We start from the raw sequence: 41,067 nt of genomic DNA on the forward strand, positions 1-41,067 counted from the left end.
GTCGGACCGTCTTTATTTCCCCCCACCCGCCCCGGTGGGGTGGCACCGGGGTCCTTCGCGTTTTTTTTTGGGCACACCCCCCCGTTGGTATGGGGGGGCGGGGCCCCCCGGCCCCCCCCCCGCGCCTCAGTGTCGAGCAGTGCGATTACCAGGCCATGACCGTATGCACGGTCCATGTTCCCTTGTGGCCGTCTGTCCCCTTGTCTACGCGCCTGATGAGCAGTTTTAGACACGTGCGCCAGATGATCCGCACCTGCTGGGAGCTCGGCAAGCGCCCGGAGTTCGAGGCACTCAAGCTCTGGAAGTGGGCACACATGCTCGGCTTCCGTGGCCACTTCTCCACCAAGTCCCGCTGCTACTCGGTCACCCTCGGCGCCCTGCGCGACGAGCGCCGCGCCGGGCGCACCGAACAGGCCCGCACACACGGCGGCCTGCCCGACCTCGACCCGAGCACGACCCTCGTCATCGGCCACTGGGCCTACCACGGCTCGGGCTACAACCCCGGCGCGGACCTCCTCGCTGCCGCTGTCTGGCACCGCAGAGAACTGGAGCGGCAGTTCACCGCAGAGGGCGGCTGCTGATGAGCACGCTACTCGCCGGTTTCCGAGCACGGGCGAAGACCTGCTGACGGTCCCCAGGTCATGGCCCGCCTCCAACTCGGCCGCTCCGCCGTCTACGACCTCATCCGCACCCGACAGCTCGCCTCCATCACCCTCGGCCGTCCCCGCCGCATCCCCACCAACGCACTCACCGACTTCATCCGCACCCGACTCGAACAGGAAGCCGCTGATGACCACGCCCCGCGACACCCCTGCCCCCTCGCGTCGTAGCCGCGCCAACGGCGACGGCACCGTCTACCAGCGCAAGGACGGCCGTTGGGAAGCTGCCGGATACGTCCTCGCCCCCGGCAACACCCGCAAGCGCGTCCGCGTCTACGGCATCACCCGCAAGGAAGCCCTCGCCAAGCTCACCGAAAAGATAGCCACCAGCAACCGCGGCGTCCCGGTCGTCTCTGCCCAGGGCAGCCTGGCCGCGTACCTGACGTACTGGCTGGAGAACGTCGCCGTCCACCAGCTCCGCGAGACCACCCACACCCGCTACACCGCCTGCGTCAACCAGTACCTCATCCCGGCCTCGGCAAGAAGAAGCTCGCCAAGCTCTCCGCCAAGGACATCCGTAGCTGGCTGAACGGGCTGCGGACCACCTGCCAGTGCTGCGCACGCGGCATCGACGCCCGTCGCAAGCCCGACGCTCAGGTCGGCCGCCGCCCGCGCTGCTGCGCCATCGGCAAGTGTTGCCACAAGTACCTCTCGCCGCTGACGCTGGCCTACATCCACTCCGTACTCAAGTCGGCTCTGGAGCATGCCGTTCGCGAGGAGGAGATCCCGCGCAACGTCGCCCGCAATGTCCGCACCGGGACGCCCCGGCCGCGCCGCTTCAACCCCCTCACCGCCGACGCAGGCCCGTACCTTCCTCACCGCCGCTCACGGCCACCGCCTCCATGCCCTGTTCGAACTCGCGCTGCGCACCGGTCTTCGCAAAGGCGAACTCCTCGGCCTGCGCTGGGAAGACCTCGACCTCGATGCCGGCACCGCCAGCATCCGCCGCACACTCCAGCGCACACGTACCGGCGGCCTGACCACCCTGCCGACCAAGACGATCAGCTCGGAACGCGGCATCGCTCTCCCAGCCCCTTGCCTCGCCTCGCTCCGCGCACACCGTGACCGGCAGGGCCCGCGAGAAGGAGCAAGCTGGCGCAGAGTGGATGGACAACGGCCTCGTCTTCACCCGCCCGGACGGCCACCCCATCGAACCCGCCACCCTCACCCGCCACTTCAACGCACTGCTCCGCCGCTCCCGCCTCCGGGCGATCCGGTTCCACGACCTGCGGCGCTCAACCGCGACCCTGCTCCTGGAACAGGGGCGAACTCGTCGTCATCAAAGAGCTGTTGGGTCACGCCCACATCGGCGTCACCGCCACGGTGTACGCCCACGTCCGACTCCGCCTCCAACGCGACGCCATCGACCTCCTCGGCCGCGCCCTGCACGACCCGTCGGAGCCCTCCCCCCGAGACTGACGATGGCGACGACCCGCCACTTTGTGCAGCACCCGTCCGCTGACGTTGCCGTCAACTACTGCCGTCAGGACATCCAGAAGCCCCACCGGGCAATACCCGGTGGGGCTTCGCATTTGCGGATCAGATCGACGAGATCCCAGGCATTAGGATGGTCGACCTAGCTATGCAGAACCCGCTTCCAAGATCAGCAAACAGCTCCCCACAGGGAAGCCGCTGTGGCACCTTGGTCTCCAAGCCCCTCGGCTTCCAGCGCTTTTTTGGCCCGCTCCGAATGTTGTGCGCTAGCGGCGATCACAGCCACCTGCATCGAGGACCCTCGCCCAGGGTTCAGATAGGGGTGAGAGACAACAGCAATTCCACCCTCCATCCACCATTTTGCACTCTCTCCAGATGCGCTTTCATCCGGAGAGATGTCGCCAATGGCCGCCACCACGAGGCTTGGATTGAAATCGGAGATGGCAACGTACTTCCATCCTCGAATTTGACGCCAGGCTGCGCAGTCCTCAATGAGGTGCTCTATTGAGTCGAAAAGGGGATGGAACTCGGTGGACCATGAACAACCCACCGCTCCATCAGCGGACATCACAACTGCACATTGAGCGGAGTCATGCCGCGCCATCTGAAACACGAGCTTTCCGCCGCTGGAGCGCCGTAGCGCCGGCCTGGCACCGCACCCCAAGGTCAGGGACCCAGCAAGGACTCCACCGCTCACCGGGATGACGCGACCGCCGTAGACCCCATCAAAGCGCACCATCCTTGAGAGCGCCTCGTCGATGCCACCCCCAGCCCTTGCCAGGTCGGCATCGACAGCAATCATTTCGCGCCGAATCGGACCTGTCCACACATCCCCTCGGGCACAGACATCCAAGAACTTGGATGCACGCTCAGATAGTTCTCTACTCATGCAGCGGACCTCCTTCCAGATACCTGAACAGATTCCTGCACGAGGCGCAGAATGGAAGATCCTCGCCATGCAAGTCCGCAGGGTGGCCTTGACTTCCGCCCATCACGTGAACGGCTTGTCCGCGAGCACCCTCGATCGGGGCACCCCGGCTCTCGAGTTCGCACAAACCGCCGATCTCGGCACACCCTCCGTGATGCCCAGTCGCCTGAACTGCCGCTCGAACCTTCGGCGTCAATTCATCAAGGCTCCTCGCGACACTGACGCCGAACCCGCGCGTGCCGTCAGTTGCTACCACCTCGGCTGCCACGTTGGTCTTACCGATATGCGCATCGGCAAGGTTAAGCAATTCGTCACTGGGCTCGCCACCGCAATTGTGCACCAGGACCGGCGTGGCGCCCGCCAGCACATAGTACGTGTGGAGGAGGCTGACGGTGAGGTTGTGGGTGGTGACGGCGTAGGGGTAGTTGCGGACGGACTGGATGGTGAGGGTGGTGCCGTCGGGCCGGCGGAGCTGCTCGCCGGCGGTCAGTTCGCCGGCGTCGACCCACTGCTGGCCTGGCGTCGTCGCTGAGGGTGAGGTCGGTGAAGTCCTTGTCGTCGGGGGTGGTGATGGTGGCGGTGACGGTCTCGGGGCGGGTCTCGCCGGTCTGGGGGTCGGTCGCCATGACGACGTCGCCCTCTTGCACCGCCTCGATCGGCTTGGCCGCTCCTCGGGCCTGGCCTGCGCCCGTTGGACCACCGATCCGATCCAGGCCTCCGCCACCGGCTGGACCTGCAACGACGGCGGGAACGTCGTCAAGATGAACGGCGACGGCAGCTTCGAGCTGAAGGACTTCGTCGCCAACCACTGGGGGACGAACTTCCTCTACCTGCAGACCCAGGACAACGCCGGCAACATGTCCCAGCCGGTCGCCTACTCCTTCTTCGTGCCGAGCAACCCCGCCGCGGGTGACCCGATCATGGGCGACATCGACGGCGACCGGAAGGCCGACGTCCTGCTGCCCGACGGCACCGGTTCCCTGCGGCTGATCGGCGCGAACGCCGACCCGTACGCGGCACCGAACACCAAGCCGGCCTCCGCCCCCGGGGCCGATGACAACCAGGACTGGAGCACCGTCCAGACCACCCACCGCGGCTCGTTCACCGAGCGCAACGTCGACGACCTCGTCGCGCACGCGCCCGGCGCCGCCGAGCTGTACCTCTACAGCAACGACGACACCGTCGGCCACCTGGACGGCAAGGCGCACGAGTCCCTGTACAAGTCCGGGAAGTGCGGGCTCCCCGACGGGACCCCGATCAAGTGCTCGGACTACGGGAACGGCGGCGACTGGTCCTCGGTGACCCAGATCGCGGCGTTCGGCTCCCCTACGGGCGACACCCCGAAGAACCCGGGGACCACGACGGCCGGGCTGCCGCGTTCCTCTCTGCTCTACGTCGAGAAGGGCCGGCTCTGGCTCGCGCTGTCGACCAACGTCCGGAAGCTCGACGGCCCCACCATCCTGCTGTCCGAGCCGGATCCGGCCAAGGACAAGCAGGACTGGGACTACTACGACCTGATCACTCCCGGTCCGACCAAGGGGACGAACATCCCCACGCTGTGGGCCCGTTCGAAGTTCGACGGCACCATCCACGCCTACCAGCTGATCTCCAAGCCCGGGAACACCTTCGACGCCTCCGCCTTCTCCACCCCCACCGCGGGCTGGCTGGCCAACGGCGTCGACGCCAAGCTGTACCCCAGGGTCGGCTCCAACGGCGACGTCACCGGTGACGGCATCCCCGACCTGTGGGCCGTGGACACCAACAACCAGCTCGTCGCCTGGGCCGGCGTCGGCACCCCGAAGGACAAGGACAACCCCACCGGCGGCCCGACGGTGACCGGCCTGGAGAAGAACCCGGTCGCGCTCGGCAGCCTCGACCACCCCGCCGGCAACTGGCTGGCCGCGCCCGACGGCACCAACACCGTCCGCGACGGGCAGAAGCACGCCGACGGGTGGGCCACGAACGTCGGCTGGGTCCAGGACACCGTGGACGGCCGGACGACCACTGTGGGCACCTTCGCCTCGGGCGCCGGCTCGAACATCACCATGAGCGGCCCGGTGGTCGACACCCGCAAGAGCTTCACCGTCTCCACCTGGGCGAAGGCCGGGTCGGGCCCGGGCGTCGTCGCGAGCCAGGAGACCGGGCGCGGCAGCAGCTTCCTGCTGTACACCGACGGCGCGGGCAAGAACTGGCACTTCGGCCTGGCCTACGCGGACGACGACACCTGGTCGTACGACTACACCGACACCCAGAACGCCGCCGCCGAGACCCGGCCCGGTGTCTAGACCCGCCTGACCGCCTCGTACAACGCCGGCACCGGGGCGATGGCGCTCTACGTCGACGGTGTGCTGGCGGGCACCAGGTTCCACCTGGCCGGCACCAGCCCGGCGTCCTCGGGGCCGTTCACGCTGGGCCGGTACAAGTACCAGTCCAAGCCGACCGCGAGCTTCGACGGCAGCATCAGCAGCACCGCCGTCTACCCGTTCGCGGTGGCACCGACCGCGCCGAACGCCACCAGCGTGGTCCGCTCCGGCGTCGACGCCGGCATGTGCGTCGACGACATCAACGGGGGCACCGTCAACGGCAACCCGATCATGCTGGTGAAGTGCAACGGCAGCGAGGCCCAGCAGCTCGCGCTCGGGAACGACGGCACCGTCCGGGTCAAGGGCGGCTGCGTCGCCACGGTGAACGCCGGGACGACCGACGGTACGCAGCTGGAGTACCGCAGCTGCGACGGCACCATGGCGCAGAAGTGGATCCCGCTCGCGAACGGCGCGCTGTTCCACCCCGCCTCCGGCAAGTGCTTCGAGCTCCCCGGCGGAGCGGCCGCCAGCGGCACCCGGCTCCAGATCGCGGGCTGCGGCTACGGGCCGAACCAGCAGTGGAGCATCCCGACTCTGCGGACGGCCGTGCTGCCCGCTCCTCCGCGCTCCTGACCTCGGGTTTCTCGAGTGGGCACCAGGGCCCGCGTCGCCTCCGGGCGGCGCGGGCCCCGTGCGTTCGCGGGCACTTCCAGAGAGGGACGAACCCGGGCATCTCCGGCATAGCAGTCGGCGGCGTTGACACCGGATCGGCCACCTGGTGGGGTGGCGGACGATGTGGTCGTGGCCTGGCGAGGAGGCTCCTGTGCAAGCCCGTGTGTCCGTTGCGGCCGGGCGGCGGCTGCGGTCGCAGCTGGAGCAGAGTCCGGCGTTGCGGGAGGTGCTCCAGCACCCCGCGGCGGTGGTGGCGCGGCGGGCGACGGCGCGGACGTGCCGTCAGCTGGCGCCGCGGACGGCGGACCGGCTGATCGCCGACCTGAAGGGCACGGAGCCGCTGCTCGCGTCGGTGCGGCAGGAGCGCGCCGGGGGCCGGCCGGGGCGGCGGACGCTGCAGATCGCGGCCGGGGTCGCGGCCGCGGCGGTGGTCGGCGGGCTGCTGGCCGGTCCGCTGCCGTCGGCGGCGTACGCGGCCGCCGCGGTGCCGGAGGCGGTGAGCGCGGCGGGCACCGCGGGCACCGCTCCGCAGACGCCGCTGGGCAGCGTGACCGACCCGAAGGTCTTCCCCAGGCCGCAGCAGCAGACGGTGGCGGGCAAGCCCGTCGCGGTGCCGTCCGCCGTGACGCTGGTGACCGCGCCCAAGGCGGACGTCGGCGCCGTGCGGGCCGTCCAGGAGGTGCTGGAGGTCGCCGGGGCGGGCGAGGTGACGCCGCAGCCGGACGGCGGGACGCCGGCCGCCGGGGCGCTGGTGGTGTACGTCGGCGGGCCGGGCGAGGGCGCCGGCGGGGAGAGCGGCCGGGTGCTGCGGCAGCTGGCCGTCGCGGCGGGCGGCAGGGAGGACTCCGCGCCCTCGACCGCGGGGATGCCGGCCGGCGGGTACGTGCTGTCGGCCGGTCAGCTGCCCGCCCAGGGCGGCGGGACGTACGGTGCCGTGGTGCTGGCCGGCGTGGACGCCACCGGCACCTTCTACGCCGCGCAGAGCCTGCGTCAGCTGCTCGCCGCGGTGCCGGCCGGGCAGGGCCAGGCGCCGGGCGCCGCCGGGCTCGGCCTGCCCGGGATCACCCTGCGGGACTGGCCGGCCGGCGCCCCGGTGCGCGGCACCGCGGAGGCCTTCTACGGCGCGCCGTGGACCGCGCAGCAGCGGCTGGAGCAGGTCGACTTCCTGGGCCGCTCCAAGCAGAACTTCTACCTCTACGCCCCCGGTGACGACCCGTACCGGCTCTCCCGCTGGCGCGACGCCTACCCCGCCGCCCAGGCCGAGGAGCTGCGGGAGCTGGCCTTCCGGGCCCGGCAGAACCACGTCACGCTGGGCTACGCGATCGACCCCGGGCAGTCGCTGTGCTTCAGCTCGGGGCGGGACGTGGACGCGCTGGTCACCAAGCTGGACGGGCTGCGCAAGCTCGGCTTCACCGCCTTCCAGCTCCAGTTCCTGGACGTCAGCTACGACGAGTGGCACTGCGGCGACGACCGGAGCGAGTACGGCACCGGCCCCGCCGCGGCCGCCAAGGCCCAGGCCGCGCTGGTGCGGAAGGTCCAGGAGCGGCTGGTCGCGCGGAACCCGGGCCTCGCGCCGCTGTCCGTCGTCCCCACCGAGTACCACCAGCAGGGCTCCAGCCCGTACCGCAAGGCGCTGGCGGCGGCCCTGCCGGAGGGCGTCCAGGTGGCCTGGAGCGGGGCCGGGGTGATCCCGGAGAAGATCACCGGCGCCCAGGCCGCGGACACCGCCGGGCTGTACGGGCACCCGCTGCTCACCATGGACAACTACCCGGTCAACGACGCCACCCCGGACCGCCTCTTCCTCGGCGCCTACACCGGCCGCGACCCGGAGGTGGCCACCCGCTCGGCGGCGCTGCTGACCGGGGCGATGCAGCAGCCGGTGGCCTCCCGGATCGCCCTGTCCACGGCCGGCGACTTCGCCTGGAACCCCGCCGGGTACCAGCCGCAGGAGTCCTGGCAGGCCGCCGTGCGCGCGCTGGCCGGACCGACCGGCGCCGCCCCCACGCCCGCCGGGACGGCGCTGTCCGCCGTCACCGCGCTGGCCGGGAACAGCACCTCCTCGCCGCTGTCCGCGCAGGAGTCCGGCTACCTGACGCCCCTGCTGGACCGGTTCTGGGCGGCCGCCGAGCCGACCTCCGGCGCCACCCCCGAGCTCGCCCGGCTGATCGAGGCCGCCGCCCCGCTGCGGGACGCCTTCGCCGCCATGGCCACCGCCCGGCAGACCCTGGCCGGCACCCCGGCCACCGCCCAGCTGGCCGGCGAGGCCGCGCCCTGGCTGGACCCGCTGCGCGACTACGGGCTGGCCGGGCAGTCCGCCCTGGACATGCTGCTGGCGCAGCACGGCGGCGACGGCACCGCGGCCTGGAAGGCCCGGGTCGAGCTCAACCGGCTGCGCGAGCAGCTGGACCGGGCGCCGGCCACCGTCGGCGCCGGGGTGCTCGGCGCGTTCCTGGACCGCGCCGTGCGCGCCGCCGACAACTGGGCGGGCGTGGGCGGCGGCGGGGTGGCACCGACCACCACCATGGGCACCGCGCAGGACCACCTGCCCGCGCTGATGGCCGACGGCCTGGCCGACACCTTCTACTGGAGCTCGACTCCCCCGCAGCCCGGCGACTCGGTCGGCCTGGACCTCGGCGCGGGCCGCCCGGTCAGCGGCGTGACCGTGCTGATGGGCGGCTGGGGCGACGGCCCGGACGCCCGGACGGCCACCGACGACTACATCCGCGACGGCGTGCTGGAGTACTCCACCGGCCAGGGCGGCTGGAAGCAGCTGGCCACCGTGCGGAACCAGAAGACGGTCAGCGCCCAGCTCCCGCCCGGCACCGTGGTACGGGCGGTGCGGCTGCGGGCCACCGCCGCGCAGAAGTCCGCCGTCGCGGTGCGCGAGTTCACCGTCACCGCCCCGGACGAGTCCCCGGCCAGCGTCAGCGGCGGCCCCGACGCGCTGCCCGGCTCCTCGGCCGCGGCCGTGCTGGACGGCAACCCGGACACCGCGTACCGGGCCGCCAAGGCGCCGACCGCGCTGGACGCCCCGCTCGTCGTCGAGCTCGGCGCCGCCCGGCCGCTGGACCGGCTCACGGTGCTCACCGACCCGTCCGTGCACGCCACCGCCACCGTCGCGGTGCGCCGGGCCGACGGCACCTGGGCCGACATCGGCACGGTGCAGCCCGGCTACAACGAGCTGCCGGCCGGCGGGCAGCCCGCCGACGCGTTCCGGCTCACCTGGCGGCCCGGCGGCGACCCGCCGGTGGTCAACCAGGTGGTCCCCTGGTACGCGGACTCCCCGGCGGCCCGGCTCAGCCTCGCCGACCCGGCCGTGGACGTCGTCACCGGTGCCTCCGCGCCGGTCACCGCCCGGGCCACCGTGGAGGCCGGGCGTCCCGAGGGCACCGCCGGCGAGCTGCGCACCGAGGTGCCGGCCGCCGCCAGGGGCCTGACCGTGACCCCGGCCGGCCCGGTGAGCGTGCCGCGCGGCGGGCGGGTGGGCGTGCCGCTGCTGGTGAGCGCCACCGCGGAGACGCCGTCCGGGACGTACCAAGTGCCGGTGCAGTTCGTGGCCGGCGCCACCACCGTCCGGCAGGTGCTCCAGGTGCACGTGGTGCCGCCCACCGGCGGGCCGGACCTGGCGCTCGGTGCCAGGGCCACCTCCTCGGGCGACGAGACGGCGAACTTCCCGGCCTCGGCCGTCACCGACGGCGACCCGAAGACCCGCTGGTCCTCGCCCGCCAAGGACGACGCCTGGGTGCGGCTGGAGCTGCCGCAGGCGGCCCGGCTGGGCGCGGCGGTGCTGCACTGGCAGGCCGCGTACGCCTCCTCGTACCGGATCCAGGTCTCCTCGGACGGGAACAGCTGGACCGACGCGGCGACGGTGGACAACGGCAAGGGCGGCGACGAGACCGTCCGCTTCGACGCGCCCGGGGTCCGGTACGTCCGGGTGCAGGGCGTGGCGCGGGCGACCAAGTACGGCTACTCGCTGTGGGGCGTCGAGCTGTACGCGGTGGCCCCGCCGGCCGCGCCGCAGCCCCCGGCCGGCCCGCCGGGCGGTGCGCCCGCCCCGCCCGGTGCGCCGGGTGCGACCCCGGCTCCCCCGGCGGCGGGCAAGCCGTAGCGGCGGCCGGGCCGGAACGGCGGGCAAGCCGTAGCGGCGGCCGGGCCGGAACGGCGAACAGGCCGTAGCGGCGGCCGGGCCGGAACGGCGGGCAAGCCGTAGCGGCGGCCGCGCCGGAACGGCGGGCAAGCCGCAGCAGCAGCCGCGCCGGAACGGCGAACAGGCGGTGGCCGCAGCGGAGAGCCCGGCGGCCCGCACGGCTGCGGAAACGCGGCGGGCCGCCGGCTCCCCGCTGCGGGGGGCTCGGCGGCCCATGAGGCGCGTACCGACGGTGTGACGGGCGGGCCCTTGTGGAGCTGGGTCAGGCGGAGAGCGGTTCGGGCTGCTCGCCGCGGCGGACGGGGGCGGAGTGGCCGGAGTGCGCCCGGCCGAGCGGGACCGGGTGGGCCGGCTGCTCGGTGTGGTCGTGGTGCTCGTACTCGCCCCACTGCGGGGCGCGCAGCTGGTCACCGCCGCCGTAGGGCTCCAGGTAGGGCCGCCACCGCGGGTCCTTGATCCCGGTGCCGATGATGCGCCAGGCCAGGCCGCTGGGCGGCGCGGGTGGTCGCTTCATCCGCCAGCCGAGCTCGGTGAGGTGGCGGTCGGCCTTGGTGTGGTTGCAGCGGCGGCAGGCCGCTACCACGTTGTCCCACCGGTGCTGGCCACCGCGGCTGCGCGGGATGACGTGGTCGACGCTGGTGGCGGCGGCCCCGCAGTAGACGCAGCGGCCGTGGTCGCGGGCGAACAGCGCCCGGCGGGTGAGCGGGACGGGCCCGCAGAACGGGACCCGGACGAAGCGGGTCAGACGGACGACGGACGGCGCCGGTAGGGCGCTGGTGGCGCTGTGCAGAGTGACTCCCGAGTCCTCCAGGCTGACCGCCTTGTGGTTGAGGACCAGGATGAGTGCGCGGCGCATCGATACGACGCCGAGTGGCTCGTAGGACGCGTTGAGGACCAGGACATGCGGCACGTATGCCTCCTTGGACGCCTGCGGCGCGTGGCTCGCGCCGGGACGAGCGGTTGGACCGCGCCACGCGTGCGCGATCTACCCCAGTGTCGCCTTACGCCTTTGTACGGCGCCACCACTCCTGTGTAACGGACCCGGGGTGTACTCCGGGTGTGGTCTCCGTCATGACCGGTATGCCCGGGTGGAGGTCCGGTTGCACCCGGGTGGCGGTGCGGTGCGCCCCCGGTGCCCCTGCCGGGTGGCGCTCCGGGGGGCACGGTTCGGCCGTCCGGAGCAGTGTCGTGCCTGCTCGGGAGGGTGGTGCGGCCCGGCGCCGGGGGGAGCGTACGGGAGCGTTGACGGGGCGTCCGGAACATGCTGTACGCCCGCTGGCACACCCGTGGGAGGTCTCCGGCGTGTCCTGGCGGGCATCCGGTGGCGGATAGGCTGACGTCCACGGTCCGCGGGCCGCTTGCCGGCGGTGCGGACCAGCCACGCACCCCCAGCCAGGAAGGTCCGTCCGTGTTCAGCTCCGGTGCCACCGGCCCGTCCGACGCGTCCTCGACGCTCGCCACCCCGACGCCGACCCCGAGCCCCACCGCGCAGCTGCCCGACTTCGACCTGCGGATCCCGACCAGTGCGCAGGAGGTGTCGGACACCACCCGGCAGGCCGCCAGCTGGTTCGACACCCACTGGCAGGGCTGGCTGGCGAGCGGCCTGCGGATCGTCTTCATCATCGTGCTGGCCCTGGTGCTGCGGGCCATGGTGCGCAAGCTCATCTCCCAGCTGATAGGGCGGATGGCGCGCACCTCCGAGCACCAGGAGGAGAGCCGGCTGGGCGGGCTGCTGGCCAACACCGGGGTGGTGAACACCGAGCGGCGCCAGCAGCGCTCGGAGGCGATCGGCTCGGTGCTGCGCAGCGTGGCCTCCTTCACCATCCTGGGCACGGCGGCGCTGATGGTGCTCTCCGCGCTGGGGGTGAACCTGGCGCCGCTGCTGGCGAGCGCCGGTGTGGCCGGTGTGGCGATCGGTTTCGGCGCCCGCAACCTGGTCACCGACTTCCTCTCCGGGGTCTTCATGATCATGGAGGACCAGTACGGCGTCGGCGACGAGATCGACACCGGGGTCGCCACCGGCACGGTGCTGGAGGTCGGCCTGCGGGTGACCAAGCTGCGCGGCGGGAACGGCGAGATCTGGTACATCCGCAACGGCGAGGTGAAGCGGATCGCCAACATGAGCCAGGGCTGGGCGACGGCCTCGGTGGACGTGCAGGTCGGGTACAAGGAGGACCTGCTCCGGGTCGAGGACCTGATCCTGGCGACGGCCGAGGCGCTGGCCAAGGAGGCCCCGTACGACGAGCTGATCTGGGCCCCGGCGTCGATCCTGGGCGTGGAGTCGGTCGCCTCGGACTCGGTGGTGGTGCGGGTCGAGGCCCGGACGGCCCCGGGCAAGGCGGCCGCCGTCTCCCGGGCGCTGCGCCAGCGGCTGAAGGCCGCCTTCGACGGTGCCGGGATCAAGGTCAAGGAGGAGGTCCCCGCCGTCTCGGCGCCCGGCGCGACCGGCGTGGTGATCGCCCCCGCCCCGGCCGCCGAGCAGACCGCGCCGGCCGCGCCGGCCGCGCCCGCCGCCGAGCGGGCGGCCGAGGCCGTCCCGGCCCAGGCCCGCCCGGCCGAGGACGCGTCGAGGCCGTAGCCCGGTCGGTACGGACACGGACGAAGCCCCGCTCCCACCACGGTGGTTGCGGGGCTTCGCGCTGTCCGGTAACGCTTCGGCATCCTCCGCTCCACCCACCATTGACACCCCGCTGACACGGCGCCTACGGTCCTTCCCTAGCGACTGGAAAGTTTCCTAACAGTTCATCCGGAGAACGCCGCCGCCCCGCGGCCCGTCCCGACCAGCCGGAAGAGGAGGATGCCGGGCATGACCAGGAGCACCGCCAAGGCCCCCCTCGCCGGCACCCCCAGCCTGCTGCGCGCCATCAACGACCGCGCCGCCCTCGAACTGCTGCTGGAGAACGGTCCGCTCTCGCGCACCCAGATCGGCGCCCTCACCGGCCTGTCCAAGCCCACCGCCTCCCAGCTGCTGGCCCGGCTGGAGGCGGCCGGGCTGGTCCTGCCGGTCGGCACCACCGCGGGCGGCCCCGGCCCCAACGCCCGGCTGTACCAGGTGAATCCGGCCGCCGGCTACGTCGCCGGGCTGGACGTCACCAACAGCGGGATCCAGGTCTCCGTCGCCGACATCACCGGCGCCGTGCTGGCCGGGCACACCGTGCCGACCAAGGGCGTCCCGGCGGCCGCGACCGTGCCGACCGTCGCCGCCGCGGTGGCCGAGGCCGTCCGGGCGGCCGGGGTGCCCGAGGGCGCCCTGCGCACCGCCGCGATCGGGGTCGGCGGCGCCCCCGACCCCGTCACCGGCAAGCTGCGCTACGCCTCCCACCTGCCGGGCTGGCACTCGCCGCGGCTGGTCGAGGAGCTGACGGAGGCGATCGGCGCGCCGGTGTCGATCGAGAACGACGTGAACCTGGCCGCCGTCGCCGAGCGCTCCTCGGGCGCCGCGGCCGGCTTCGAGGACTTCGTCCTGCTCTGGGCCGAGGCCGGGGTCGGCGCGGCGATCGTGATCGGCGGGCGGCTGCACCGCGGCTTCACCGGCGGCGCCGGGGAGGTCGGCTACATGCCGCTGCCCGACTCCCCGGTCGAGTGGGACGCCCGCCGCCGCAAGTTCGGCGGGTTCCAGGCCCTGGTCGGCGCACCCGCCGTCCGGGCCCTGGCCCGTGAGCACGGGCTCGGCGCGGCCAGCGCGCAGGAGTCCGTCGCCCGGGCCCTGGCCGTCCCGGGCGCCGGCGACGCCTTCCTCGCCGAGCTGGCCGGGCGGCTCGCCGTCGGGCTGGCGGTGATCGTCGCCGTCGTCGACCCCCAGCTGGTGGTCCTGTCCGGCGCGGTGCCGAGCGCCGGCGGCGAGCGGCTGCGCGCGCTGGTCGAGGACGAGCTGGCGCGGATCTCCATCGCCCGGCCGGAGGTCCGCAGCAGTGCCCTGTCCGGTTCGCCGGTCCTGCTCGGCGCCCTGCAACGTGCCCTGTCCGACGCCCGCGAGGCGGTCTTCTCCACCCACTGACGCTCCCCCTGTCACCTCGCCCCCTGCACCCACCTCTCCCACCCCCGAACGCGGGACCCGAGGCAACGAGGCCTGCCCGCGCACCCCCAGGAGGATCCCGAAGTGCACGCCACCACCTCCCGCAGAGGCCGCCGCACGATCGCCGCCCTGGCCGGCAGCGCCGTCCTGGCCCTGCTCGCCTCCGCCTGCACCGGTTCCAGCGACTCGGGCGGCTCCGACGAATCCGCCGGCGGCAAGGACGTCACCATCACGTTCTGGCACGGATGGAGCCAGGAGAACGAGACCAAGGCGATCAACGACACCATCGCCGCCTTCGAGAAGGCCCACCCCAACATCCACGTCAAGGCCGTGGGCAACATCCCGGACGACAAGGTCAACCAGTCCCTGCGGGCCGGCGGTGACGGCGCGCCGGACGTGGTCTCCTCCTTCACCACCAACAACGTCGGCATGTTCTGCTCGACCAAGGCCTTCATCGACCTCAAGCCGCTGCTGGGCAAGAGCGGCATCGACCCGGCCAAGACCTTCCCGGCCGCGATGCTCGACTACACCCAGTTCCAGGGCAACCAGTGCTCGCTGCCGCTGCTCGGCGACGCGTACGGCCTCTACTACAACAAGAAGGCCTTCGCCGAGGCCGGCATCGCCAACCCGCCGAAGACCTTCAGCGAGTTCGCCGAGGACGCCGTCAAGCTGACCCAGGCCGACGGCGACTCGTACAAGCGCCTCGGGTTCATGCCGCTGTACCACGGCTACGAGTCCACCACCGAGCACTTCCTCGGCCAGTACGGCCCCGGCTACTTCGGCCCCGACGGCAAGTCGGCCGTCGCCACCGACCCGAAGATCGCCGCGATGCTCAAGTGGCAGAAGGGCCTGGTCGACCAGCTCGGCGGCTACGCCAAGCTGGACAGGTTCCGCTCGACCTTCGGCGAGGAGTTCAGCGCCAAGAACCCCTTCCACACCGGCCAGGTCGCGATGGCCATCGACGGCGAGTGGCGCACCGCCTCGCTCGCCGAGAACAAGCCCGACTTCGAGTGGGCCACCGCCGCCTTCCCCGTCCCGGACGACCAGGCGGACACCTACGGCCGCGGCTACCAGACCGGCACCATCGTCGGCATCGCCAGCACCAGCAAGAAGCAGGCCGCCGCCTGGGAGTTCGTCAAGTACCTGACCACGGACACCGACGCGGTGGTGAACTTCGCCAACGCGATCCACAACGTGCCGAGCACCTTCGACGCGCTCAACTCGCCGAAGCTGGTGAGCGACGAGAACTTCAGGACCTTCCTGGACGTCGCCAGGAACCCGCACTCCGGCACCACCCCGCCGGCCGTCAACGGCGGCGCCTACATCACCACCCTGCAGAACCTCGGCTACGACTACGAGTCCGGCAAGCAGACCGACCTCCAGGCGGGCCTGGCCGCCGCGGCCAAGCAGATCGACACCGACATCGCCCAGGCCAAGTAGCCCGGGAACGGTCCACGGAGCTCCCATGTCACTCGCGTTCGGCACCCGCAAGGGGAACGACGAGGCCGACGCGGCACCGACCGGCCCGGCGGCGCCCGGCACGCAGCACCTGCTGCGCCGCAAGCGCCGCCGGGAGGCGGCCCGCACCCTCGCCTTCCTCTCCCCCTGGCTGATCGGTTTCAGCGTCTTCTTCGCCTACCCGCTGATCTCCACCGCCTACTTCTCCTTCACCTCGTACAACGGCTTCGGCACCCCGACCTTCACCGGCCTGAAGAACTGGGACTACGTCTTCAACCACCTGCCGACCTTCTGGCAGGGCCTGCGCAACACCCTGTGGCTGGTCGTCGTGATGGTGAGCCTGCGGGTCGCCTTCGGGCTGGGCATCGGGATGCTCATCACCAAGGTGAAGACCGGCGCGGGCTTCTTCCGCACCGCGTTCTACCTGCCCTACCTGGCCCCGCCGGTGGCCGCGACCGTCGCCTTCGCCTTCCTGTTCAACCCCGGCACCGGCCCGGTCAACCACCTGCTGGGGGAGCTCGGCCTGCCGCAGCCCGGCTGGTTCGCCTCCGAGGACTGGTCCAAGCCCGCGCTCACCCTGCTCGCCATGTGGGGCGTCGGCGACCTGATGGTCATCTTCATGGCCTCGCTGCTGGACGTCCCCAAGGATCAGTACGAGGCGGCCGAGCTGGACGGCGCCGGCCCGTTCCAGCGGTTCCGGTACGTCACGCTGCCGAACATCTCGCCGATCATCATGTTCGCGGTGGTCACCGGGGTGATCCAGACCATGCAGTACTACACCCAGGCGTTCGTCGCCGGGAAGGTCGCCAGCGGCATCGCCGGCAACTCCGGGCAGCAGTTCGAGCCCGGCTTCCCGGGCGGCTCCACCTGGACGCTGCCGCAGCTGGTCTACAAGCTCGGCTTCCAGAGCTACAACTACGGCGCGGCCTGCGTCGTCGCCCTGGTGCTGTTCGGCATCTCGATGGCCGTCACCTCGATCCTGCTCCGCCGCCGCTCCGGCTTCATGGCGAGCGACGACTAGCGGCCCGGGAGGACCCGATCATGACCCTTGGCACCACACTCACCAAGGGGCCGGCCACGGCCGTCCCCTCCCGCTCCGGCGGCCCCGCCGCCCGGGCCGCCCGGCGCCGCGCGTTCCTCCACTGGGTGGCCGTGCACACGGTGGCGATCGCCGCCGCGCTGTTCTTCCTGCTGCCCTTCGTCTTCGTCTTCCTCACCTCGGTGATGTCCGACGGGCAGGCGCTCACCACCGACTACTGGCCGACCGACTGGCACTGGGGCAACTACACCAAGGTCTGGAACACCCCCGGCTTCCTCAGCTGGTGGCGCAACACCCTGCTGTACGCCGGGCTCGGCACCCTGCTGACCGTGGTCTCCAGCCTCCCGGTGGCCTACGCCCTCGCCAAGTTCCGCTTCCGCGGCCGCAACCTGGCACTGATGGGGGTCATCGCGATGATGATGCTGCCCCCGCAGGTCACCGTCATCCCGATGTTTCTGTTCTGGTCCAAGCAGATGGGCATGGACGGCTCGCTCTGGCCGCTGATCATCCCGATGGCCTTCGGCGACGCGTTCTCCATCTTCCTGCTGCGCCAGTTCCTGCTGACCATCCCCAAGGAGTACCTGGAGGCCGCCCGGATGGATGGCTGCGGGGACCTGCGCACCCTGCTGCGGGTGGTCCTGCCGATGGCCAAGCCGGCCATCGCGGCGGTCGCGCTGTTCCAGTTCTTCTACTGCTGGAACGACTACTTCGGCCCGCAGATCTACGCCAGCAACAACCACGAGGCCTGGACGCTCAGTTACGGGCTGGAGTCCTTCAAGGCCGCCCACCACACCAACTGGAACCTCACCATGGCCGCCACCCTGCTGGTGATGGCCCCGGTGATCGTCCTCTTCTTCTTCGCTCAGAAGGCCTTCATCGAAGGCGTGACACTGACAGGGGTCAAGGGCTGATGTCCGCACTCAAGTTGGCAATCGTCGGCGGCGGTTCGACGTACACCCCGGAGCTGGTCGACGGCTTCGCCCGGCTGCGCGACAGCCTGCCGGTCGGCGAGCTGGTGCTGGTCGACCCGGCCGCCGAGCGCCTGGAGCTGATCGGCGGCCTCGCCCGGCGGATCTTCGCCCGGCAGGGCCACCCGGCCGCCGTCACCGTCACCACCGACCTGGCCGCGGGCGTCGCGGACGCCGACGCCGTGCTGCTCCAGCTGCGCGTCGGCGGGCAGGCGGCCCGCAACCAGGACGAGACCTGGCCGCTGGAGTGCGGCTGCGTCGGGCAGGAGACCACCGGCGCCGGCGGCCTCGCCAAGGCGCTGCGCACCGTCCCGGTGGTGCTGGACATCGCCGAGCAGGTCCGCCGCACCAACCCGGACGCCTGGATCGTGGACTTCACCAACCCGGTCGGCATCGTCACCCGGGCCCTCCAGGAGGCCGGCCACCGGGCCGTCGGGCTGTGCAACGTCGCGATCGGCTTCCAGCGCAAGTTCGCCGGGCACCTGGGGGTGGACCCGGAGCTGGTCCGGCTCGACCACGTCGGGCTCAACCACCTGACCTGGGAGCGCGGGGTGACCCTGCTGGACGCTCCGGGCGCCGCGACCGGGCGCGAGGTGCTCCCGCAGCTGCTCGCCTCGCACGGCAGGGAGATCGCCGAGGACCTCCACCTGCCGCAGGCCGTCATCGAGCGGCTCGGCGTGGTGCCGTCCTACTACCTGCGGTACTTCTACCAGCACGACGCGGTGGTGGCGGAGCTGCGCGAGCAGGGCTCGCGGGCCGCGCAGGTGGCCGAGATCGAGCGGCAGCTGCTGGAGCTGTACGCCGACCCCGCCCTGGACACCAAGCCGGAGCTGCTCGGCAAGCGCGGCGGCGCCTTCTACTCGGAGGCGGCCGTCCAGCTGATCGCCGCACTGCTCGGCACCGGCGGCGGCACCTCGGTGCAGGTGGTGAACACCCGCAACGACGGCGTGCTGCCCTTCCTGCCCGACGACGCCGTCATCGAGGTGCCGGCCGAGGTGGACGCCCGGGGCGTGCGCCCGCTGCCGCAGCGGCCCGTCGAGCCGCTGTACGCCGGCCTGGTCGCCGCCGTCACCGCGTACGAGCACCTCGCCCTCGACGCCGCCCTGCGCGGCGGCCGCGACCGGGTCTTCGACGCCCTGCTCGCCCACCCGCTGGTCGGCCAGATCGACCTCGCCGACCAGCTCACGGACCGTCTGCTCGCCCACAACCGCGAGCACCTCGCCTGGGCCTGACCGGGCCTGCGGTGCCCGCCCGTCGCCCCGTTCCGGTGGCCGCCGGACGGGCACCGCGAGGAGACCGTCCACCCCCGGCCGGAGCCCTTTCGGCCGGGCTTCCCGGCCGCGACCACGGCCGGGCACCCGGCCGACGACCACGGCCCGGGCCACGTACGAGCCGCGGGGACCTGATGACCCACCAGCCCGAACCACTCCTGCCCGGCGTCCTCGCCATCGACGCGGGGAACTCCAAGACAGACGTCGCCCTGATCGGCGTCGACGGCAGCATCCTCGGCAGCGCCCGCGGCGGCGGCTTCGCCCCGCAGAAGATCGGCGGCGCCGCGGCCGTCGCCGGCCTCGCCCCGCTGGTCGAGCAGGCCGCCGCCGCGGCCGGCCACCCGACCTGGACCGGCGTGCTCACCAGCCACGTCAGCGCCTGCCTGGCCAACGCCGACCTCCCGGTCGAGGAGGAGGCGCTGCGGGTGGCGCTGGAGTCCCACCCCTGGGGGGCCGGCAACACCGTCGTCAACGACACCTTCGGCCTGCTGCGGGCGGGCACCGACGGCCCGCGCGGGGTCGCGGTGGTCTGCGGCGCCGGGATCAACTGCGTCGGCCTGCTGCCGGACGGCCGCACCGCCCGCTTCCCCGCCCTCGGCGAGCTCACCGGCGACTGGGGCGGCGGCTCCGGGCTCGCCGTCGCCAGCATGTGGCACGCCGTGCGGTCCGAGGACGGGCGCGGCGGGCCGACCGCGCTCGCCCGCGCCATCGCCGAGCACTTCGGCCTGCCGACCGCGGGGGAGGTCGCCGAGGCCGTCCACCTCGGGCACCTGCCGAACGCCCGGCTGCACGAGATCACCCGGGTGCTGTTCGCCGTCGCGGACGAGGGCGACGAGGTGGCGCTGGAGCTGGTCGACCGCCAGGCCGACGAGATCGTCCGGCTCGCGGTGGTCGCGCTCGGCCGCCTCGGCCTGCTGGACACCCCGACCCCGGTGGTGCTGGGCGGCGGCGTCATCGCCTCCCGGCACCCCCTGCTGCTGGACAACCTGACCGCCCGGCTCGCCGCGGCCGCGCCGCTGGCCGAGCCGCGCGTCGTGGTCGCCCCGCCGGTGCTGGGCGCGGCGCTGCTCGGCCTGGACCACCTGGGGGCGGGCGCGCGGGCGCAGGCCCGGGTGCGCGAGGCGTACGAGACGGGCCGCCCGCTCGCGGCCTGAGCGGCACCCGGCACCCTCCCCCGGCCGGACCGGCGCGCAATCCCCGCCCGCGCCCCGCTCCCGCCTGAGCGGCCCTCAGTCCTCCTCCTCCGCCGGACCCGCACGTCCGGCGGGGGAGGAGCCATCGCCGGCCGGCCCCGGGAACCACGGACCCCTCGCCGGTCGTGTCCCCTGGGTACCGACCACCGCCGCCGTCCGGGGAGACTCGTGCCATGGCCACCCCCCGCATGCTCCTCGCCGCCGCCCTGCTGGCCTGCGGCGCCGCAGCCGCGCTCACCGGCTGCACGCCCGCCGACTCCGGCCCCACCGTGGCGGCCGCCTCCGCCGCCGCGCTCGCCGACGAGGACGGGGACGACCTGCTGGACGAGGACGACGACCTGTTCTACGAGGACGAGGACGACGACGCGGAGGCCTACGCCTCCGCGGCCGCACCGTCCGGGCCGGACGCCTCCGCCACCGCCTCCCCCGAAAGCCCCGCACCCGACAGCCCCGCGCCCGACGGCGCCCCGTCGGACGCCGCGCCCGACGCCGCCCCGGACGCCTCCGCCGCCCCCTCCCCCGGGCCCGGCTGCGTCACCCCCACCCGCCTGCCCGGCCACCAGGTCCTCGTCGTCGTCTCCGCCGGCCCGGCCGAACTCACCGCCCGGCCCGCCCGCTTCAGCTGCGGCTCCGCCCGCTACGAGCCGACCGGCAGCCCCGTCCACTACGGCTTCGCGGGGGCGGGCGTGGCGGCCTCCCTGGTGGACGCCCCGCACGAGGACCCGGCCGGGAACGTCCCCCTCGACGAGCTGATCGCCCACATCGGCGACTGCCTGGCCGAGCGCGACCCGGCCGAGCCGTACGGCTGCCACGGCAACGCCTACGACGTGGTGCTCGACTCGCACGGCCGGATCATGCGGATCGGCGAGGTCGAGGGGCCCTGACGGCCCGTCCGCCCGCCCATACGGTGTAGAACCGCCTCTCAACTGTTGGCATTCGGCTGCGCTACGCGCATCGACCGGCCGTCAACAGGGCGCTTTTGACGTTCACTACGTCCCTCGGGGCCGCCCTTGGGGCTGGTCTTACCTTCTGCCGCGTTGACCGGGTTCCGACGCCGGTGCTTTGCTTCCGGCCGTCGGCGGAAACCGGCTCCCGACCCCCATGCCACCGACCGCCGCTGGCGGTCCGTCAGGGCTCCGGCCTGCCGTCGTCGCTCCTCCCCCGTTGTCCCCCACCGTGCCGCCGTGCCGCTACCCGGGCGCGGCCGGCACCAGAGAGGAACCCTCACGATGGGCATCTCCCCCACCTCCCGCCGGATGCGGCGCGCCCTGACCGGGCTGAGCGCCCTCGCGCTGGCCGCCGCGGGCTTCGCCGCCGCACCGGGCGCCCAGGCCGCCCAGGACGGCCGGCCGGCCGGCGAGTTCGCCGGGCAGCCGCACCCCTACCGGCACGGCGTGCACCCGACCAAGGAGGCCGGCAACCAGGCAGCCAAGGCCGCGAGCAACAACCTCCGCTTCGGCGGCGGCGTGGACGGCATCGGCGTCACCACCGGCGCGCCCAAGGTCTACCTGGTCTTCTGGGGCTCCCAGTGGGGCACCCAGGGCACCGACTCCAGCGGCTACACGACCCTGTCCGGCGACCCGAAGGGCGAGGCCGTCCGGGCGCAGCAGCTGTTCAAGGGCCTCGGCACCAACAGCGAGACCTGGTCCGGCGTGATGACCCAGTACTGCGAGGGCGTCGCCGCCGGCGCGACCAGCTGCCCGAGCGGCTCCACCCACGTCGGCTACCCGACCGGCGGCGCGCTGGCCGGCGTCTGGGTCGACGAGTCGGCCGCCGCTCCCGGCCAGGCCACCGGCAACCAGCTGGCCGCCGAGGCCGTCAAGGCCGCCGGGCACTTCGGCAACACCACCGCCGCCGCCAACCGCAACGCGCAGTACGTGGTGCTGTCCCCGACCGGCACCCACCCGGACGGCTTCAACACCCCGAACGGCGGCTTCTGCGCCTGGCACGACTGGAACGGCGACACCACCCTGACCGGCGGCGCGGCCTCGTCCCCGTACGGTGACGTGGCCTTCACCAACGACCCGTACGTGACCGACATGGGCAGCTCCTGCGGCCAGAACTACGTGAACAGCGGTACCGCGGGCACCCTGGACGGCGTGACGATCGTCTACGGCCACGAGTACTCGGAGACCATCACCGACCAGAACCCGGCGGGCGGCTGGACCGACTCTACCGGGTACGAGAACGCCGACAAGTGCTCCTGGAACGGCGTCGGCGGCACCGGCGGCGCGCAGAACGTGAGCTTCGCGACGGGCTCCTTCGCCATGCAGGGCACCTGGTCGAACGGGGTCAGCGGCTGCCAGATCTCGCACGCGATCGTCCACTGACGACCGGGTGAGGCGTGCGCCGGAGCGGGTTGTGCGGGCCCGCTCCGGCGCTTCGCCGCGTCCGGGTGCCCGGCCGGCCGGGGCTACGGCGCGCCCCGCGCCTACGGTGCGCCCCGGGGCTACCGCGCGTCCCGGGCCTACGGCGCGACCAGCCCGAACTCGTAGGCCTGGATGACCAGGTGGACCCGGTCGCGGGCGTCCAGCTTGGTGAACAGCCGGGCCACGTGGGCCTTGGCGGTGGCCACGCTGATGGTGAGCTCCGCGGCGATCTCGGCGTTGGACAGGCCCCGGCCGACCAGGGTGAGCACCTCGCGCTCGCGCTCGGTGACGGCCCCGGCGACGGCCCGGCGCGGCCGGGGCGCGGCGGCCGCCCCCGGCTCCGGGCGGGCGGCGAACTCGCCGATCAGCCGGCGGGTGATGCCGGGCGCCAGCAGGGCGTCCCCGGCGGCGACCACCCGGATGCCGTCCAGGATGGTCTCCAGGGAGAGGTCCTTGACCAGGAAGCCGCTCGCCCCGGCCCGCAGCGCGCCGTAGACGTAGTCGTCGTCGTCGAAGGTGGTGAGGACGAGGACGTGGGTGGGCAGGTCCGGGTCGGCGGTGATCCGGCGGGTGGCCTCGATGCCGTCCGTGACCGGGGGCACCTCCCGGCCGCCGGGCCGGGGGCGCATCCGGATGTCCATCACCGCGACGTCGGGGCGCAGCCGGGCGACCAGGTCGACGGCCTCGGCGCCGTCGCCGGCCTCGCCGACCACCTCCAGGTCGGGGGCGTCGGCGATCAGCACCCGCAGGCCGGTGCGGATGAGCGGCTGGTCGTCGACCAGCACGACACGGATCACGGTCCCACCTCCACGGGGGCCTCGACGGGGGTCCGGGCCGGGGTCTCGACGGCTCCCCGCCCGGGCAGCGGCAGCCGGGCGGCGACCAGGAAGCCGCCCTCCGGGCGCGGGCCGGCCCGGAACTCCCCGTGCAGCAGGGCGACCCGCTCGCGCATGCCGGCCAGGCCGTACCCGGTGCCGGCGCCGGGCGCCGCGGCGGGCACGCCGGAGCCCGGGTCGACGACGGTGACGTCGAGCTCCCGCGGCCCGTACCCGACCGTGACCCGGCAGTCCCGGGCGCCGGCGTGCTTGACCACGTTGGTGACGGCCTCCTGGACGATCCGGTAGGCGGCCAGGTCCACCTCGGGCGGCACCGGCCGCGCCTCGCCGAGCCGGGTGAGTGCGACCCGCACCCCGGCGCCCGCCGTCCGCTCCACCAGCCGGTCCAGCGCGCCGAGCCCGGGCGCCGCCTCCAGCGGAGCGGACTCCCCCTCGCCCTGCCGCAGCGCCCCGAGCATCCGGCGCAGCCCGGCCAGGGTCTCCCGGCTGGTGGCCTCGATCGCCTCCAGGGCGGCCCGGCTCTCGGCGGGCTGGGTGTCCATCACCCGGCTGCCCATGCCCGCCTGGATCGCGATGGTGCCGATGCTGTGGGCGACCATGTCGTGCAGCTCGCGGGCGATCCGCAGCCGTTCGGCGGTGACGGCCTGCTCGGTCGCGCGGTCGCGCAGGGCCTCCTGGTGGACGCGGCTCTGCCGGACGGTGTTGCCCACCAGCCAGGCGATCAGCACGCTCGCGCCGTAGCCGGCGTAGGCGAGCGGGTTGACCGGGAACGCGTGGGTGGCGCCCCACAGGTAGAGCCCGCCGACCAGGGCGAGCGGCATCCCGGCGGCGGCCAGCGAGACCGCCCGGATGCGGGTGGCCGCGCAGTAGCCGACCACCGCGTCGGCGATCGCCACCTGCACCGGCATGGTCGCCGGGGCCGTCCTCGTCATGCCGAGCGAGAACAGGGCGCCCCCGAGCGCGACGGCGAGCCCGGCCAGCGGCGCCCGGGCCAGCGTGGCCGCGACGCCGGTGGTGACCACGGCGGTGACCAGCATCGGCATGTTCTCCGGGTTGCCCCCGTACGTGAACAGCAGGCGCAGTTCATCCTTCCGGGTGAAGAGGCGGAACACGACGACGGCCGTCCAGAACGCCGCCACCCACACGCCGGCGGGCAGGCGTCCGAGCAGCGGCGGACGGGGTTCGATGATCACGGCGCGATGCTAGCGTCGGGCCGGACGGCGGCACATCGGCCCGCGGGCGTAATCCCCGGGGCGGTGCGGCGGGCGGCCGGTGTGTCCCGCGGCCCGATGCCCGGGCACCGGCCCGACCGGCAGCGTTGTCCCCGTGATCGAGATCGAGCGACTGACCAAGAGGTACGGCGCCGCCACGGCCGTCGACCGGCTGACGTTCACCGTCCGGCCGGGCACCGTGACGGGCTTCCTCGGCCCCAACGGCGCGGGCAAGTCCACCACGCTGCGGATGGTCCTGGGCCTCCACACCCCCACCGCGGGCACCGTCACCGTGGCCGGGGTGCCCTTCGCCGGGCGGCCGCGCGGGCTGCGGCACGTCGGCGCCCTGCTGGACGCGGGCGACGTGCACGGCGGGCGCACCGCCCGGGCCCACCTGGCGGCGCTGGCCCGCGCCAACCGCATCCCGCCGCGGCGGGTCGAGGAGGTGCTGGCGGAGGTCGGGCTCGGCGGGGCCGCCGGGCGCCGGATCGGCGGCTACTCACTGGGCATGAAGCAGCGCCTGGGCATCGCGGGCGCGCTGCTCGGCGACCCTCCGGTGCTGCTGTTCGACGAGCCGCTGAACGGGCTGGATCCGGAGGGCGTGCGCTGGGTGCGCGGGCTGTTCCGGCGGCTCGCCGACGAGGGGCGGACGGTGTTCGTCTCCAGCCACATGATGGCCGAGATGGAGCACACCGCCGACCGGCTGGTGGTGATCGGGCGCGGTCGGCTGATCGCGGACGAGAGCCTGGCGGAGTTCTCCGCCCGCCACGCCGTCGCCTCGGTGGCGGTGCGCTCCCCCGGGCTCCCCGCGCTGGCCGCCGCCCTGCGCGCCGAGGGGGCCGGCGTACGGCTGACGGAGCCGCGGTCCGCGACCGTCACGGGCCTGCCCGCCGAGCGGATCGGCGAACTCGCCCAGCGGCACGGTGTGGTGCTGCACGAACTGGCCGTCCGGACGCCGTCGTTGGAGGCGGCGTTCATGGCCCTCACCGCCGACAGTGTCGAGTACCCCGCCGGAGACGCCCGATGAGCACCGTGACCCCCGCCTCCGCCGAGCCGGCGCCCCGGTTCCGCGACCTGCTCGCCGCCGAGTGGATCAAACTGCGCTCGCTGCGCTCCACCTCCTGGGTGCTGGCGCTCGCCTCGCTGGCGGCGGTCGTGGTCAACCTGAACGCCGTCCACACCGACCTGCCGTACATCGACCACCCGCCGGCGCCGGTGCCCGGCCGGCCGCCGTACGTCTACGACCCGCTGTTCCACGGCCTCGGCAGCATCGCGGGGGACGTGATGGCCGTCGCGGCGGGCAGCCTGGGGGCGATCACCGTGTTCGGCGAGTACACCACCGGGCTGGTCCGCACCACCTTCGCCGCCGTGCCGGACCGGCGCGGGGTGGTCGCGGCCAAGGTGCTGCTGGTCGGCGGGATCACCGCGCTCGCCGGGCTGGTGGTGTCCGCGGCGTCGTTCTTCGGGACCAACGCCATGCTGGCCTCCCGGCACGTCGGACTGTCCGTCACCGACGAGGGCTGCCTGCGGGCGGTGCTCGCCTACGCGGCGGTCGTGCCGGTCTGCGCGCTGCTCGGGATGGCGCTGGGGGCGGTGCTGCGGCACGCCACCGCCTCGATCGTCTCGCTGGTGATGCTGCTGCTCGTCCTGCCGATGATGTTCGGCGGGGACCGCTACCGCTGGCTGAAGGAGATCGGCACCCACCTGCCGACGGCCACCGTCCAGCGGCTCGTCCTCAACCCGAACTCCTCGGCCACGATGGGGAAGTACGCGCCGAGCGTGCTGGACTCGTGGATCACCATGGGGGTGTGGGGCGCGGTCTCGGTGGTCGTGACGGTCGTCGTGGTGCGGCGCCGGGACGTCTGACCCGGCGCCTCAGTCCAGGCCGAGCCGCCGGGCGGTCGCGGCGGACGGGCGGTAGGGGCGCTCGGGCGGCAGCAGCCGCTGCGCCCTGGCCGTCTGCCCGCCGCGGACCAGCGCGGCGATCCGCCGCACCTGCGGGGTGAGGTCGGTCAGGCCGACGACCCACTCCTCGGCGTAGGTGCGGACCAGCGAACGGCCGATGCCCACCTGGATGCTGTAGTGGTTCAGCGCCGCCCCGCGCAGCGACCGCTCCGGATCCCACTGCACGTGGACCTCGGCGCGGGCCAGTTCGTCCGGGTGCGCGGTGGTCCCGACGGCCCGGGCGAGCGCCTCCTCCCAGCCCTCCCGGGTGGCCCGGACCGCCAGCACCCTGGTCTGGCCGGGCTTCTGCGCCCAGTTGCTGCGGTGCATCAGCCAGCGGAACGAGGGCTTGACCCACGTCATCCGGTGGAAGCCGAACGGCGCCACGAACCGGCCCGCCGCCAGCGCCGCGTCGGCGACGGCCGGCGGGTAGGCCTGGTAGAGCACGATCGTGCGCTCGTCGTGGTCGGCCCTGATCTCGCGCAGCGCGGTCATCTCGCGGCACCCCCTTCGCCCCGGCACGCTGCCAGCGCGGCCGGGGCGGGTGCAACGGGATTTCCGTCCCGGCGCCGACGCGGGCGGGCGCAGGCGCCGGACGCCTCAGGCACCGGGCGGCTCAGGCGCCGGGGCAGGCGGCGTCTGGGCACCGGGGGCGCCTCGGGCACCGGGGCGGGTGGCGTCTGGGCGCCGGGGCGGGCGGCGTCTGAACGCCGGGGCGGGCGGCGTCTGAACGCCGGGCGCCCCAGGCACCGGGGCAGGCCACGTCTGGGCGCCGGGGCAGGTGGCGTCTGGGCACCGGGCGCCCCAGGCACCGGGACAGGCCACGTCCGAGCGCCGAGGCAGGTGGCGTCTGGGCGCCGGGGCGGGCCACGTCCGAGCGCCGGGGCGGGCGACGTCTGGGCACCGGGCACCTCAGGCACCGGGGCAGGCCACGTCCGAGCGCCGGGGCGGGCGACGTCTGGGCACCGGGCACCTCAGGCACCGGGGCAGGCCACGTCCGAGCGCCGGGGCGGGCGACGTCTGGGCACCGGGCGCCCCAGGCACCGGGGCAGGCCGCGTCTGGGCACCGGGCGGCTCAGGCCGCCGCCGCCTTGGCGCGGAAGGCGCCGAGGGTGGCGGCCGGGACGCCGCAGCCGGGGAGGAAGGCGGCCGCGCCGCCGTGGTGGGTGCGCACGCGGTCGAGGAAGACCGTCATCGCCTCGGCCGGGGCCTCCAGGAGCGGCGCCGGGATGGTCAGGTTGCGGCCCCGGGAGTCGGTGACCCGGGACGTGCCGCGGCGGTCGTTGAGCGCGGTGCGGTGGCGCTCGGCGAGCCCGGCGAAGATCTGCGGGAGGGCGTCGGCGGTGCGGGTGTAGTCGGCGACGATGCGCTCGGCGGGGACGTCGAGGAGGTCCAGCAGGAGGGCGGTCAGCAGGCCGGTGCGGTCCTTGCCGGCGGCGCAGTGCAGCAGGACGGCGCCGGGGCGGACGGCGGCCTCGACGGCGGCGGCCAGCGCCTCGGGCGCGGACTCGGCCAGCAGGACGTAGAAGTCGCCGAGGTCGGCGGCGGTCGCCATGGTGCCCATCCGCGCGGTGAGGGCGTCGGTGGCGGGGTTCACCGGGGCGGCGACGACGGCTATCCCGGCGGCCTCGGCGGCGGCCCAGTCGGCGGGGTCGGTCTCGCGCGGGTCGCGCAGGTCGACGACGGTGCGGATGTCGCAGCCGCGCAGCTGGGCGACGGTGGCCTCGTCGGCCGCCGGGAACGGCTGGGCGGAGCGGAACAGCACGCCGGGGCGGATCCGCCGGCCCTCGGGGTCGCCGAGGGCGGCGGCGTCGCGGAAGTTGACCAGGGACATGCGGGAGGCCTTTCGGTGGGGCCGCACCCGGGGCGTGCGGGGGACAGCCGGGGCGGAGACATCTAGATGTCCAGAGGTGTAACCCGCCGGAGGGCTGCCGGGCAAGCCGCGCGGGTGCGGTCCCGGTCGGTGCGTCCCTCCATCCCACTCCTCCCGGCGCACCGCGGCGACCCGGACCGCGGTGCCCCGGACCGCGACGCCCTGCGCCACGGTGCCCCGCACCACGACGCCCCGCGCCACGGCAGGCCGGGCCGCGCGGCCCGGCTCCGTAGGATCGGCCCGTGGCGACGAACCCCCCGAGCTCCCCGAACACCCCGGTGTACCGCCGCCTGGCCCGCCGGCTCCAGGAGCGCGTCGACGCCGGCGCCTACCCGCCCGGCACCCGGCTGCCCAGCGAGCCCGAGCTGAGCGCCGAGTTCGGCGTGAACCGGCTGACCGTGCGGCAGGCGGTGGCCGAGCTGGAGCGGGCGGCCGTGGTGGAGATCCGCCGCGGCGTGGGCACCTTCGTCCGCCCGCCCGCCGTCCGGGTGTCGATCGCCGTGGACCCGCGCAGCCAGCGCGTCGACCTCGGCAGCGTGCCCACCGCCCTGCCGGGCGGGGAGCGCACGGACGGCGAGTTCGTGGTGGCCGCCCCGCCCGTCACCGGCTCGGCGCAGGACGCCGAGGCGGCCCGCCGGCTGGGCCGGGAGCCGGCCGAGCTGTCCCGGGTGGACTCGGTGATCCGGCTGGGCGGCCGGGCCCGGGCGGCGTGCAGCTACTGGGTGCCGTTCGGCCCGCTGCCCGCCGAGCTGGTCCGCCCGGGCCGCTCGGGGAACCTCGTGCCGGCCCTGGCGCGGGCGGCCGGGGTGGAGCTGGAGTACGACTGGCGGGCCTTCGGCGCCGTCGGCGCCGACCTCGCGGACGCCGAGCTGCTGGGCGTCCCGCCGGGCACCGCCCTGCTGGTGCGCGAGGGGGTCAGCTGCACCCCGGACGGCGCCCCGGCGCTGTACGTGCGGCGGCGGATCGACGGCAGCAGCGCCCGCTTCGTCCTGCACTTCCGGGACGGCTGACGGGCCGCCCGCAGGCCTGCACCCCGGCCGCCCGCAGGCCGCCCGCAGGCCGTCGGCGGCCCGTCGGCGGCCCGCCTCCTGTCGGACCCCCCTGATAAATTCGGCGCCGGAAGACCGGGTCGTACGGGGGTTGGCAGGACAGGGTGGCCGAGGAGATCGACTACGACATACCCGCCGAGCTGGCCGAGGTCTACCTCGTGCTGCTCTCCGACGTCTCCAGGACCGGCCGGCTGCCGCGCCGCGAGGAGCTGGAGCGCCTGCGCCGGCTCGGCGAGCACTGCGCCGAGGCCGGGTACGGGCTGCGCGAGGTGGTGTCGCACTGCCTGGCCGCGGCCCGCCGGGCCTGGCAGATCCTGCCCGGGGCGACCGCCGCGAGCAGCGTGGCCGAGCTGCGCCGGATGGGCGACGCGGTGCTGGCCGCCACCGACGCCGCACTGGCCGCACTGGGCGACGGCCACGAGCGGGCGCAGCGCCTGGCGGTCCGTCAGGAGGAGGCGGCCCGCCGGGAGTTCATCGACGACCTGCTGTTCGGGCGCAGCGACCTCGGGCTGCTCGCCGAGCGCGCCGAACGGTTCGGGCTGCGGCTGGCGGGGGCGTACACGGTGGCGGTGGCCGTGGGCGACGAGCCCTTCGCGGACGTCCACCCGCTGGTGCACCGGGTGGAGCGGGAGCTGACCGGGCGGTTCGGCGAGCGGGACGTCCTGCTGGCCAGCAAGGACGGCCGGCTGGTGTGCATCGCGCCGGACTCCGAGCGGGCCGTGCTGGAGGCCTTCGCCGAGCTGGCGCTGCGGCCGGGGCCCGGGTACCAGCCGGTGCGGCGGGTGGCCACCGGGCGGCGGCACTCGGGGCCGAGCGGGGTGCTGCGCAGTTACGAGGAGGCGCTGGACGCGCTGGACTACGCGCACCGGCTGGGCCTGCCGGCCCGGCAGCTGCGGGCCGAGGAGCTGCTGGTCTTCCCGGTGCTGATGCGCGACCGCGCCGCCATGGCCGACCTGGTGCGCAGCGTGCTCGGCCCGTTGGCCGAGGCGCGCGGCGGCGCCCGTCCGCTGCTGGACACCATCGCGGTGCAGGCGGAGGCCGCGTACGTGAACGCGGAGGCCGCGCGCCGGCTGGGGCTGAGCGTGCGCACCCTGAGCTACCGGCTGGAGCGGATCAGGGTGCTCACCGGCTACGACCCGGCGGACGCGCTCCAGCGCTTCACCCTGGAGACGGCGGCGATGGGCGCACGGCTGCTGAACTGGCCGGAGCAGCCGCTGTAGCCGCGCCGCGGCAAACCCGCGGGGCGCCGCCGGGACCGTCCGACGGCCGTTCTGTTGCCCGGTTGTGGCAGTGTCACGCCGCCCGTGCGTACCAGGGTGTCAAGAGGGCGTAAAGATTGCCGGATCCTGGCAATGTGCGGCGGGGCCCGGCGCTGCCATGATCTCCCCGGCGCCGAAGTACGGCGCCGGCGGAGGGGACGGGGGTGTGGCCGGGATGGCGGGGTTCTTCGCGGCCGCGCTGGCCTTTCCGACGGCGCTGTTCAGCTTCGCGCTGGTGGTGGTGGTCGGGTACTGGTTGCTGGTGCTGCTCGGCGGCCTGGTTCCCGGCGCCGTGCACGGGGGGCACGGCGGCGGGCACCACGCGGACGTCGGGCACGCGAGGCACCACGGGGACCTCGGTCACGGGGGATCCGCCGGCCACGGAGGGCACGGTGCCGACGGGGGGCACGGTGCCGACGGGGGGTCCGACCGGCCCGGCGCCGGCCACCGCACGGGCGTGCTGGACGCGTTGGGACTGGGCGGGGTGCCCGTGACGGTGGCGGTGTCGCTGCTGGTCGCGCTCGCCTGGTTCGTCAGCCTGGCCGGCACCGTCCTCACCTCGGGGGCACCGGCGCGCGGCGGCGTGTTCGTCGTCGCGCTGGTCGCCTCCTGGGCGGGCACCCGGGTGCTCGTCCGGCCGCTGTCGCGGCTGTTCCCGCAGGACCGGCCGACCACCCGGGGGGACTTCGTCGGCCGGGTCTGCGTGATCCGGACCGGCCGGGTGACGGCCGACTTCGGGCAGGCCGAGGTCACCGCGGAGGACGGCTCCACCGCGACCGTCCAGGTCCGTACCGCGGAGCCCGAACCGGGCCTGACGGCCGGGCGGACGGCCCTGATCTTCGACTACGACGCCGCGGGCGAGCACTTCCTGGTCGCACCCTTCGACCCGCCGCCCGCCACCGTCTGACCGCCGTCTGACCGCCGTCCGACCCCGTCCGACCCCGTCCGACCGCCGCACGGCCCCGCCGTCCGGCCGCCGCCGGCACCCGCCGGGGCACCTCTCCTCCGCACCAACCCGCCATCTCGTCAAAGGACTCCGTGATGGACACCATCGCCGTGGGTTTCGGCGTGCTCGTCGCCGTCGTGCTGCTCATCCTGCTCGCCGTGCTGCTGTTCGTGGGCCGCCTGTTCCAGAAGGTCGAGCAGGGCAAGGCACTGATCGTCTCCCGGACGAAGAAGGTCGACGTGACCTTCACCGGCGCGGTCGTCCTCCCGGTGCTCCACAAGGCCGAGCTGATGGACATCACCGCCAAGACGGTGGAGATCCACCGGGCCGGCCGGGACGGCCTGATCTGCCGGGACAACATCCGCGCGGACATCCGGATCTCGTTCTTCGTACGGGTCAACAAGACCGTCGAGGACGTCGTCAAGGTCGCCCAGTCGATCGGCACCGCCCGGGCCAGCGACCCGCAGGCGATCCAGGAGTTCTTCGCCGTCAAGTTCGCCGAGGCGCTCAAGACCGTCGGCAAGCAGCTGGACTTCACCGACCTCTACACCCACCGGCACGAGTTCCGGGACCAGATCATCGCGGTCATCGGCACCGACCTCAACGGCTACACCCTTGAGGACGCGGCCATCGACCACCTGGAACAGACCCCGATGAGCCAGCTGGACGCGGACAACATCCTGGACGCCCAGGGCATCCGCAAGATCACCGAGCTGACCGCGATCGAGCACGTGCGCACCAACGAGTACCAGCGCAACGAGCAGAAGGAGATCACCCGGCAGAACGTGGACGCCCGGGAGGCCGTGCTGGAGCTGGAGCGCCGGCAGGCCGACGCCGAGATCCGCCAGCGCCGCGAGATCGAGACGCTGCGGGCCAAGGAGGACGCGGTGATCGCCCGGGTGCAGGAGGAGGAGCGGCTCAACGCCCAGACCGCCTTCCTGCGCACCGAGGAGCTGCTCGGGGTGCAGCGCGAGAACCAGGCCCGCGAGGTCGCGGTGGCGCAGAAGAACCGCGAGCGGGTGATCGCGGTGGAGAACGAGCGGATCGAGAAGGACCGCCTGCTGGAGGTCGTCGGCCGGGAGCGGGAGACCGAGCTCGCCACGATCGCCAAGGCGAAGGAGGTCGAGTCCGCCAAGCGCGAGGTCGCCGACGTGGTCCGCGAGCGGGTCGCGGTGGACCGCACCGTCGCCGAGCAGGAGGAGGCCGTCAAGACGCTGCGCGCCACCGAGGAGGCCGAGCGGGTCCGCAAGGCCGTGGTGATCCAGGCCGAGGCCGAGGCACAGGAGCGGCTGGTCAAGGACATCAAGGCCGCCGAGGCCGCCGAGCAGGCCGCCGCCCACAAGGCGCGCGAGGCGCTGGTGCTGGCCGAGGCCCGGCAGCGGGCCGCCGAGCTGGACGCGGCCGCCAAGATCCGGATGGCCGAGGGCGTCCGGGCCGAGGCCGCCGCCGAGGGCCTGGCCCGGGTGGAGGTCCGCGAGCAGGAGGCCGCGGCGGTGGAGAAGGTCGGCCGCGCCGAGGCCGTCGTCCAGGCCGAGAAGGCCAAGGCCGCGGCGCTGGAGATCGGCGGCCGGCTGAAGGCCGAGGCCGAGGGCCTGACCGAGAAGGCCGCCGCGATGGCCAAGCTGGACGAGGCCTCGCGCGGGCACGAGGAGTACCGCCTGCGGCTGGCCGCCGAGAAGGACGTCCGGCTGGCCGGGCTGGACGCCCAGCGGCAGATCGCCGAGGCCCAGGCGGCGCTGGTCGCGGCCGGGCTGGAGAAGGCGAAGATCGACATCGTCGGCGGGGACTCGGTCTTCTTCGACCGGCTGGTGCAGTCGGTGTCGGCCGGCAAGGGCCTGGACGCCTTCGTCGCCCACTCGCAGACCGCGCAGACCCTGGCCGGCCCCTGGCTGGCCGGCCGGTCCAGCTTCACCGAGGACCTCACCAGGGTGCTCTCCTCGGTCTCCACGGCCGACGTGCAGAACCTGACGGTCTCCGCGCTGCTGATGCGGCTGATCGGCTCGGGGGCCGGCGACCAGGCCGGGCAGCTGCGCCAACTGCTGGACTCGGCGCGGAAGCTGGGCGTCGCGGAGACCCCGCTCGGGGCGCTGGCCGGCGGCCTCGCCTCGGCCAACGGCGCCGGCTAGCCCGCCGGACGGCCGGCCCGACCGGCTCCGGCCGCTCCACCGATCCGACCGGCTCCACCGATCCCCCCGAGTCAACTGAGGAACGTGACCGTGACCGTGGACGCCCTCGACGCCCGGCTCGACACCGGCACCTACGAGGTCCTGCGCGACCGGCTCGCCCGAGCCGCCGCCGAACTCGCCGACCGCGCGGAGGCGTTGAACGCCCGCCGGGTCGCCGAGTTCGGCGGCGGGCAGCTGCGGCTGGCCGGCACCGGACGGCTCACCACCGCCCGGGCCTGCCTGCCGCAGGACCTCACCGCCGCCGGCGGGCTGCTGCTGCTGCTCGCCACCCGCCCGGCCGACGCCGCCGACGGCTCCGAGGACGTCACCGACGTCCTCGGCCTGCACCACCCCGACCTCTCCCCCGCGCCCGTCGAGGGCACCCTGCTGGACGACCCCCGGCTGCGCCAGGACCTCGCCGACCTGCGGCGCTACTTCCGCGACGCCCGCCCGGAGCGCCTGCGCCCGGTGGACGGCCGGCTGCTCGCCGTCTTCCGCACCGGCCCGGCCGCCGCCGACGTCCGGGTGCTGCGCTGGCGCCTGGCCGACGACGCCCCGCCGTCCTACCTGGACGGGCGCGGCGAGCGCGACCACACCCCCGCCGACGGCCGGCAGCTCTCCTGGACCGGCGTCACCCGGGACGACCACCGGCCCGCCGCCCCCGGCCGCCCGCCCCGCGCCGACCTGGCCGGCGAGCTGCTGATCGGCGTCGACGGCGGCCGGCTGACCGTCACCGCCCCGGACGGCCGGGAGCTGCACCGCGAACCGCTGGCCGAGGCCCTCCAGACCCTCGCCGACGCCCGGATCGCCCACGCCCGGATCGGCACCCTCCTCCTGGTGCGGGTGCGCCCCTACCAGGAGGAGACCGAACGGCACCTGGTGGTGCACCTGCCCACCGGCACCGTCACCCGGATCGACGCGCTCGGCCAGGCCTGCCTGCGGCTGCCCGCCGACCAGGGCGTGGCCTTCCCCGGCGGCTGCCACCTGGTGGACGGCACCGTGCGCACCTTCGACCAGCCGGTCGACGGCCTGGTGTACGAGCGCACCGTCCTGTCGCCCAACGGCGAGGACGTGCTCTACGAGTTCCGCTCCCCCGCCGACGGCCGCGCCCTGCTCCAGCCGTACAACAGCGTCCGCCAGGAGGCCGCCGCCCCGCTGGCCTGCCAGGGGTACGCGCTGCTCGCCGACGGCACCCTGGTCGCGCTGCGCCCGGCCGAGGACGGGCCGACGCGGCTGCACCCCGTCCAGATCTGGCAGACCCCGTTCACCAGCGAGCGCTTCGCCGCCGAACAGCCGCCCGGCAGCGGCCCGCTGGCCCGGATCGGCAACGCCGACCTGGTCCGCGGCCTGGCCGACTGCCTGGCCCTGGCCCGGCTGGCCGCGGCCGGCGCCGACACCCCGGCCGGCCACCGGGCCGTGCTGGCCGCCTGCACCCGCACCGCCGACCGGCACCACTGGCTCGGCCAGAGCGGCCTGGGCGACCTCGCCGCGCCGCTCGCCGCGATCCGCGACACCGCCCGGCAGGTCGTCGCCGAGTACGAGGCCGTCGCCCAGCTCACCGCGCACGCCGCCCGGCAGACCGACGAGGCCGCCGAGCACGTCGAGGGCCTGCTGCGCACCGCCCGCGGTGAGACCCTGGCCGACGCCGCCGAGTGGGTCGACCGGCTGGCCGGGCTGCGCCGCGCCCAGGGCCGCGTCGAGGCGCTGCGCGACCTGCCGCGCGCCGACCAGGAGCGGATCGACGCCCTCGCCGCGCACCTCGCCGAGGGCCTGGCCGAGGCCGCCGAGCGCGCCGTCGGCCACCTCGCCGAGCCCACCGCCTTCGAGCCGCACCGGCAGCGGGCCGGCGAGCTGGCCGAACGCTGCGCCGCCATCGCCACCGCCGCCGAGGCCGCGCCGCTGGGCCTCGAACTGGGCGCCCGGAGCGAGGCCCTGCAGACCGTCTCGGAGCTGGTCGGCACCCTCGACCTGGCCGACGCCACCACCCGCACCGCGATCCTGGACCGGCTCGCCGACGTCCTGGGGCTGCTCAACCGGGGCCGGGCCGCGCTGACGGTGCGCCGCCGCGAGCTGCGCACCCGCGAGGCCGCCGCCGAGTTCTCCGCCGAGACCGCCCTGCTCGGCCAGGCCACCACCGCCGCGCTCGCCGCCGCCGACACCCCGGAGGCCTGCGACGAGCAGCTCGGCCGGCTGCTGCTGCGGATCGAGCAGTTGGAGACCCGCTTCGCCGACGCCGACCCGGCGCTCGGCGAGCAGCTCACCGCCCGGCGCACCGAGGTCCACGACGCGCTGACCGCCCGCCGCCAGCACCTGCTGGAGGAGCGGGCCCGGCGCGCCGACCGGCTGGCCGCCTCCGCCGGGCGCGTCCTGGACACCCTGCACCGCCGGCTGGCCGCGCTGGACACCGCCGCCGAGATCGACGCCGCCCTCGCCGCCGACCCGACCGCCGTCAAACTCCGCGAGCTCGCCGGGCAGTTGACCGCACTCGGCGACCGCGTCCGGGCCGAGGAGCTGACCGGACGGCTGCGCGCCGCCCGCGGCCGCGCCCACCGGGCCCTGCGCGACCGCGCCGAGCTCGCCGGGGACGGCCCCGGCACCCTGCGGCTGGGCCGGCACCTGTTCGCCGTCACCACCCTGCGCCCCGAACTCGCCCTGGTGCCCTGGCGCGGGCGCCCCGCCTTCACCCTCACCGGCACCGACTACCGCTCCCCCGTCACCGACCCGGCCTTCGCCGCCACCGAGCGGTACTGGGACCGCCCGCTGCCCTCCGAGACCCCGGAGCTGTACCGCGCCGAGTACCTCGCGGCGAGCCTGCTGCCGACCGTCGGGGCGGGCGCGCCGCTCACCGACGCCGAGCTGCTGGAGCACGTCCGGCGGGCCGCCGAGCAGCGCCCGGACGAGGGCTACCAGCGCGGCGTGCACGACCACGACGCGGCGCTGCTGCTGCGCGCGCTGCTCGACCTGCACGCCGGGGCCGGGCTGCTGCGCCACCCGGCGGCCGCCCGCGCGGCCGCCCAGCTGTACTGGGCGCACGGCACCGACGAGCGCCAACGGCTGCTCTGGCACACCCGGGCCCGCTCGTTGGGCCTGGCCCGGGCCGCCTTCGGGGGCGCCCCGGCACAGGCCGCACTGGACGCCCTGGCCGAGGAACTCTCCTCCGCGGTGAGGGAGTTCATCCCGGACGCGGCCGCCGCCGGGCCCTACCTGGTGGCCGAGCTGACCGCCGCCGAGCCCGGCTTCGCCCACTCGGCCGGCGCCGCCGCGCTGCTCGACACGTTCCGCGCCGCCCCCGAATCGGCCGGCCTCACCGAGGCGCTCGCGGCCCTGCCCGACGATCCCGCCCTGCTGCCCGTACGGCGCCGACTCGCCGCCGCGTGGCTGGAGTCCGGCGCCTCGGACGCCGATCCGGGCGACCTCGCCGAGGCCGCCGCCGCGCTGCTCTGCCCGGACCTGCCGCGCCGGCCCGCCGAGGGCGCGGTGGGCGCCCGCGTCACCGGCCTGCTCGGCGACCACCCCCGGATCGCGGGCGGCGCGCTCGACCTCCGGCTGGACGAACTACTCGCCCGGGTGGGCGAGTTCGAGCAGGTCGAGCTGCCCGGCTACCGCGCCTACCAACGGCTGCGCGGCGAGCTGCTGGCCGCCGAGCACGCCCGGCTGCGGCTCGACCAGTACCGGCCCGCCCCGCTCAACGGCTTCGTCCGCAACCGGCTGATCGACCAGGTGTACCTGCCGCTGGTCGGCGACAACCTGGCCAAGCAGCTCGGTACGGCCGCCCCCGGCGGCCCGGTCGACCGCAGCGGCCTGCTGCTGCTGGTCTCCCCGCCCGGCTACGGCAAGACCACCCTGGTCGAGTACCTCGCCGAGCGGCTCGGCCTGCTGCTGGTCTCGGTCAGCGGCCCCGCGCTCGGCCACCGGGTCACCTCGCTGGACCCGGCCGAGGCCCCCGACGCCACCTCCCGGCGGGAGGTCGAGAAGCTCAACTTCGCCCTGCACGCCGGGGACAACGTGCTGCTCTACCTGGACGACGTCCAGCACACCTCGCCCGAGTTCCTCCAGCGCTTCATCCCGCTGTGCGACGCCCAGCGCCGGATCGACGGCGTCTGGGACGGCGAGGCCCGGGAGTGGGACCTGCGCGGCAAGCGCTTCGCCGTGGTGATGGCCGCCAACCCGTACACCGAGTCCGGCCGCCTGTTCCGGCTGCCCGACATGCTCGCCAACCGCGCCGACGTGTGGAACCTCGGCGACGCCGTCGCCGGGCGCGAGGACCTCTTCGCGCTCAGCTTCGTCGAGAACGCCCTGCCCGCCAGCCCCCACCTGGCCCCGCTGGCCACCGCCGAGCGCGCCGACCTGGACACCCTGCTGGCCCGCGCCGAGGGCCGGCCCGGCGGCACCCTGGCCGGAGCCTGGCCCGCCGCCGAGGCCGAGCGGATGACCGCCGTCCTCGCCGGGCTGCTCCACCTGCGCACCACCGTCCTGGCCGTCAACCGCGCCTACCTGGCCTCCGCCGCCCAGGACGACCGCGCCCGCACCGAGCCGCCCTTCCTGCTCCAGGGCTCGTACCGCAACATGGCCAAGCTCGCCCAGCGCCTCGACCCGGCCCTCACCCGCCCCGAACTCGACGCCCTGCTCACCGACCACTACCGCGCCGAGGCCCAGCCCCTGGGCGCCGACGCCGAGGCCCAGCTGCTCAAGCTCGCCGAGCTACGGGGAGCCCTCACCGACCAGCAGGCGGCCCGCTGGGCCGAGCTGAAGCGCCCCTGGCGGGAGCGTGGGACGGCTGCCGAACGCCCGTGACCCGCACGGCATTCGGCCCCGGCGCAGGTCCGTCGATCACCTGGTCCGATCACCACAGGATTCGCCCCGATCAGTGAAACCTCGCCCGCCGACGGGTAGCCGTCGCCGGGCGGCGGGTAGCCCGGTGGTATGGGCGCTGAGGGACTCGATCTGGCCGGGCTGCGCAGGGTGTACGGGCGGGCGGGGAGCAGGTGGTTCTACACCCGGGTGGCGCGCAACGCGCGGCACTGGGGGTGGACGGAGCCGGGGCAGTCCAAGTGGCGGCTGTGGCGCGCGCAGCGGCAGTTGCAGGACGTCCTGGGGCGCAAGCTGGCGCTGCCGGCCGGGGCGCGGGTGCTGGACGCCGGGTGCGGGGCCGGGGTGGTGGCGCGGGCGATGGCGGTGCGGTTCGGGCTCCGGGTGACGGGCGTGGACGTCCTGGACTTCCACCTCGCCGAGGCCCACCGGCTCAGCGTCCGGGCGTTGGATGGGCGACCGCACGCTCTTCCGGTACGGCGACTACCACCGACTGCCCTTCGACGGCGGGGAGTTCGACGGCGCGTACTCGATGGAGACGCTGGTGCACTCCTACGACCCGGCCGCCGCCCTGGCCGAGTTCCACCGGATGCTGCGCCCGGGCGGCCGGCTGGTGCTGCTGGGCCCGATGGCCACCGGCCCGGTGGACGAACTCCCCGCGCCGGCCAGGGCGCTGCTCGTGCCGTACCTGGACGCGATGCGGATGAACGGCGCCCTGCTCTACCACGCCGGCAACCTCCCCCGGCTGCTCGCCGAGGCCGGGTTCGAGGTCGAGGAGGCGCTGGACGCCACGCCGTACTACACCCCCACCTCCGAGGCGGTGCACGCGTACTTCCGGCTGCCGTGGGCGGTGCTGCGGCGCTGCGGCGATCCGGCCAAGTGGCTCAATCTCCGGTCCACGGTGGAGATGTACGCCGTGCGCGAGCACGTCGCCTGGTACGTTCACACGGCTGTCAAGCCATCGAGGTGAACCCCGCGTGGACGAGCACCCCGCCCCCCTGCCCTACCCCAGCGGCTGGTTCTGCGTCGGCCGGGCCCGGGACCTCCCGCCCGGCCGGGTGCGCACCGTCCGGCTGATGGGCGAGGACGTGGTGCTGTACCGGACGCGCCGGGGCGCGGTGCGCGCGGTCGGCCCGCACTGCCCGCACCTGGGGGCGCACTTCGGGGCGGGCGGCACGGTCCGGGGCGAGGAGCTGGTCTGCCCGTTCCACGGCTTCGCCTTCGGCCCGGACGGCTCGTGCACCGGCTCGCCGGACGGCGTCCGCTTCCGGGGCTCGCTGGCCCGGCGCCGGCTGTGCGAGCGGGACGGCGCGCTGTTCGTCTGGTGCGCCCCGGACGGCGGCGCGCCCGCCTGGGAGCTGCCGCCGGCCGTCGGGGTGCGGCCGCTGGCGTGGTGGAGCGGGGACGACCCCACCCACCCGCAGGAGGTGCTGGAGAACAGCGTCGACTTCCGGCACACCCGGGTGCTGCACGGCCTGGACACCCGGGAGACGGCCCCGCCGGAGGTGGCCGGCCCGCTGTTCACCGTCCACCAACGCACCACGACCCGCTTCCCCGGGCTGGGCGCGGTGCGCCTGGACCAGCCGGTGACGCTGGCCGGGCTCGGGCTGATGCGCCTGGCGGTGGACCTGCCGCAGGTGGGCGGCACCCTGTGGGTGTGGGTGCTGCCGACGCCGCTCGCGCCGTGGCGGACCAGGGTGCGCGTCGGGGTGACGGTCACCGTGCCGCTGCCGGGCGTCGGCGCGGCGCGGGCCGTCGACCGGGCGGCCTCCTGGGCCGCGCTGCGGGCCACCGTGCGCATCCTGGCGCAGGACCGCCCGGTGCTGGCCCACAAGCGGTACCTGGCGCAGCCCCGGCTCGTGCCCGGGGAACGCTCGATCGGGCTGTTCCGCCGCTGGGCGCGGCAGTTCTACCCGGGGCCGCACTCCGACACCGCTCCCGGGGTCCACGCCGACGCCGCTCCCGGCCCCCGCTCCGGCCCCGGGCCCGGGCTCCGGCCCGAGCCGGACACCGCCGGCTGATCCCCCGCCGCCGCTGCGGCCGGCGGGACGGCGGGCGGTACGGCGGGCGCTACGGCAGGCGGTACGGCGGACGGTACGCCGGGCGGCTCCCGGCCCGGATCGGGCTGCCCGGGGACGGCCCGCCCCTCGGCCCGCCAACGCCGGACCAGCTCCGCGTAGATGGGCGCCTCCGCGAACACCGGCGGCCCGGGTGCCACCGGCGGCACCGGCATGACCGGCTCTTCCGGCGGCCGGTCCGGAGCACCGTGCAGGATCGTTTCCTCAACCGGCCGCCGTTCCGGTTCCGGCAGCCTCCCGGTTCCACTCACGCCCGCCCAACGCACCCCGCCCGCGGCGGGACACGGCCGCGTCAACCGGGCGCGCCGCGGCTCAACCCCTCCCGGGGAGCCGCCGGGGGGGGCGGGGCGGGGGCCCCCCCCCCCGCGGGGGCCCCCCCGGGGGGGCCCCCCCCCCGCCCCGGCGCCCCCGCCCCCCCCCCCCCCCCCCCCCCCCCCCGCC

At 74.7% G+C, this 41,067-nt stretch carries 27 protein-coding genes and 5 pseudogenes; 25 read left to right on the forward strand and 7 right to left on the reverse strand.

All coding sequences use genetic code 11. The annotated features are described in order from the left end of the window. Positions 1-227 precede the first annotated feature (227 nt). From ACH5AR_RS13700 to ACH5AR_RS13710, 3 pseudogenes are all read left to right on the forward strand, one after another. Positions 228-581: pseudogene (locus tag ACH5AR_RS13700) on the forward strand (replication initiator); the annotation flags it as partial. 40 nt (positions 582-621) lie between these two features. Then, positions 622-830, forward strand: a pseudogene (locus ACH5AR_RS13705) (helix-turn-helix domain-containing protein). Continuing rightward, positions 790-2,078, forward strand: a pseudogene (locus tag ACH5AR_RS13710) (tyrosine-type recombinase/integrase). Before ACH5AR_RS13705 ends, ACH5AR_RS13710 begins: the two co-directional pseudogenes overlap by 41 nt. A 184-nt stretch (positions 2,079-2,262) precedes the next feature. Here ACH5AR_RS13710 and ACH5AR_RS13715 read toward each other — a convergent pair. After that, positions 2,263-2,895: a hypothetical protein gene (locus ACH5AR_RS13715; protein ID WP_396301565.1), complete on the reverse strand. Its 633-nt coding sequence runs from the start codon at positions 2,893-2,895 to the stop codon at positions 2,263-2,265. A 79-nt stretch (positions 2,896-2,974) separates the two neighbouring features. After that, complete coding sequence (locus ACH5AR_RS13720) at positions 2,975-3,745, reverse strand: polymorphic toxin-type HINT domain-containing protein (protein WP_396301673.1); 771 nt, start codon at positions 3,743-3,745, stop codon at positions 2,975-2,977. Here ACH5AR_RS13720 and ACH5AR_RS13725 point away from each other — a divergent pair. The 3 genes from ACH5AR_RS13725 to ACH5AR_RS13735 all read left to right on the forward strand — a co-directional run bounded on the left by ACH5AR_RS13725 (position 3,663) and on the right by ACH5AR_RS13735 (position 10,104). Then, positions 3,663-5,306 (forward strand): FG-GAP repeat domain-containing protein, encoded by a 1,644-nt coding sequence (locus ACH5AR_RS13725; RefSeq protein ID WP_396301678.1) that lies wholly within the window; start codon positions 3,663-3,665, stop codon positions 5,304-5,306. The two genes, ACH5AR_RS13720 and ACH5AR_RS13725, sit on opposite strands and share 83 nt — an antisense overlap. 6 nt (positions 5,307-5,312) lie before the next feature. Next, complete coding sequence (locus ACH5AR_RS13730; protein ID WP_396301674.1) at positions 5,313-5,957, forward strand: ricin-type beta-trefoil lectin domain protein; 645 nt, start codon at positions 5,313-5,315, stop codon at positions 5,955-5,957. Positions 5,958-6,147: 190 nt separating this feature from the next. Then, positions 6,148-10,104: a beta-N-acetylglucosaminidase domain-containing protein gene (locus ACH5AR_RS13735; RefSeq protein WP_396301566.1), complete on the forward strand. Its 3,957-nt coding sequence runs from the start codon at positions 6,148-6,150 to the stop codon at positions 10,102-10,104. Between the two features lie 445 nt (positions 10,105-10,549). Here the strand turns inward: ACH5AR_RS13735 and ACH5AR_RS13740 are convergent. Beyond that, positions 10,550-11,053: pseudogene (locus tag ACH5AR_RS13740) on the reverse strand (HNH endonuclease); the annotation flags it as partial. Between the two features lie 498 nt (positions 11,054-11,551). Here ACH5AR_RS13740 and ACH5AR_RS13745 point away from each other — a divergent pair. From ACH5AR_RS13745 to ACH5AR_RS13785, 9 genes are all read left to right on the forward strand, one after another. Continuing rightward, complete coding sequence (locus tag ACH5AR_RS13745) at positions 11,552-12,721, forward strand: mechanosensitive ion channel family protein (RefSeq protein WP_396301567.1); 1,170 nt, start codon at positions 11,552-11,554, stop codon at positions 12,719-12,721. A gap of 228 nt (positions 12,722-12,949) precedes the next feature. Continuing rightward, a complete protein-coding gene (locus tag ACH5AR_RS13750) occupies positions 12,950-14,140 on the forward strand; it encodes an ROK family transcriptional regulator (RefSeq protein ID WP_396301568.1) in 1,191 nt (396 codons plus the stop codon). A 102-nt stretch (positions 14,141-14,242) separates the two neighbouring features. Next, positions 14,243-15,598 carry an ABC transporter substrate-binding protein gene (locus tag ACH5AR_RS13755; RefSeq protein WP_396301569.1) on the forward strand — a complete coding sequence of 452 codons (1,356 nt, stop codon included), beginning with the start codon at positions 14,243-14,245 and terminating at the stop codon, positions 15,596-15,598. A gap of 25 nt (positions 15,599-15,623) precedes the next feature. After that, a complete protein-coding gene (locus ACH5AR_RS13760; RefSeq protein WP_396301570.1) occupies positions 15,624-16,637 on the forward strand; it encodes a carbohydrate ABC transporter permease in 1,014 nt (337 codons plus the stop codon). Positions 16,638-16,657: 20 nt separating this feature from the next. Continuing rightward, positions 16,658-17,566 carry a carbohydrate ABC transporter permease gene (locus ACH5AR_RS13765; RefSeq protein ID WP_396301571.1) on the forward strand — a complete coding sequence of 303 codons (909 nt, stop codon included), beginning with the start codon at positions 16,658-16,660 and terminating at the stop codon, positions 17,564-17,566. Further along, complete coding sequence (locus ACH5AR_RS13770) at positions 17,566-18,855, forward strand: 6-phospho-beta-glucosidase (RefSeq protein WP_396301572.1); 1,290 nt, start codon at positions 17,566-17,568, stop codon at positions 18,853-18,855. The genes ACH5AR_RS13765 and ACH5AR_RS13770 overlap by 1 nt, the downstream gene beginning before the upstream one ends. A gap of 173 nt (positions 18,856-19,028) precedes the next feature. After that, complete coding sequence (locus ACH5AR_RS13775) at positions 19,029-20,048, forward strand: N-acetylglucosamine kinase (protein ID WP_396301573.1); 1,020 nt, start codon at positions 19,029-19,031, stop codon at positions 20,046-20,048. 212 nt (positions 20,049-20,260) lie between these two features. Beyond that, entirely contained in the window at positions 20,261-20,971 is a 711-nt protein-coding gene (locus tag ACH5AR_RS13780; protein WP_396301574.1) for a hypothetical protein, read from the forward strand. Between the two features lie 345 nt (positions 20,972-21,316). Next, a complete protein-coding gene (locus ACH5AR_RS13785) occupies positions 21,317-22,417 on the forward strand; it encodes a hypothetical protein (protein WP_396301575.1) in 1,101 nt (366 codons plus the stop codon). 137 nt (positions 22,418-22,554) lie between these two features. Here ACH5AR_RS13785 and ACH5AR_RS13790 read toward each other — a convergent pair whose 3' ends face one another. Together ACH5AR_RS13790 and ACH5AR_RS13795 are read right to left on the reverse strand one after the other, a co-directional pair. Then, positions 22,555-23,253, reverse strand: a complete 699-nt coding sequence (locus ACH5AR_RS13790) for a response regulator (RefSeq protein ID WP_396301576.1) — start codon at positions 23,251-23,253, stop codon at positions 22,555-22,557. Further along, complete coding sequence (locus tag ACH5AR_RS13795; RefSeq protein ID WP_396301577.1) at positions 23,250-24,485, reverse strand: sensor histidine kinase; 1,236 nt, start codon at positions 24,483-24,485, stop codon at positions 23,250-23,252. Before ACH5AR_RS13795 ends, ACH5AR_RS13790 begins: the two co-directional genes overlap by 4 nt. A 133-nt stretch (positions 24,486-24,618) precedes the next feature. Between ACH5AR_RS13795 and ACH5AR_RS13800 the strand changes: the two genes are divergently transcribed. Next, positions 24,619-25,530 (forward strand): ABC transporter ATP-binding protein, encoded by a 912-nt coding sequence (locus ACH5AR_RS13800; RefSeq protein WP_396301578.1) that lies wholly within the window; start codon positions 24,619-24,621, stop codon positions 25,528-25,530. Continuing rightward, positions 25,527-26,369 (forward strand): ABC transporter permease, encoded by an 843-nt coding sequence (locus ACH5AR_RS13805; RefSeq protein WP_396301579.1) that lies wholly within the window; start codon positions 25,527-25,529, stop codon positions 26,367-26,369. The genes ACH5AR_RS13800 and ACH5AR_RS13805 overlap by 4 nt, the downstream gene beginning before the upstream one ends. Before the next feature lie 9 nt (positions 26,370-26,378). Here ACH5AR_RS13805 and ACH5AR_RS13810 read toward each other — a convergent pair whose 3' ends face one another. Beyond that, the gene (locus tag ACH5AR_RS13810; RefSeq protein ID WP_396301580.1) at positions 26,379-26,942 is read right to left on the reverse strand and encodes a DUF4291 domain-containing protein; all 564 of its coding nucleotides are present in this window, start codon (positions 26,940-26,942) and stop codon (positions 26,379-26,381) included. Positions 26,943-27,522: 580 nt separating this feature from the next. Continuing rightward, complete coding sequence (locus ACH5AR_RS13815) at positions 27,523-28,281, reverse strand: tyrosine-protein phosphatase (RefSeq protein ID WP_396301581.1); 759 nt, start codon at positions 28,279-28,281, stop codon at positions 27,523-27,525. 281 nt (positions 28,282-28,562) lie between these two features. Between ACH5AR_RS13815 and ACH5AR_RS13820 the strand changes: the two genes are divergently transcribed. The 8 genes and pseudogenes from ACH5AR_RS13820 (at position 28,563) to ACH5AR_RS13855 (ending at position 40,569) form a co-directional block, all read left to right on the forward strand. Then, the gene (locus tag ACH5AR_RS13820) at positions 28,563-29,330 is read left to right on the forward strand and encodes a GntR family transcriptional regulator (protein WP_396301582.1); all 768 of its coding nucleotides are present in this window, start codon (positions 28,563-28,565) and stop codon (positions 29,328-29,330) included. 143 nt (positions 29,331-29,473) lie between these two features. Next, positions 29,474-30,589: a PucR family transcriptional regulator gene (locus ACH5AR_RS13825; RefSeq protein WP_396301583.1), complete on the forward strand. Its 1,116-nt coding sequence runs from the start codon at positions 29,474-29,476 to the stop codon at positions 30,587-30,589. Positions 30,590-30,803: 214 nt separating this feature from the next. Beyond that, positions 30,804-31,535: a hypothetical protein gene (locus ACH5AR_RS13830; protein WP_396301584.1), complete on the forward strand. Its 732-nt coding sequence runs from the start codon at positions 30,804-30,806 to the stop codon at positions 31,533-31,535. Between the two features lie 134 nt (positions 31,536-31,669). Beyond that, positions 31,670-33,700 carry a flotillin family protein gene (locus tag ACH5AR_RS13835; protein WP_396301585.1) on the forward strand — a complete coding sequence of 677 codons (2,031 nt, stop codon included), beginning with the start codon at positions 31,670-31,672 and terminating at the stop codon, positions 33,698-33,700. Positions 33,701-33,784: 84 nt separating this feature from the next. Continuing rightward, complete coding sequence (locus tag ACH5AR_RS13840) at positions 33,785-38,533, forward strand: DNA repair ATPase (RefSeq protein WP_396301586.1); 4,749 nt, start codon at positions 33,785-33,787, stop codon at positions 38,531-38,533. 129 nt (positions 38,534-38,662) lie between these two features. Further along, positions 38,663-38,938, forward strand: a pseudogene (locus ACH5AR_RS13845) (SAM-dependent methyltransferase); the annotation flags it as partial. 61 nt (positions 38,939-38,999) lie between these two features. Beyond that, entirely contained in the window at positions 39,000-39,518 is a 519-nt protein-coding gene (locus ACH5AR_RS13850; protein ID WP_396301587.1) for a methyltransferase domain-containing protein, read from the forward strand. A 7-nt stretch (positions 39,519-39,525) separates the two neighbouring features. After that, positions 39,526-40,569, forward strand: a complete 1,044-nt coding sequence (locus tag ACH5AR_RS13855; RefSeq protein ID WP_396301588.1) for a Rieske 2Fe-2S domain-containing protein — start codon at positions 39,526-39,528, stop codon at positions 40,567-40,569. Positions 40,570-41,067 lie beyond the last annotated feature (498 nt).

It is taken from the genome of Kitasatospora sp. NPDC018619 (genome assembly GCF_044391605.1).
Classification (GTDB): domain Bacteria; phylum Actinomycetota; class Actinomycetes; order Streptomycetales; family Streptomycetaceae; genus Kitasatospora.

Excerpts from the sequence above, each read along its gene's own strand:
- ACH5AR_RS13815 (WP_396301581.1), bottom strand. The coding sequence starts at position 28,281 with ATGTCCCTGGTCAACTTCCGCGACGCCGCCGCCCTCGGCGACCCCGAG.
- ACH5AR_RS13770 (WP_396301572.1), top strand. The coding sequence starts at position 17,566 with ATGTCCGCACTCAAGTTGGCAATCGTCGGCGGCGGTTCGACGTACACC.
- ACH5AR_RS13805 (WP_396301579.1), top strand. The coding sequence starts at position 25,527 with ATGAGCACCGTGACCCCCGCCTCCGCCGAGCCGGCGCCCCGGTTCCGC.
- ACH5AR_RS13760 (WP_396301570.1), top strand. The coding sequence starts at position 15,624 with ATGTCACTCGCGTTCGGCACCCGCAAGGGGAACGACGAGGCCGACGCG.
- ACH5AR_RS13785 (WP_396301575.1), top strand. The coding sequence starts at position 21,317 with ATGGGCATCTCCCCCACCTCCCGCCGGATGCGGCGCGCCCTGACCGGG.
- ACH5AR_RS13775 (WP_396301573.1), top strand. The coding sequence starts at position 19,029 with ATGACCCACCAGCCCGAACCACTCCTGCCCGGCGTCCTCGCCATCGAC.
- ACH5AR_RS13835 (WP_396301585.1), top strand. The coding sequence starts at position 31,670 with ATGGACACCATCGCCGTGGGTTTCGGCGTGCTCGTCGCCGTCGTGCTG.
- ACH5AR_RS13765 (WP_396301571.1), top strand. The coding sequence starts at position 16,658 with ATGACCCTTGGCACCACACTCACCAAGGGGCCGGCCACGGCCGTCCCC.
- ACH5AR_RS13780 (WP_396301574.1), top strand. The coding sequence starts at position 20,261 with ATGGCCACCCCCCGCATGCTCCTCGCCGCCGCCCTGCTGGCCTGCGGC.
- ACH5AR_RS13715 (WP_396301565.1), bottom strand. The coding sequence starts at position 2,895 with ATGATTGCTGTCGATGCCGACCTGGCAAGGGCTGGGGGTGGCATCGAC.
- ACH5AR_RS13750 (WP_396301568.1), top strand. The coding sequence starts at position 12,950 with ATGACCAGGAGCACCGCCAAGGCCCCCCTCGCCGGCACCCCCAGCCTG.
- ACH5AR_RS13830 (WP_396301584.1), top strand. The coding sequence starts at position 30,804 with ATGGCGGGGTTCTTCGCGGCCGCGCTGGCCTTTCCGACGGCGCTGTTC.
- ACH5AR_RS13810 (WP_396301580.1), bottom strand. The coding sequence starts at position 26,942 with ATGACCGCGCTGCGCGAGATCAGGGCCGACCACGACGAGCGCACGATC.
- ACH5AR_RS13850 (WP_396301587.1), top strand. The coding sequence starts at position 39,000 with ATGGGCGACCGCACGCTCTTCCGGTACGGCGACTACCACCGACTGCCC.